Origin of the sequence: Nesterenkonia sp. DZ6, from assembly GCF_022565835.1 — a bacterium.
In the GTDB taxonomy this organism is placed as follows: Bacteria; Actinomycetota; Actinomycetes; order Actinomycetales; family Micrococcaceae; genus Nesterenkonia.
The window spans coordinates 171,343-227,825 of the sequence record NZ_JAJOYW010000002.1; the positions used below are offsets into that span (position 1 = coordinate 171,343).

Here is a 56,483-nt window from a genome sequence, read left to right on the forward strand (position 1 = left end):
CGAGAGCTGTCTACTTCGGAGCAAAAGTCCTGATCCTTGACGAGCCGACCGCTGCGCTAGGCGTTAAACAGTCTGGGGTGGTACTTCGCTACATCATGCAGGCCAAGGCCCGCGGACTGGGCGTCGTCTTCATCACCCACAACCCTCACCACGCCTTCCCGGTGGGTGACCGATTCATGGTCCTGAAGCGTGGAAAGTCCATCGGTTACCACCGGAAGGACAACATCAGGATCGAAGATCTGACCGCCCAGATGGCCGGCGGCGCAGAACTCATGGAACTGACACATGAACTGGAACAACTGGACGGGCTCACGAGTGAGATGCGTCAGGTTCAGAGGGACATGGAAAAGTCGCTTCCCACAGGAGCTACGGAACATTAATCGCGGACCTGTGGGCCGGGGCTGCTGATGCTCCGGCCCACAGGCGTGCTAAGGCGCGCTTCACCACGGTTTAGGCGTGGCTCTCCACGAAAGCGCACATCTGCTCCAAGCTCCCTCGGCACCGCCACACGCCGTGCCCTCTTAGGACTCTGAGACAAGCAAGCTTGACCGTTCTACCCACAATGCGCAGGGCACCCCGTTGGGTGCATAACCGCCTTAAGGATTCTTATGCCACTGATCAATATCGACGTCATCCGCGGGCGCTCCCCCGAAGAACTTCAGGTCCTGCTGGACTCCGTGCACTCGGCGATGGTCGAGGCCCTGGAAGTTCCAGACACGGATCGGTACCAGATCCTGACTCAGCACGACCCGCACGAGATGATCGCCCTGGACACTGGGCTGGGAATCGAACGCAGCGAGGCACTGACCTTTCTTCGCTTCACCAGCCGGCAACGTCCCGCGGAAGCGAAGGAGAAGCTCTATCGATTGCTCGCGACTCGGCTTCAAGAAAACTGTGGGACCAGCCCCCAGGACCTGATCGTCTCGGTCACCGAAAACGAGGCTGCGGACTGGTCCTTCGGCAATGGCAGGGCCCAATTTCTCACTGGTGCACTCTAGGTTTTCTTGGGACTGCCCGCTTAGGGATGGGTGGAGTCTAACGGGCACTTCCACGGAGAGGCTGTCCCCCGCGGATCGCTCGTCCACGACACCCACCCCGTAGCCCAGCTATCGGACGCTCCGACGTCGAGGCTCATTCGCGAATAACGCCGCGATCCCCACCAGCACCGGAATCATGGCCAGCACCGCAGCCGCCAACGCATAGGACCCCAACACCCCATAGCCCAGAGACAGCACCACCGGGCCGAACGCCGTAGACCCAACGGAGATCGTGGTGACGATCCCGCGGATCGCTCCAATATGCAGGGTGCCGAAGTAGTGGGTGAAAGCAGCTGCTTCCACAGTGCGCACCGCACCACCGGATGCGCCCAGTAGCGCGCCGAAACCGACCGCGGTCCAGGCGTCCTGGACCACGCTGAGCAGACCCATCGACCCTGCCAGAAGCGCCATGGAGAACATCACAGCGAACTTCGGCCGGACCCGGTCAACAAGACTTCCGACACCGATGGTGACGACCAACGCCGCGATCGCCTGGGGGATGAAGTTCGCGGCCGCCTCCGTGGCGGTGAGCCCTCGCTCCCCCAGCGCCGCGATCTGATGGAAATTCAATCCCGTGCCAAGCATTCCTGACGAGGCAACGCCTGCGGTGATGATCCAGAAGATCGGCGTGTGCAGCGCCTCCCGTACCGTCCACTGGTGGATCGGGGAACCCCCCGCGATCCCGCCGCCTGCGGCTGTGGGTCCAGTCCCAGACACCGAGGTTGGCTCGCGGTCCACCTCGGACTCCAATTCCAGGGATGAATATCGTGCAGCCTTTCGTTGGTGGCGCAGGAAGAAGCACCCCAAGGGCAGCACAATGGCCCACACGGCGAGGCCCTCGATCATCCACACAGTAGAGGTGCCCAGGTGTCGGATCATCCACTCCAGCAGCACCGGAGACATCGCGATACCCGCCGAGCCCACCGCAGTCTTGACCCCCAGCGCCAGCCCTCGCCGGCGAGTCACATACACCGCGACCGCGGTCGAAGCAGCCAACCCAAGCGCTCCTTGACCTGCCATGCGCAGTCCGATGAAGCCAAAGGTCAGTCCCCACAGGCTGGTCACCAGACTCAGCAGCATCAACACCCCACCGAAGGAGAATCCGATGACGATCATCACCGGGCCGACCCCGTAACGATCCAGGGCTCGGCCGATCAGTGGCATCGCGCAGGCGCCCAACAGAGTCGCGATCATGTAGCTGGTCGAGAGGGCGTTGCGGGAAATCTCCAGGTCAGCGAGCAGCGGCTCGGTGAACACCGCGATCGCGGCCGTCTGGCCCGGGGCGCTCATGATGGTCGCCAGCGCGGCCGCGGCCACGACCTGCCACGACGACCCAGCATGTACTCTGCTCACTCCAGACTCCCCTTAAAGTCTCCCCACGCAACGGCCCCCGTGTGAGGAACCTACCGTAAGGTGAGAGTAAGTCGCGCGCCAGTCCGGCGTCAGTGGCGCAGCCCGGCCACACTCATGACCACACCCAGCCCGGAACCATAACGGAGCCACAACGGAGCCACAGGGCGGCCTTGCTAAAGTGGTGGGCCACGATGCAGGGAGGCCACATGTCAGAGAATCTGACCGATACCCAAATGCATATCGGTGAGCTCGCTGAACGCACCGGACTCTCCCTGAGGACCATCCGCCACTACGGCGATATCGGGCTGCTGCCAGCGACCAGCCGCACCGAGGGCGGATTCCGGGTCTACACCGAAGCCGACCTGGCGCGGCTCCAGCGCATCAATTACCTCAAGCCCCTCGGGTTCAGCCTCGAGGAGATCTCCGAGGTCGTCGGACTCCTGGACCTGGAATCCCTCACCCCTGATCAGCGCGACGCTGCAGAGGCAGCGCTGCACCGTGTGACCGAGGAACGCCGGAAACTCGCCGCCTACCTGGCCCAGGCGGAACACATCGTCGAGGATCTCGAGAGCAAGCTCACTAACTGAGACTTTCGTCACAGATCTTGTAACTCTACCCTTACGTAAGAGTAGAGTTGGCGCAGGCCGCGCGACCATGAACCGCTCGGACTCCTCATTCTTTCAGCTCGCACCGTAGCGCGCACACTCGCAGACCTTGAACCCCGGCACTCCCGTGCCCACAACGCCGAACGGAGATTCATGGCCGCCTCCACTGTCGCGCCACATGTTGAGATCACCCCCGAGGAACGCCAGTCCGTTCTTCGCACGCTGAAGTCCCCGCGCCTGCTCAAGACCGAGATCCTCGCCGGGCTCGTCGTGGCGCTGGCGCTGATCCCCGAGGCCATCGCCTTCTCGATCATCGCCGGCGTCGACCCACGCATCGGGCTCTTCGCCTCCTTCACCATGGCGGTATCGATCGCCTTCCTCGGTGGACGCCCCGCAATGATCTCGGCCGCCACCGCGGCCACCGCGCTGGTGATCGCCCCGCTGGTCGCGAGCCACGGGCTCGATTACTTCATCGCCGCGGTCATCCTCGCCGGCGTCTTTCAAGTAGTCCTGGGGGTCACCGGTGTTGCCAAGGTCATGCGGTTCATCCCCCGCTCGGTCATGGTCGGCTTCGTCAACGCCCTGGCCATCCTGATCTTCACCTCCCAGTTCCCCGACCTCATCGGGGTCCCCTGGCTGGTCTACCCACTGGTCGCCCTGGGCCTGGTCGTCATCTACCTGCTGCCCCGGATCACCAACATCGTGCCCCCGCCGCTGGTCGCCATCGTGCTGCTCACCGTGCTCGGCGTGGTCTTCGCACTCAACGTGCCCACCGTGGGGGACAAGGGCGAGCTGCCCCAGTCCATCCCCGAGCTGTTCATCCCGGATGTCCCCTTCACCATCGAGACCTTCCAGATCATCGCTCCGTTCGCACTAGGCATGGCCGCAGTCGGACTCCTCGAGTCGCTGATGACCGCGAAGCTGGTCGACGACGTCACCGACACCCGCTCCGGCAAGGTCCGCGAATCCTGGGGCCAGGGCGCGGCGAACATCATCACCGGCTTCTTCGGCGGCATGGGCGGCTGCGCGATGGTCGGTCAGACCATGATCAACGTGAAGGCCTCCGGTGCCCGGACCCGGATCTCCACCTTCATGGCCGGCATCTTCGTTCTCTTCCTGGCGGTTGCCCTGGGCGACATCGTCGCGATGATCCCCATGGCCGCGCTGGTGGCCGTGATGATCTTCGTCTCGGTCGCGACCTTCGACTGGCACAGCATTAAGCCCTCCACGCTAAAGATGATGCCCAAGTCCGAGACCGCAGTGATGCTGGTCACCGTGATCGCCACCGTGTGGACGCACAACCTGGCCATCGGTGTGGGTCTGGGGGTGCTCACCGCGATGGTGCTCTTCGCCCGCCGGGTGGCTCACCTGGCCGCGGTGGAGCGCAGGATCGAGCAGCACTTCGGCGAGGAGATCGCCAAGTACGAGGTCATCGGTGAGCTGTTCTTCGCCTCCTCCAACGACCTCTACACCCAGTTCGAATATGCCGAGGATCCCGACCACATCGTGATCGACATGTATGGCTCCCATGTCTGGGACGCCTCCACGGTGGCGTCTCTGGATGCGATCACCGAGAAGTACTCCAAGTACGGCAAGCGGGTCGAGATCGTCGGCCTCAACACCGCAAGCGCCGCGCTGCACGAGCGGATGGCCGGCAAGCTCGGCGCCGGTCACTGATCACAGGGCACCTGTTGGTGAATTCCCCCGTGAATGGACTGCGTGGAAGCCCCGTGCGTGCCGTGACTGGCATGCGCGGGGCTTCTACGCGGCCTGCCAGGCGATGCTTGCCCCGAGAAGAAGAGGACTCATGAAGACGAAGACGATCACTGCGCTGGCGACCATAGCTTTGCTGACTCTCACCGGCTGCGATGCCCAGTCCGGCCCGGCCGACGAGGCGGAACCTGAGGAACAGGTCGAGAGCACGCCACCGGTCCTCGAAAGCGACACCGGCCCAGCAGACGAAGACGTAGAAGACATCGAGAACGAGGAAGAGTCTGCCAACTAAGCGGAAAGCTGACTCACCCGTTAGCTGACCGGCGTGTGTCTTCTAGAAGACTTGTCCGTTCATCAGGGGGGGGGTCGGACGGCACCCGCCTGGCCCGCGTCGGTAGCTAAATGAGAAGATTGTCCGCTCCTGATCGAGCGTGACTCACCACAGTGCTGCCACTCTGCGACCCTTCCCAGACTGGCAATGGCCGATGGCCGCCGCTGAACTCAGCCCACTGCGGAAGGTCCGTGATTGCCATGTCTACCGTCGCTCATTCACACCCGCACATCGTGGGTGTTGACACCCACGCTCGGACCACGTCTACTCAATCCTTGCAGCGCATCCCGGAACGCCACTGGAAACCAGATCGTTCCCCACCTCTGCGGAGGGGATCGTGCGTGCCATCAACTGGGTCAGCCGTCACACCGCAGCCGAAGCCGACACCCTCTGGGTGATCGAAGGCGCGGCCTCCTACGGGGCGATCCTCACAGGCATCGTCGCTGCCCATGGCTACCCGGTCGCAGAGGCACCTCGGATGAATGCCAAGAATCGACGCGGAGTCGGTAAATCCGATGCCATGCACACGTTCCGAATTGCCGCGGCTGCAAGGCCGTTGCTGGTCAAGGAGCTGCGTCGTCCTCGGTTGTGAGACGGTATCCGCCAAGGTGTCCAGATCCTAGTGACCGCCCGGGAATCCATGAGCAAGGATCGCACTCGCTCAGTCAACGCGCTCAACGCCCTGATGCGTGGCAATGACCTCGGACTTGATGCCTGCGAGAAACCGAATCCCCTTCAGATATCCGAGCAGGACGAAATCACCGTTCAGCAGATTGTGCTTTTGCCCCGCTGAGGGAGAAGCGCGTCACCGAACTACGGCGACGGGACACTGCGAATGCTGGAGAACTTCCTGGGTCACTGATCCCAGGAAGAGCGTGCTGAGAGGACTGCGCCCCCGAGTGCCGGTGACGAGGAGATCGGCCTCGCGGCTTGCCTCAGCGAGTTTCTCGGAAGCAACGCCCCGAACATGCTCGATCTCCAAAGGAACACCATTGAGCCGCGCCTCGGCGAGCACCTGATCAACTTTTCCATCTGTGTGGCCATCGTGCTTGTGCACATGCATTGCAAGGATACGCCCACCGGTATCTCGGGCATGCCGCATGGCGAACTCCAACGCATGTTTGCTCGGCTCGGAGCCGTCTATCCCAACCACGATGAGACCAGCGCGGGGAGCATACGGCTCACGAACCACCACGACCGGCCCGGTGGCCTGACGAGTAACGTGCTGGCTCACAGACCCATACACCATGCTCTGAAGCGGGCCATGCGTTCGCGCACCGAGCACAGTGAGATACGCATGCTTACTTTCACGCACGAGGGCATCGCCCGGAGAGTTGAGCACATTCGTGACTGAAGTCTGCGCGGCCTTTGCCTCAGCCAGTAGCTGGTTCAACTCGTCGGTGACATGACCCGCCCGGAGGTGCTGAGGCACATCAGCCGCTCCCCGCACATGCAATGCTGAGACAATCACCTGCAGAGGGCGAGAAAGTTCAGCGGCAATATTGTCGGCCCAGGTCAGAGCGATTTTGCTGTGTTCTGATCCGCCATAGCCAAGGACAATTGCTCCTTCTGGTGTCATCATGACCCAACCCTAACAGAACGTCAATGTTGCAAGGATTCTGTGAGAACCCTCCAACAGGCCTCGTTCCCGCGTGAAGACTTACTCCAAGAGTTCTGAAAGGTCCCAGGTTCTCTGCCGCTGTTAAACGGGCTGCGGCTCACTCACATTAGCTGCGTAGTGAGCGGCGCCCCGAGCCTGACGCCGAGATCGCTTGCTTGCAATAGGAACGCGCAAACCCCGCGGCCGGAGTGTAAGGGGAGATTGTTTCCTGACACGGGTTTTACTTAATCACTCGCACCTTCGAGAGTTAGTCATGACACAAGAAGGCTTTCTTGGACAAGCAGTGTCCGTGGCCTGGGAGTTCCCTGGAGCTAGCGAGCGGGCAGCGCTAGGCTGCGAGAATGATGCGAACGGTAGAGGATCCCGCAGCGGGCACCGAGTCCTCAAGCAGAATGCGGGTGTACGCAAGACGGACCCTCAGCGGTCACCGTCCCTCACAGGTGAGCAGAACACATTAAACACAGGGCGGTTCACAAGGCCATGGGTCTGCCTCACCGATAGGTGACAGTTTGACGTCACCCATGAGTGCGGCAGACCCCCTGACCGTGAGGGCCGCCGCCGCAACCCGCCACCCTTTAGCTGTAGATGGCTCGGTTGAGACGGAGAAGATAATTACCGCTCACTGTTCCCTCCGCCTCGGCGCGCTCCTTGATCACGGTCATTGCGAGGTCCCTGCGCTTGGGGATCCGGTCCTTCTCCGCCGCCTGAAGCGCCGCGGGAAGCTCCTCGCGAGTCAGGTCGGTGCAATAACCCGGCGCAGCGGGCTGCTGCCGCCAAGACTCTGCGAGAGACCCAGCATCCACGGCGTCGAACCCGGTCTCCTCGACCAGTTGAATCGCGATCGCCCTGTCCTGCTCACGATCAGCGGCGACGGGGATCGCGACACGATCCAGATCCCCGGATGGCCTACCCTTCGTGGCGAAGGAGTCAGCCAGGATGGCGTTCCACGCCTTGGCCACTGGGCGACGCAGCTGCTGGGTCACCCAGACACTCTCCACGAGACCTTCATCGAGCACGCTGATGCTCCCGTCGCGCATCGGGTAATAGTTCGAAGTATCGAGAATCACCGCTTCGGCAGGGAGCTGCTCGATGAGCGAGACGATCCCGGGCATCTTGTTGAACGGGATCGAGGTGATGAGCACCTCGACGTCGGTCACGACCTCTGCGGCATCAACTGCTACGGCTCCGGTGGCCGTAGTGTCTGGGCTGATGGTCTCGGGGCCGCGAGAGTTCGCCACCTTGACTTCGTGGCCGGCTTCGCTGAGTTTCCGGGCCAGTGTCGACCCGATGAATCCGGCTCCTAGAATCCCAATTTTCATGGTTCTCCTTCATTGCACGTACGGATTGGCCCGCCCGCTTGTTCAGCCGGTCGGGGTCGGTCTATGTCGCTCAAGCGACGGGGTTCTGCCAACCAGCGGTCAACAGTTCCGCGATGGCGGTGCTGGTGCGTTGATCTGCCAGGGGCGCCGAAGCGGCCCAGGCGGCACCAAGATTGGCAAGGTACAGATCCCGCCCGGTCAGGTCCGCTCGAGCGACCCCCTGGCGCTGGGCATCCTCCAGGATCTCGGTGGTCAGATCGATGACACCGGTGCAGTTGACCCCCAACGGTGTGGCCTGTTCCTGCCAGGCCTGCCGCAAGGGTTCAGGCATCCCCTCGTAGCTGTTCATCCACGCGCGCACCGCTTCCAACCAGAGGCTCAGCCGATGCGCGGCATCATGGTCAGACTCCAGCAGCTGATCATGGACACTTTTTAGATCCACGACCCGGTCTTCGACCAGGGCTGCGATCAAGGCCTCGCGGTCAGGAAAATGCCGGTAGAGCGTCCCGGGCCCGACTCCGGCTTCCTTGGCGATGCTCGCCATCGGCACCTCGAAACCCTGATCGGTGAAGCACCGTTCAGCAATCTCCAGAATGTGGGCCCGATTTCTCGCAGCGTCTGCTCGCGGGCTGCGGTTGGTCTCGGTCGGCATGACCACCCCTCCAGTTGCTATCCGGAGTATCTCTCCGTATATTTCGACTAAGCGGACTACCGCTCCGTTTCTTTCTCTTGTGAGCACCCTACCCTGCAATAGGACCTACATGACACGCCCCCCGCTGCTAGATCCCCTCACCCTTCGCCACACGCTCGGCGCGTACCCCACCGGGGTCGCGCTCATCGCAGCAGAGGTCCAGGGACGCACACTCGGGATGCTGGCCAACTCCTTCACCTCGGTCTCGCTGGACCCGCCTCTGGTATCGATGAGCTTCGCCCACACCTCCACGACCTGGCCCACGCTGTCTCAAGCGAAACGCCTCGGCATCTCTGCCCTGGGCGCCGGCGACGCCGCTCGGGCGGACCTGTTGCGCCGACCCAGCACAGATCGCTTCGAGGGCATCAAGGTGCACCAACACGAGGGCAGCGCCATGACTCTGCCAGATGCCGCCGCGACGTTCATCGTGGAGCGCCACTCCGAGATCGAAGCCGGTGATCACGTCGTCGCGTTCTTCGCCGTGGTGGATCACTCCCGTGACCACCAGGTGACACCACTGGTGTTCCACAGCGGCACGTTCCACGCCCTCAACGCCTGAGACATCCCTGACTGACGCACGATGAGAAAGGTTCGACCAAGTGAACGAGAAAAAGATGCTAATCGGCATGCAGATGGGCAACGGATACGGCGCCCAGGCACACGCCTGGCAGGCCGAGAACGTGGACCCCTATAACTACGCGAACCTCGACGCCCACGCCCGATACGCCCAGGCCGCCGAGCGAGGGAAGTTCCAATTCGTGTTCCTGCCCGACTTCGCCTCACAGAGCCAGAAAGCCGACGACGTCGCACCCATGCTGACCATGGACCCCTTCATCACAATGGCGGTCATGGCCCGGGCGACCAAGAAGATCGGATTCGCCACCACAGCCTCGACCAGCTTCTCTGAGCCCTATAACCTCGCTCGCACCCTCAAGACCCTGGATGTGATGAGTGGGGGCCGCATCGGGTGGAACGCGGTCACCAGCACCGACCCGGCGATCGCGGCAAACTTCGGCTCCCAGATCGCTGACAAGGAGACCCGGTACGCCCGGGCCCATGAAGTCATCCAGATCATCCAAGCACTATGGGGCAGCTGGGAGAAAGACGCCTGGATAGCCGACAAGGAAGCTGGAGTCTTCGCCGACCTCTCCAAGATCCAGCCCATCAACCTCCAAGGCCAACACGTGGCCTCCCGCGGGCCACTGGAGGTGCCGCCGTCGAAGCAGGGCCAGCCGGTGATCTTCCAGGCCGGCGGCAGCCCTCACGGTCTCGGCATCGCTGGCCGCTACGCCAACGCCGTCATCGGGGCGACGTTCACAATCGAAGACTCCATCCGGCAGCGCCAGAACGTCCGCCGCGCAGCCGAACAGGCAGGACGCGATCCCGAGGAGATCAAGTTCATTGCCGGGATCATGCCCGCCATCGCCCCGACCAAACGTGACGCACTGAACCGTCGGGGACGCTTCGTGGAACCGAGCATCCACCAGCGGGTCGGTTACCTGGGCATGATGCTCAGCCTTTCCCTCACCCCCGAGGATCTGGACCACCCGTTGAGCGCGGACAAGCTCGCGACCGCGCGAGCCAACCCTTCAGACCCACGATCCGAGACGGCGCTGAGGATCGCTCGGGAGGGCTGGTCCGTGCGGGACATCCTCTATCACGGGATCATCGACTACCACCCCTCCCCCATCGGACCCGCCGAGGTCACGGCCGATCACATGCAGGAATGGTTCGAAGCAGGCGCCTGCGACGGGTTCTGGTTCTCCCCCGACGTCTATGAAGACGGGATCGACACCTTCGTTGACGAGGTGGTGCCTATCCTGCAGCGCCGCGGTCTCTTCCATGAGGACTATGAGGGTGAGACCCTGCGTGATCACCTAGGTGCTCCCGTCCAGTACGGCCTGGATCCACGGGTCGCTTGATTGGCAGACATGGCCTTCTCTGTTGAGCACTAACCCGATGTCTCGCCAGCCTTGATTCGTCTCAAAGGATCGTTGCAAGGCAACCGGACGAGACACTTCTCCTCTACCCAAGATTCGCGAAATCGCGCACCAGAGGCTTTATCCAAGCGTGTCGGCGGGTTCGAATGCTCCCCAGCTACGAGACACCTCCGCACAAGACCCTGGAGAACGTCCGGTAAGGGATTTTTCACCGGGCACCCCCGCCAGCACGGCGGTGCTGCGCGACGTTCCTCAGCTCCGGAAGCTCGCGATCTCGCCAGCTTCCGGACGCGACTATCGAAGAACACAAGGGGCTCGTCGCGAAGCTTGAAGGCCCCGCCGAACTGAAGCGAGTTCGACGAGGCCTTCTACATTCCACATACAACTGCGCGATGGAGGCGAATCAATCACCGCACACGCCCACCCTAGAACCAAAGACACAGCCGGTGAAGGCCCCTCTGCGCATTGGACCCTCCGCAGGTGGACGTCCTGACCACTTGTGCTTACGCCTCCTCCAGTCCAAGCAAGCGCACGGCATTGTCTTTGAGGATCTTGGGGCGGGCCTCGTCTGTGAAGGACTGCTCCTCGAAGGCACCAATCCACTTCTGTGGGGTGATCAGCGGGTAGTCGGTGCCGAAGAGGACCTTGTCCTGGAGCATCCGGTTGGATGCTCTCACCAGCGACTCAGGGAAGTACTTGGGCGACCAGCCGGAGAGGTCGATCCACACGTTGGCTTTGTGGGTGGCGATGGAGTTGGCCTCCTCCTGCCACGGGACTGAAGGGTGGGCCATGATGACCTGAAGCTCGGGAAAGTCGGCGGCCACCGCGTCCAGCAGGAGCGGGTTGGAGTAACCCAGCTTGATGCCGCCCCCACCGGGCAGCCCGGCGCCCATGCCGTTCTGGCCGGTGTGGAACAGGGTCGGCACACCCAAGTCCTGGATCGCCTCGTAGAGCGGATAAAACTGCTCGTCCGAGGGATTGAAGCCCTGCAGGGACGGGTGGAACTTGAAGCCTTTGACGCCGTATTCCTCGACGAGCCTACGAGCGCGCTCCACCGACTCGTGCCCTTGGAGCGGGTCCACGGAGCCAAAGGGGATTAGCACGTCGTTGTTGCGGGCCGCGCCTTCGGCGATCTCCTCGATGGAGTTGGGCTCGTGACCCAGGGCCGTGGTGGCGTCGACGGTGAAGACGACGGCGGCCATCCGCCACTGCCGGTAGCGCTCGGCGATGGTGTCCAGGGACGGGGAGCGGTCCTCGGATTTAAAGTACTTGGCCGAGGCCTTGGTCAGTGCGGCGGGCAGGGACGGGTGCCCGTGGTCGGAGCACTCGATGTGCACGTGCATGTCAATCGCGTCCAAAGACGCGAGGTCGAGACCATACTCGTAGGTCATCGTAGGATCCTCCGGGTTCGGGCTAGCTCGAGGGGCGTTGGCGGATGCGGGGCGCAGTTCTTCCAGCAGCGTGGGCCGCCCATGGCCGGCAAGTCGGGTTTGCAAGTAGAACTGGGTCTCACGTTTATGCCTTCTTCTGGTGGAAGTGCTGAGCAGCCTCGATGAACCACTGCATGGCCTCTGGGTTGGCCAGCGACGTAAAGTTCACGGCCCGTTCTGGCACGACGCCCGCAAACAGCTTCTTCACCGGGACCTCTACGCGCTTGTTGGAGTGCGTTTTGGGAATGGCCGGAACTTGGATGATCTCGTCGGGAACGTGACGAGCAGAGGTGCGGTTCTTGATCTGTTGCTTCACCCGCTCAATAAGCTCGTCTTCCAGCTCCGTCTCCTCGCTGAGCACGACGAACATCGGCATGTAATATCCACCGTCGGGCTGCTCGGCACCGACCACCAGAGAGTCCTGAATCTCTGCGATACCTTCTAATGCGGCGTAGATGTCGGCAGAGCCCAGGCGGACGCCCTGGCGGTTGAGCGTGGCATCGGAGCGGCCGTGGACGATGAACGTCCCCTCAGGCGTCTCAGTGATCCAATCTCCCTGGCACCACACCCCGGGGTACTTCTCGAAATAGGCGGCCTGATACTTGGAAGCATCCGGATCATCCCAGAAGCGGACCGGCATGGAGGGCATGGGGCGAGTGATCACCATTTCTCCCACGTCGCCGACGACGCTTCCGCCGTTGTCATCCCAGGCCTGCACCGCCACACCCAGCAGCGGGCCCTGAAGCTCTCCAAGGTGGACCGGTTCCAACGGGTTGGAGCCGATGAACCCGCTGCAGATGTCGGTCCCTCCAGAGTCTGAACCCAGATGGACATCGGTTTTGACGGCCCGGTGCACCCACGCCCAGGTCGAGTCCGGCAGCGGGGAACCTGTGGAGAGTATCGACTTCAGTCGGGACAGGTCCCAGTCCGTGCCGGGTTCCAATCCGGTGCGCTCGACGAGCGTGAGGTAGGCGGCTCCCACGCCGAACATCGTGGCTCCAGTTGACGCCAGCACATCGAACTGTCGGTCCTTGCGACCGTAGGTGGGAGACCCGGCATAGGTCACCACAGCGGCTCCTGATGCCATGTTATTGACCAAGGTGTTCCATACCATCCAAGAGGTGTTGGCCGCCACATAATAGAGGTCGCCCGGCCCCATGTTCTGGTTCAATCCGGTACCTTTGCATGCCTCGAGAAGCATTCCGCCGTGGCCGTGGATGATGCCCTTGGGCTGGCCCGTAGTCCCGGAGGAGAACAGCACCCACAACGGGTGATCGAAGGGCAGTCGCTCATAGTATGGCGCCGCAGTATGGCTCGCCATCTCGTCGAATGCCGTCTGACCCGCCGGCATGCTGAGTTCAGGGTCCAGATTGCGGACGACGATCACGTGCTCAACGGTGGGCAGGCCTTCGATCACCTCCGCCATGTGGTCCAGGCGACCGAGCTCTTTGCCGTTGAAGCGGTAACCGTCGCTTCCGATGAATACCGTGGGTTCGAGCTGACGGACCCGGTCCAGCGTGGCGGACGGGGAGAGTTCTGGTGAGTTGATCGTCCACACCGCCCCGATGGACGCAGTCGCCAGCAATCCGATCAGCGCCTCGGGCACGTTGGGCAACACGGCCGCCACGCAGTCGCCGGGACGCACCCCCTGCTGGCGGAGCGCGGAGGCGAACGAAGCCACCTGAGTTTCGAGTTCCCGCCACGTCAGGGTTTGGGTGGAGTTGTCCTCTTCAATGGTGAGCACCGCAGTGGTGTCAGCCAATGCAGGATCGGCTGCATGGCGCAGAACATTCTCCGCGTAGTTGATGTGTGCGCCCGGGTACCAGACAGCCCCCGGCATGCGCTCCTCGACCAGGGCAGGACCGTGCAGGTCATCGCCGATCAACTCGAAATACTCGGCCACAGCGGCCCAAAACTCGGACAACTCGGTCACCGACCACCGCCACAGCTCCCGGTAGTCATTGAGATCAACACCCCGGGTGCGGCCCAGCCACAGCATGAAGTCCCACATGCGAGTGCTCGTGCGGAACTGTTCGGTCGGCGCCCACGTGACGGGGCGCCGGGAGTCAGTGGTCGAGAGTCCGGTCCCTGTATCGGTGGTGCCAGAGTTGACAGGCATCAGAATCCCTTCTTGCCGGAGAGCATGGGAGCGTCTTGGAAACTTCCGATGATCTCGTGGAGGCTGTCGATGACGAAGTCAGGGGAACGATCCGGACCGGCGGCTAGTGCATCCTGCGCCGAGTGAGTGCCAGTGGTGACAAGTCCAGCGAGTGCGCCGTGGCGTTTGGCCATGGAACATTCCAGGACGAGGTCATCACCGAGAACCACCATTTCCTCCGCTGCGACACCCAGCCGCATTTCAATGGCTTCCATGGCCTCTGGGGAAGGCTTCCCAAGGGTCCGATAGGGCTGCCCAGTGACATGGGCCAATCCCGAGGCGATGAACCCAGAGACCCCCACATTCAACCGGGAGGCCGAGGCGAAGCTGGGCGCGTCGGATGTGCAGTAGACAACCGCTCCGGCGGCAACGGCCTCAGCAGCGATTCGGAGCTTGTCCCGACCGAATTCAGTGTCCCAACCTATGACCACCGCAGCCACTGATGGAGGTCCGTTTCGAAACGCCTCCTCATGGTCGGCGAGAGCGATCCCTCGCTGCTCAAACTGATCCGTGACTCCAGTTCCTCCGAAAGCGAGGATCAAGTCCCCGGGATGGCGCCTGGCGATAACCTCGGCGGCAACGACAGCCGGCGTCATGACCTCCTCGTCGGTCACGTCCAGTCCTGCCGAGCGCAGACCCTCCGCGATCTTTTCGGGTGTCTTCTGGGAGCCATTGGTGAACACCACCAGGGAGCGCCCCGATCGACGGATGGCCCCGATGAGTTCCACTGCTCCGGGCAGGGGCTGGCCGTGTTCACCGGCAGGCTTATCCGAAATGATGAGACACCCATCGATGTCGAGCATCACCCCACGCACTTCGGCGATTCGGCTCTCGAGGGTTTGGACAGTCATTGGGGGGCTCCTGTAGGGGGTTCACTCGTGCGCTGCAGTTCCACACGTTGTCCGTTCTTGTGCACGGCGAGGTGTCTCCAACCAGGCAGATCCTGAACTGCCTTGATGAACTGGGCAGGGTTCGTCACGGGGGCGTCCACACCACCCGGAGACCAGGTTGGGGCCGGGCCTGCGGCGCGCATGGCCTCGACCTGTTCGCTGGGCAGCACCACGCGCAGCAACAGCTCTTCCTCATCCATAGAACGACCGAGACGCTCGGCATACTCGGCCTGAAGCTCGTCGACTGTCACCGGGGTCGGTTCAGCGGAGAGTTGCGCGGCGCGTGACGAGGCCTCAACTTTCGCCGCGACCTCTGGCGCTATGGCACCGGCAGGGGTGCCATAGTGGCCCAACACGAAGTGCATGACCTCGTCGGGGATGCGACTGTAGCGTTCCTGCCCGTTGCGGACCGCCATGACGTTAAGCAGCGACTGACTGCCGACGAACTGGCTGAACGGGGTCACCATGATGGGATAGCCGATCTCACGACGCACCGCTTTGACCTCGTCGATCACCTCCGGCAGGGCATCAACCATCTTGATCTCGTCCAATTGGCGTTTCAACGTGGACATCATTCCGCCGGGAACCTGGTGCTGGTGCGGGGAGAGATCGAATTCAGTCGGCCGGCCCGGTTCCAGCCCCTGGGAACTAGCGATCTCCCTCAGGATCTCGGCAGCTTCCTTGACCGCATCGAGATCGAGGGCGTAATCGATGCCCACAGCGTCGAGGTTCTTCACTAGTTGCTCGATGCTGGGCTGGGCGGTGCCGTTGGACAGCGGCCCCAGGCCCGTGTGCAATACGTCCACGCCCAGTTCGGCAGCGACGACGTAGAGTTCCGATGCTGTTCCAGTGGTGCAGTGGCTGTGCAGCTCCAGAGTCGTGTCCCCGGCACCTGCGCGGAGCTTGGGGATGAGGCTGCGGGTGCGTTCCACGGTGAGCAGCCCCCCGGGGTCCTTGAGGTAGACGGCATCGATGTTGCCATCGGCCACGAAGCGGTCCAGGTTCTCGGTATAGCTGTCGTCGGTGTGCACCGGGCTGTCGGTGAACGTCAGGGCCGCCACGACGTGGTTGATCCCTTCTTCCTTGGCCCAGCGGGAGACTCGCTCTACTGCGTCGGCGTCGTTCATGGGATCAGCCACTTGCAGCCGACGTACTCCATGGCGGGCCATCAGACGCAGGGCCATGCGCATCACGGTCTCCGGGGACTTCTCCCAAGACATGAAGCGCATGCCCGGGGTGATGGCCGAGAGCTGGGTGTCAGGGGTGACCGCGCGCATCCGGGAGATTCGCTCCCACGGGTTCTCCTGGTGGAATTTCACCCCCATGGACAAGTTCGTGGAGCTGGTGAAGTCCAGGGCGTGATATCCGGCTCGATCTATGGCTTGGCCGAGGGCCTCGACCATGCCGGTGGTCAGGCCGATAGCTCCCCACAGGCTCTGGTTACCGTCACGCAGGCTGGTGTCAACAAAACGGACAGGACCGCGCCCGTTCCGGACGGTGTCGGCAGGTTGGGTCTGGGTTGCGCTCATCGCGCAGCCTCCTTCACTGGTCGGGGCGAGTTTCGCTGCTGCCACATCGGTTCGAACCATGACGTCGTCACTCCACCGGCGACGAACTCGCGTTGGGACAGGACGTGACAGTGCATGGGCAGGGTCGTGGCAATCCCTTCGACCACGGTGTTCTCGGCCGCGGCCAGGGCAGCAGCGATTGCGGCAGGACGATCATGGGCCCGTACGATGAGCTTGCCCATGAGGCTGTCGTAGAAGGGCGGGAAGCGGTAGCCGTCATACACGTGAGTCTCCACTCGGATGCCGGGGCCTCGGGGCCACTCGACCTTCTTGATGAGCCCCGGGTTGGGGCGGAAATCCTCAGCGGGGTCCTCGGCGTTGACCCGCAATTCGATCACCGAAGATGCCGGGACGGGCGGCACGTCGGGCAGCTCAGGGTCCTGACCCAGAGCAAGCCGCAACTGAGCGGCGACCAGGTCCACTCCAAAAGCCTCTTCTGTCACGGGGTGCTCGACCTGGATGCGGGCGTTGACCTCGAGGAAAACGACATCCTCCGAGGCCGTGTCGACCAAGAATTCCACGGTGCCCGCTCCTCGGTAGGCCAGCCGTTCGACCAGGGCGCGAGAGGAGTCGTGGACGATCCGTCGCCGCTGTTCCGAAAGCCCCGGGGCAGGGCACTCCTCGATGAGTTTCTGATGGCGGCGCTGCACGGAGCAGTCACGGTCCCCAAAGATCTGGGCGCCACCATGGCCATCGCCGAAAACTTGGACCTCGACATGCCGGGCTGCCCCGTAGTAGCGCTCCACATAGAGCGCCCCATTGCCAAATGCGCCCTGAGCTTCCGCGGCGGCCTGGGGGGCCTGGCGGGCCAGATCCTCGGCGTCGTGGACGAGGCGGATGCCCTTACCTCCGCCTCCGTGCACGGCCTTTATCAGCGCAGGGAAACCGATCTCATCTGCTAGATCAGCTGTGTTGGCGGGATCTGTGATCTCCATCGCCGGAGCCACAGGAACCCCGGCGGCCACCGCCACCGCGCGAGCGCTGCTCTTGTCTCCCACCGCACGCAGGGTCTCTGCGCGTGGGCCGGCGAAGGCAATCCCCTCGGCCTCAAGCATCTCTGTCAATTCAGGCTGTTCGCTCAAGAACCCGTATCCGGGGTGGACGACATCGGCCCCGACGTGGACGGCGGCCTCGGCGATGTACTCGGCCTTGAGATAGGAGCTGCTCGCCTGGGCCGGACCGATCACCACCACCCGGTCACAATTTCGTGCGGCGGTCGAATTCACATCTGCTGCACTGACTGCAAGAACCGGGCTGGCCCCGATACGGCGGGCAGCCGCAGCGATCCGCACCGCGATCTCTCCGCGGTTGGCGATGAGCACGACAGGCTTCTTCGGCGCCTCAGCGGTGCTCACTATTTACCCCCGTATCAACCATGGCCAGTTCCTGGCCAAACTCGACCTGTTCGTTGTCTGCGACGCTGAAGGACACCAGCTGCCCGGCCACTCCAGCGGTCACCGGGTTCATCAGTTTCATGACCTCGATGATCCCGATCGTGGTGTCGGCTTGAACCTCCTCGCCCTCCTGCACAAAGGCGGGCGTCCCCGGTGATGGACTGCGGTAGAAGACCCCAATCATTGGAGCAGTGATCGCCTCCCCCGCTACGGACTCCGTGACTGGTGCAACGACGGGTTCCGGAGCGGATGGGGCCGTGGGCTGCGCAGCTGAGGGAGTCGCCGGAGCCTGAGACACTGCCGGGGCCGTCGTCGAGGCTTGTGCGGCTGGGGAGGAGTTCGTCTCGGTGGGCAGGGATCCAGCTTTGGACAGGCGTACTGAGACGTCGCCAAATTGGACGCTGGCTGCCTCGTAGGAGTTGTGTTCGAGCTGGGTGACGAGATCCAACAGATCTTGCCAGCTGACGTGTTCTTCGTTGGTCATCCTTGGGCTCCTTTCGCGGCTTGGGATACGAGGTTCAACAGGCCGGTCGTGGTGGCCGGAGTTTTCTTGTCCTTATCCGCTCGGCGCTTCTTCCAGTGGGTTTCGGGCCGAGCCTGCAGCAACATCACGTGAGAGGTGCCGTCGGCGTGGCGTTCCATGGCCCATTCGATGTCCTGCGGAAAGCCATAGTGCTTCTCCACGCGCACTCCGATCTCGCACAGTTGGAAGAGCTCCTCATCGCTGAGGCACGGTTCTTCGCGGCGGGCCTCGTCCACCTCCTGGAACACGATGCCCGTTCCTTCAGGGTTGGGCACGTACTCGTGATCCTTCCGGGCGATCCGGCGCTCGGTGATCTTCGGGCCTACCTTGGAGAGCCAGAATTCATCCGGCGTCACTTCGCCTGAGACCACGGCCTGGCCCAGACCCCAGCTGGCGTTGATCGCCACCACAGAGCGGTCACCGGTGCGCGGGCTGACGGTGAAGGTCACTCCGGCCACATCGGCATCGGCCATGAGCTGGACCGCCACGGAGATCTTCGAGGCCTCCATGCCTTCGGTCTCGGGCATCCGGGAGCGATAGGCCACGGCTTGGGGAGTGTAGAGGCTGGCCCAACACTCGCGAACCTTCGCGATGACGTCATCGACCCCTGTCACCCAGAGGTAGGTCTCCTGCTGGCCGGCGAAGCTGGCGGCGTCGCCGTCTTCGTCGACCGAAGACGAGCGCACCGCCACGGCGATTCGGTCACTTTTGTCCTCCCCGCGTCGAGCAGCCACTTCGTTCGTGAGCTGGAGGTACGCCTCTGTGATCTCATCCTGAATCGTCGCAGGGAGCTCGGCTTCCAGGATCAGTGCGACAGCCTGGTCGTGAGCCAATTGCAGGGATGCGGAGTTTTCTGGGTCAACGCCGGTGACGATGTCTCTGAGCTTCTGACGTCGTCCCTGCGTGTCGCGGAAGTCCTCGTATGCATCGACAGTGACCGCGAATCCGGCCGGCACGGGCAACTGAGCCTGTACCATTTCACCGAGGCTCGCGCATTTGCCGCCCACTGTCTCACGGTCGGTGGAGCTCAGCTCCTCGAAGCGCTTGGTGTACTTTCCCATGGTCGATCTCCTTAAACAGTTTCTGGCGCGTCGGAGTCAGTCGTCGGCGCCTCGCCCAGGATGGTCACTACGCCCTTGTCACCGTCGACCCGCACCCACTGGCCGGTCTTGATGGTGGAGGTTCCGAAGCCGACGCCGACGACCGCGGGCAGCTCGTATTCCCGCGAGACGATCGCCGCATGGCACATGATGCCGCCGATGTCGCTGACCGCTGCGCGAATGCGACCGAACACCGGGGTCCAACTGGGACTGGTCACTGGGGCCACGAGGATCTCCCCGTGCTGGATGGTGTCCAGCTCATCCGGGCGCAGCAACACGCGAGCTGGACCTTCGGCGACTCCCGGGGATCCTGCGAAACCCGTCAAGACGCTCTTGGATGCGTTGCCGTCCTGGGCATCGAGCCAGCGTTCCACCGTCTCGGGTGTGATGCCCCACAGCATGATCGTCAACGGTTCGTTGACCTGCTCGGGCACGGGGCCCAGAGCCGGCGGCGGACTCCACTCTGAGAGCGCCTTGTAGATTTCCTTGCGCTTGGCGATGATGGCTGGCCAGTGGAATCCGCCCTGAGGCGTGCCACCTGCGCCCCAGGCCATCTGCAGGTCATGGATGGCTTCTTCGACCTCAGCACGGCGCAGGAAGAAGACGTCCTCAACATCGCCCCAGAAGCCCCATTCCACAAATCGGGCGGAGAACTCACGGACCTTGTTCCAGAAGTTGGTCAGGAACCAGTGCTCGACATAGAAGTTGTGATTCTCCACGTAGGGGAACACGGTGCGGGAGAGCTCCAAGGCCTGATCAAACGCTTCGACGACGTCTTCATCCAGCAGGTCTCGGTACTGTTCCACGATCTCATCGCGCTCGGACGCGACCCTCTGCGTCGGTCGGGTGAGGTCCTCTCCAGCACGCAGTCGTTCGATATAGTCCCCGATGCCTCGAATGGGCATTGCCAGGTCATCGATCCAAGAACGGTGGGAGTGGTACATGCCCGAGCCGTAGGAGAAGTTGAACCACGGGTCCTTCGCCTGCTCCAGTGCCTCCAACCACTGTTGCCCGGAAGGGGTGCCCCCCAGGTTTGTGGAGAGGCTCTGCTCATCCTTGGAGTTCAACACCTGGTCGCCTACACCGAGTTCCTCAGCGCGATTCGCGAGTTTGCGCAATTCATCATCCGGGCGGAACAGCAGCACATCCACGCCGCTGACCATGCGGGAGACGGTCTGATCATCGATCTCTGGGAAATTCTCCTTGCACAGCGTCAGGAACTGAAGATACGCGGTATAGCCAAGGTTCAGAAACTCCGAGTGCAGGGTCCAGATCTGATCGCCGTACTCGAGGAGACGGTGATAGGCGGCAAGCAGCTGATTGCCCTGAGTCGGTCCTCGGTCTTTCGTGACGTACGCGAGCGGCTCAAACTCACTCAACGCCGGGACTTCCAGCGCCCCCACTCCTTGGATCGCCTCGGTCACCCGACCTATCCACTCCTCGTAGAGGGCATCCCAATTCTGGAAGTAATAGCTCGCTCGGGCGGCGAACTCCTCCGCTCGGCGAGCTTGTTCCTCCTCGTCCGGGCTGGGCAGTGCGGACATATACGTGTATCCATTGATCACTCGCACATCCAAACCTTTGGCCGGAGGCAGCGCGAAGACGCGGGTGTTGGTCACTCCGGTGCCGGTGAAGGATCCGTCGATGATGGACTGGTCGAACGGGTAGGAGACCTCGGGGAAGTGCAACGAGTTGCGGAACCACGTCTTGGCAGAGTCCTCTGTCTTCCGCTCGGGCAAGAACCTGTTGTGATAGGCGTACATCTCCTCCCACCCCTCAGCGCCCACAGGGGTTAGAAGGCTGTATGGATCCGGGAATGAACGGTTGTCGCCGTCATGCTCGGCCCTGCGCTGGTTGTTCGTCTCAGAAGTCATAGTGTGCTCCCCGTGGTGCTTGAATCGGCGCGTCCCGGCTGTGCCAGGAAATGGTCAGACCCGTCGTAGTGGGCCTCGCGTATGTCAACGTTCCCCCAGAGTGGCAGAAGGTGAGCTGTATCACTAGGAAGCATTTCACTCAGTGAAAAGGCAGTGTCCATTGGCTTGTCGTAGCGGGGATCAAGACGAGTGAGGGCCTAGATGTTTCACTGAACAGAATCTATTCGTACTATAGGGACCAGAGATAGGAGAGCTATGGTGCCTGACCCGCAAGATGACTCACCCCCAAAGTCCGTGGCCGAGCGCATCTTTTCGGTGCTTTCTTCCTTCGACCATGCACACCGAGCCATGCCCCTGTCTCAGATCGCCAAGCGCTGCGGACTGCCAACCCCGACCACTTACCGCATGCTGACCACACTCGAGGGGCTTGGGGCGATCGACCGCACCCCCGCAGGCCTGTATTGCATTGGTCCGCTGGTCTGGGAGCTGGGGGTTCTCTCCCCCACACACGACGTCATCGGCCAGGGACTGCGCTCGGTGTTGCTCCAGCTAGCGATCCGCGGACGTATGATCGTGCGGGTCCACGGACTGCGCGAACAGCGTGCCCTGTGCTTAGAAGAAGTGCTGCCCAACGGCGCCAGTGACCCCGGCGGTGGCGCGGGGCGGTCCATGCCTCTGTCTGGCTGCGCCGCCGGCCACGTTATCCTCGCGACCATGGGCGAAACCGCCCCCACCAGACCCGCGCTGGGGGAACCTGAGGGTTCACTTTTGGCACGCATCGTTCGCGCCGTCCAGGAACAAGGCTGGGCACTAACGACCGACCGGTACAACGGCACTGAATATGCCGTACCTATCCACGCCACAGGACGCCCCCCGATGGCCCTCAGCGCCGCGCCGCTTCCCGGGCACAAACCCGACAAGACACCCGTTGACCGACCCAACGCAGTGCAGGAGCAGCGCCTCCTGGCCGAGATGAAAGTTGTGGCCGCCCACGTGGCCAAGGCGCTGTCCGAAACGCCTGGTCTTGACTCGCCTATGAGCCCGCCAAGACCCCTACTGTGAACCTAGAATGGAGACAGGTCCCATGAACCCCGCCCCACTTGGGAAGGCCACTGGAGAGCCCTATCGCAGTCCGGTCAAGTCAGTCACCGGCCGTGCGCTGGAAGTGCTGGGGTCCTTCGACCTAGACCATCAGTTGATGACTCTGACGGAGATTTCTCGTCGGGCCGGCATCCCGATGTCCACCGTATACAGGCTCGTGGGGGAGCTCGTTGATGGCCGGTTCCTCGAGCGCTTCGAGCACGGACGATACGGGCTAGGCATTCGGCTGTGGGAGATGGGCGTCATGGCACCTTGGTATGGACAGCTAAGAGAAATGGCCATGCCGTTCCTCCTCAGCCTCCAATATGAATCCGGGGACACCGTCCAGCTGGCTGTCTGCGAGGGTGTCCACGCGCTCTACCTGGAAAAACTCACCGCCGACACGACAGCCCCACACGCGTCCCGGATCGGTTCCCGCATGCCCCTACACGCCACTGGCATTGGAAAGGTTCTGCTGGCGTTCGGGGAAAAGGCGTTCACGGAAGCGATCCTCGCTATGCCCCTCGAGCGCTACACCGAGGCGACGCTGACCGATCGCAACTCTCTGACCCGCGAACTCACACAGATTCGGTCCCAGCGATACGCGCTGAGCCATCAGGAATACCACCCCGGGTCCTCCTCGGTGGCTGTACCGGTCTTTGCGGGCCCCGCCCTCAAAGCAGCCATCGGTATCGTCAGCTACTCCATGCGCGAGGATCTGGACCGGTACGTGCCCACAATGCTCGACGCTGCAAACAAGCTGGGAGAACGTCTGACGTCGGAACAGTTCATGCAGGGCCACAGCAGGGCTTGAACTGTTCGGCCGCAAACGATGCGGTTATTCATCCAAGGCGCACAGAACGACCGGTAACCGATGGTCCACCGTTCAGTCTTACAGATCACCGTCGTCACCCACCGCGAAGTCGAAGAAGAACAGACGGCGCTCGGTCGGGTCACTGACCACATCGCCGTCCTCAGTGACCCACCCTTAGGTCGCTTCGATGGGAGCGCCTTTGTCCGAGATTCCCCGGTTGGGCGTCACGTTGGCTGACTCGTTGCGCCGGCCTCGGTAGCCTCCAACCATGCGGAGCCTCTGGTCGGGTTCAACGGCCCGGCTTTGAGTTCGGTGTAGACCTCTCCGACGATGAACAGCATTAAGCGTTACCGCAACGATCTTCTTCCGGATCCCCTAAGTCTGGCACCGTTGCTCTTAGGCGGAGCGACAAGACTTGCCGATGCCACCGGAATCGCTTCCTGGAGACTCTGGCGCACGTGCCGGCGCAGTCTAGACAGGGACTGTCAGGTTGGAATCGCCAGAGATCTCATTCGCGGCCCCGATGAGTATTTCGACGACCTCGGCGGTATGGGAGTAGAAGGCGGAGTGCCCCGCCGGAAGCTCATGAACTTGGGCTTGGGGGCGACAGGCCATTAACACCTGTAATGCTGGGGGATGGCGTGATCCGCCGCGCAGATGACGTACTCCGCGGGTGGCATCTCTGCACCCTCGATATCAATAGGCGTGGCAAACACGGCCAAAGGCTGCGGGTCTAGACGACTCGTCGCGAGTTGAGCAACCTCTTCCGGCACGTCGTTGTAGAAAACGCCCAGCGCCTTGGATGCGTCGAACGTAGCTACTGGAGGGTCCCCAGCCACGGTGATGTTGGCCTGGACTCCATCACCAACACCTTCCGGCAACCCGGTGAGATCCAGTAAAGACTCTCCATGACTAGGACGGAACGCGGCCAAATAGACAAGGCGCAAGACTAACTCCGGAGCTTGAGCCGCGGCTTGAGTAATGACAACCCCACCCATGCTGTGTCCAACTAGCACCGCCGGCTCATCCAACGCACGCAACGCGTCTATCACTTTCTCCGTTGCCGCGTCCAGGGTGACCTCCTCGTGGGGAGTGTCATCATCGCCGGCCCCAGGTAGATCAGGGGTCACGACGGTGTGACCAGCCTCCCTTAAATTCGTGGCGACTGGATCCCAGCACCAACCACCGTGAAAGGCCCCGTGAATGAGCACAAACTGTGTCATGACTCACATGATATCTGGAGCGCGCCCGGTTTGATGCCGCATCTCTTTACCGCATGGGCCAGTCGCACCTGTAGCCGGGAAAGAGCCCGACGATTCTGCGTGCCTGAGGTGTTCCGCTCATGGCGGCGAGGCTACCCCGTCACGAGCCTTAGGAGGGCTGAACCGTCCGCGAAAGGATCCCTCACCGGGTACCCCAGCCAGCGCGGCGGTGCTGCGCGACGTTCCTCAGCTCCGGAAGCTCGCTATCTCGCAAGCTTCCGGACGCGACTATCGAAGAACACAAGGGGCTCGCGGTCCTCGTCGCGGTCGAGGGCAACCACATCAAGCAGCATCAGTGTGTGATCACCTGCCTCGACCGCGGTACGAGGGAGGACCTCGATGGTCGCGAGCGCACCGTCGACAAAGGCTGCCTGGCCTCTGACTTCCATCTGGAGGCCATCAAACCTCGAGGAAGCAGGTCGTCGCAGACTTCTCAGCACCTCCTCGTGTTCGACACCGAGCACACTGATTCCCCACCGCTCGGCCTGCCGCAGGACCGGCCACGTCGTCGACGTGTGCGCGAACGACAGCGAGACGAGCGGTGGATCCAGCGACACCGACACGAGCGAGTTTGCCGGCATGCCGACGATCTGTCCGTCGACTTCAGCGGCAACGACTGACAAGCCGGTCGAGAACCCCGCCAGTGCGTGGCGCATCTGCCCCGGTGTGATCGCTTCAGCCACCTGTCGAGGAGTTGAACTCTGTCCCGCAGTCATGACGCGGTGTCCAGGCGCGGGTCCATGCCGAGCTGCTCAGGCAGGCCGAGGTGATCACGCAATGTCTCGCCGGTGTAATCGTCAGGGCGCAGACCGCGCCGCCGCAGGACTGGCACAACCTGGTCTACGAAGGCATCCATCCCGTCGTGCAGGTCATCGATGACGATGGTAAAACCGTCGGAGGCACCGGACTGCACCCACTCCTGCAGCGTGTCTGCGATCTGTTCAGCGGTTCCGACCAGGGAGGGAGCTTGGTCAAGCACTCCATGACCGAGAATCTCATGCGGGGTCCGCCCCTGCTGGGCGAGCTCGATGGCGTACGCGGCCTGCGCGACTCCGGGATGGGGCCGCAGCCCCAAAGCCTGTGTCGGGGTGAGCGGCTTATCGCGATCAGCTGGGTCCAAGCGCACTCCGATGACGGCAGAGAGCTGAGCCAGACGCCCCTCGATCCCGGCGGCCTCTTCCAGCACCATGCGTCTCCGGACGGCCTCCTCAAGGGTGGCGCCGACCGTGAGGGTGAAGAAGGAGAGGAACTTCACCTCGTCCGCGTCTCTGCCAGCTTCCACCGTCATCGAACGCATCATCTCGCGATGGGCTTTGGCCTGCTCCATCGAGGAGGAATGGGCGATGATGCCGTTGGCGTACTTGGCGGCGGCCTGCACACCCAGGCCGCTGGCGAAGGGCATGAAGATCACCGGCTGACCCTGCTCCGACGGGGGAATTTGCAGCGGCCCCCGTGAGGCGACATGACGACCCTGGATGTTGATGGGGCGAATCTGTGAGGTGTCAGCGAACCGACCTGCAGCCTTGTCGGGGGCCCCCGCCGCCCTGTCCCAGCTTCCCCACAGCGCCTGGGTGATCTGGATGACTTCGTTGAAGCGTTCGTACTTCTCCTCACGCGGTGGAACGGGGAGTCCGTAGTTGGCGAAGGCTTCTGGTTCGTAGCTGGGGATGGCCTGCCAGCCGGCGCGACCGTGGCTCATCACGTCCAGTGCGCGCAGCTGACGAGCGATCGTGTACGGCTCGACGAAGGAGGTCGAGAGCGTGGTGACCAGGCCGATCCGGCGGGTGGCGGGGGCAATCGCCGCCAGGGTCAAGGTCGGCTCCATCGTCACGATGGGCGGCCTGGATTCCAGGTCTCCCCAGATGAAGACTCGGTCGGGAAGGAAGATGTAGTCCAGACCACCGCGTTCGGCGCTCTGAGCCGCGCGCACGAGGGAGGTCGTGTCGGTGTAGGAGCCCGGATCAGCGGTCGGCATCCGCCAGGCACCTGGGTGATTGCCGTGCATCTCCCCGAGCACGGCTCCGAGTAGGAACGAGTTGTTGCTCACGTCGGTCTTCCTTACGTCATGGGTGAATGACCCGAACGGGTCGAGGTTTCCGGTGAGCAACGACCGCCCCTCACTATATGGACAGCCCGTCCGCTTACCTTCCTATAAGATAAGGACGCAGTGTCCGTTTTGTCAAAGAGAGGCGACCCACGATGAGCCATCGAGCTGCGAGCACCCGAAAAACGCGGTCGGACAAGGAACGCAACCGCAGCCACATCCTCGAAGTGGCCGAGCAGTTCTTCGCCGAGCAGGGCGTAGACGGACCGATGCACGACATCGCCAAAAGCGCGGGCCTGGGGCCAGGCACCCTATATCGCCACTTCCCCACCCGGGAAGCCCTCTTGGCCGCACTGCTGCAGGCCCGTTGGGATGAGTTGCAAGCCCGCAGGGAAGCCATCCAGCGGCACCAAAGCGATTCCGGTGCCGCCCTGCAAGCATGGCTGCAGGCGCTCAGTGAGTACGTCACGGTTTTCGACGGACTGCCCGAGCCGCTTCGAGCGGCGCTGTCGCAGGACACCTCTCCCTTGGCCATCACCTGCGAAGCACTGGTCGAGACCACGGGTCATTTTCTTGCCGCGGCCCAGCGCGATGATCGAGCTCACCCGTGGGTAGGCGAGCGCGAACTGTTCCTCGGCGTGTTGGCCACTGTGTGGGTCGGCGGCGCTGTGCTGGCCGATGGGGCCTCGAGTAACGCCCTGCGCTCCCTGCTGCGTACGGGATGGGAAAAGCCTTCAGCCGGAGATGCCGGCTCGACGTGAACCACATGGCCGCGTCTGCCTTCGAAGTTCCCAGCGTTCGTGGTGGCCTAATACGCGCGTCACGTTCGAGACCATCATGAATGAATCCCTGGCCCTCGAGACCGGACTAACCCCTGTTGCCTATCCGCACAGCAGGCACGTTTTCACCACTGCTACACCCCAGACACGCGCTAGCAGGGCTCGACGGCGTCCGATGCTTAGGTTCTGCGCATGAAGTGGTTGAGATCCGGTGATGATCTGCGGTTAGCGCAAGCAAGACCTGCTGCGAATCCGAATGCTCGCCGCGACTTTCAGCCCCTCCGACCTCCTGGAGTTCGACAGCCCCGCTGAGCAGTCTTTGAGTCCTTGTCTTTCGGCCCATCCCCCACAGATCGCACCACGTTCTCGGTTGCAGATCCATGTTCGCGGCGCTACCTTTTAGGAATGCTCATCATTCAGCGATTTATCAGCCCTCGGCCGGCAACCGGCCGCCATGGGCTGCGCGGGCGTATTTAGCCAGGTCCACGGCGACGGGTTGGCCGAGGGAGTTCTCCCCTACCAACTTCGCACCCAAAGGACCTGTCATCTCTACCTATCTCTCTTCTGATCAAGTCACCGCCGCGCTGACCCTCCGCGACCTCTCCGACCCGGCTGATGGCCCCCATGCCATGCAGGAGTTACTTGCCGCTGTGGTCGATGCACTCACCGACAATTGGGGCGTGCCCGCGCGATGGCACAGAAGCAGCCCTGTAGTTCCCGTCGAGGACAACTATGACCGGCTTGGATTCGACCCGGGCGCCATCACCCGAGACATCAGGTACTCCCGCTACCTGAGTCCAACAGTCATGCTGCGCAGCCACACCTCCGCCTCCATCCCCTGGCTTTTACGATCCCTTAGACCAGACGAGGGACTCGACGAACTGCAGGTTCTCCCCGGGTTGGTCTACCGTCGCGACGCCATCGACCGCACTCATGTCGGGGAACCCCACCAAGTCGATCTCTGGCGCATCGCTTCGACAACGCGTCTGACCTCGACAGACCTAGACCACATGCTCGTCGTGATCGCAGAGGCGGTCATTCCAGGGGCCCAATGGCGAGCGGTGCCCGCGATCCACCCCTACACCGCCGATGGATCTGGAAGACAACTCGATGTGTTGATCAACGGTGAGTGGCTTGAACTGGCCGAATGTGGGCTCATTGAACCTGACGTGCTCATCACCGCAGGACTCGACCCCGATAAATGGTCAGGTTTAGCGCTGGGCATGGGCCTTGACCGGGCTTTGATGTTGCGAAAAGGGATCGACGATATCCGTGTCCTCCGTACTTCGGATCCCCGGATCGAGCAGCAGATGCATCATCTGAACCCATGGGCCCCGGTCTCAACTCTGCCGGCGATCAGCCGTGATATTTCCATCGTGATCAACGAAGAAGATGACGATGAAACGATCGGCGATCGCATCAGAACCGCTGTCACTGACCGACTAGAAGATGTCGAGACCGTCAGCGTGATGACCCGGACAACCTATGAAGCGCTTCCGGAGCCTGCGCGCCGCCGTCTCGGCCTCAAACCTAATCAGGTCAATGCTCTCGTGCGAATCGTGTTCAGACCTCTGCACCGCACCCTGACCGATCCAGAGACGAACATTCTGCGCGACCGAGTGTATTTGGCGGTGCACCAGGGCCCGCATATGGAATTGATCGCATGAGATCAGTAACTGGGTTGTTGTGATCGTTGGGTCGGGGCTCTGCGCCCCGACCCATGGCCCATGGCCCATGGAAGCCGATCTCTGCATGTGCCAAAGGCCAGAAGTGTCACCATGGTGTGTACTCGCCGCTGTGAGAAGTATGACGGCCACCGCGTTCGGTTCCCTGATGGCGCTGGAACCGGCATTGGCGCTGTTGCTGGGCCTGATCGTCCTGGCCCAGCTGCCGAGCGCTGTTCAAACGGTGGGGATCGTTGTGGTGGTCATCGCCGGGGCAACAGCTCAACGTGGGGGCCGACGCGAACCACCCCGCCTAGACGTCTGATCCCGCAGTGCCGGCATCTGCCGCCGAAGTCTAAGGTGGCCCGTTGGCCTTGATAACGCCGCCCGGATTCAACGGTGTCTCAGGTCCTGGCACGGCTTCTCCGATTCAAAAACCCCGTTGGGAGCATTTCGCTCCTGGCGGGGTTCTTTTTCTTCTGCACCGTGCTGACGCAAGTCAGTTTCATCGAGCCCATCGCCGCGGGCTCGTCCAGACGCGCTCATTTACGTATTCCAGAGGGGCTCTGAGGACCACACTCCGGTCGCTGGCAGCTGACTCCAGAACGCGGTGCCGACATTGCGACCAGATGTCGACCGTGCACGCACCAAAATCTGGCAGTCTCGCGACGGCGCAGAACCAGGCTCGATACGGCCCAGATACGAGATCTACGCGAGATTCTGCATCGATGCTGACAGAATTATCACCGAATTTGGACGGGCTAGTCACCAAATTCGGACAGTCTATGAACCATCATTCGTCACGATCGCAACGAAATCCTGCGCTGCCACGACGAAGTTTGCACGGCCCTGCGAGGACCGCGGCGGCGATGTCAGCAACTCGGTTCTTTCCGAAGAGCCGTTTCCCATCTAAGGGAGCCCAGTCTTGCGGGTGACGGTTGGTGCAGACAGGCAGACGCGGTCGAGGCCGTCTCGCCTCATCTCGTTTCGCAGTCTCACGTCGCCCAACTGCCCTGCCACACCAACTTCATCCAGGTTCCACCGGGCCGTTCAGTCTCGGCTACATGGTCCCTCCGAGGTGGACCTACGGGTGACGAGAACGATCCCCCTTCTGTCAGTCTCGGGCTCTACCAGTGAGCACCTCGATTCGAACTCACTGCGCCAACGAACGAAACCACGGTCAGGGAAAGTTATCCACAGGATCGAAGCTGGCTCTAAACGAGGAGGGACCGATGGGAGAACAACATCGAGACTGACTCTGATGCTCGATGGTCACAGGATCCGTGACGCGTTCATGACACATCACATGACCCCAGGTACCTAGCATCCACATCACAGCCACAGGCACCGTCAAAAGCACCCAGAGAGGGCGATCAGCACAGAGAATCACCGCCCCCACAGGATCAATGACACGGTGAGCAACGACCCTGTCAACGGCACGCAGAGAAGCTCTTGGAGGGGGTTGCAACGGGGTCGTTGAAAGGGTGACACGTATATGCTGCGCCCTTCAACACCCAAGAGCCACTGACCAGGGGCAACGACACCCCTTTCAACACCGACACCCCCTTTCAACGGCATCTACGGGGGTGTCAACGGGGTGGGTGTTGAAAGCGTTTCCCCTGATTTACGTGTAGAGACTTCCGACTTTATCCGCTAAAGCTCCTAAAGGTCGGAAAGAAAGAAAAGGGCATAAGGGGGAGTGGCACCGCGCTTCGTTTCGGACTCGCTGCGCTCCTCCTCAACTTGCTCGGTGGTCGGCACAGCCGACACTCCTGACTTCGTCCTCTCCGAGCTCGCTTCGCTCCCCCGTCTCGTCCTCCGTCACCCTCGGTCGCTGGCGCTCCCTCAGGCCCTTACTGCGTCGCTGGCGCTCCTTACCCTCCCACGGCCCTGTGGGGCCGTGTCAGGGTGCCCTGGCAGGTCTCACCGACTTCGCTTCGCTTACGTCGGATGAGCCCTGTTTTCCACAGACGCTGAAGCGTCTACGCGCGACTGCGGCTTCGCCGTGTCTCGCGGGAGACTCACACATCTAGACCCCGTCGTGAGATAAAGATTCCACCTGCTTAACCGCAGGTGATGGATCGACGAGGTGCCATGGTCGGCCAAGGCCGACCCGGGTAACGAGATGAGAATCTCGTGAGCGCATAGAAGCTTTCGCTGCATCTGGTGATGCAGCTGCGCCGCACCGAAGAGACACGTCAAAATCAAAGACCCACGACCACGACTGGGGAGGTGCCACCGCGGAGCCGCCACTCACCAGCCCTGACGTAAGAAGACCTCCTTCAAGAGCAGTAATCATTCCCGAAATCATTTTCGCTAGTCGCTTCTCCTGTGGAGAAGCCCAAGCGGCAGCCATGGACTCCCCCGCTTTGTCGCGCCGGTCCCGGGTCTTATCTGATGACCGGTGGCAGATCCATCGCGGCGAAGCGCCGTACCTTCTCCGAGGTTGGGCGGCCGAACTTCTTGTCCAGGGAGATCTTCAGACGTGCGGCGAGGATCTCACGGCGCAGGATGTAGAAGATCTCTGCCTTGCTCTTGAGGTCGTACTGCGCCTTGGTCGTAGCCGCCCCTACTCCCCTCGCGATCGGTCTCGTTTCGGCAGCACCCAAGCGCGCGGTGGTAGCCGAGTCGCCGCCAGGGCACGAACCTCGTCCGAGGTCGTGCGCCCCTGCCTCTCGTCGAGGGTGATCTTCAGTCGGGCTGCGAGGATCTCGCGGCGCAACAGGTCGAACATCTGCTCCTTTCTCAGACCCGAGTAATGGCTCGTCTGTTCGATCATGGTCGCTCCCTTCCTGGCTCTTATTATCTCCAGGGGCTGCTCCCCCACCAGGTCTCATCACCCACCTGAGGTTCAACCTGCGCCACCGACCATCTGACGGCTAGGTTCGCCTCGCGGGCAAAAGGGAAAGCAAGCGGCTATGGTCCCGAATGATGGAAGGCATCCTCCGGCCGCCAGCCTAGCTCCGCCCGACACTCGAGGATTCAAACCGGCATTAAACCCTCATGAGCTATGAACCCGATACGGTGCTCGCATGAAGCATCTGCACTATGGCTCTATCGTGATCGCAATTTCAGACCAATTGGCCTCGACTTTCGAGACGGCGGCGTACGACCTTATGGCCGCAGGTCGATCGGCAGTCTGGCCCGTGTCCGGCTACCGTGACGATCGGGAAGAAGTCTCGATTCAATTGGCGGTTGGACCTGGGATTGCCTTTGCGATCACCGACACGTGGCTTCCGGATGAGCGCCAACCCTCGAGGTACGACTCGGATTCGATCGAGTTCATCGATAGTGAGCACGACTCCCTCGAGAAGGAACAGATGCGAGAGGGTGTTCATAACGTTCTCGTCTACGGTCGCTTCGATCGGGGTCCGTCGGGAGTTGCCGGAGAGTGGCGATTCAGTGGGCATCCAGCCGTCACCCGCTCTCAGAACCCCCAGGCGGTCGTGAAATCCCTCAATCGGGAAGGCATCGAGGTCGTGAATGTGTCTGAGGGGACCGCCGCTACCGACATGGCTGGGTCCGATCTATACATTGTGGGAAGGTACATCGGCGAACCGCTTGAGTGAGCCTGGTGGTACGTCGGCTTCCCGCTCGTCCGTGAGTGGGAGCGTAGACGAACCGCACGTCAGTCCGTCAGCGGAATCTTTCCGGACGTCCCGTAAAGAACAACCCCCGCCGGACACACCCGCAGCTGACCTGCGCAGACGCCAGCTCGCTTTGCAAGGCATTCGGTAGAGATGGTCCGGTGATCTCTCCTGCGACGGGGGCCATCTGGCACGCTCGGATAAACCGGCTTCTCACCGCCGCGGAGTCTCCCCCTCGCGACTTTCACCTGTGTCGAGCCCAGCGTTATAGGTGATCATGCCGGTAATGTCCCCTGGCACCGTCGCATCGCGCATCCTCGACCAAGACTGTCGTTTAGGTCCCGGGTGTAGGGCCTGTAGCGACAGCGATCGCGTTGAAATCCCGATACTGATTCTGGGCCACTTCGCACATCAAGGCGAGCTTGTCGAGCAGTCGTTGACCAAGCTCATCAGCTATGGGGGCCTCTGAGCGGATCGCGTCACTGACTGCATCCGGGAGGATTGTCGCGAGCTCGTAGACCCGAGCACAGAGTGCGTCCGCATCGAGACCTGTCTCTGCAGCGAAGCGCCGCCAATGCTTGGGCTCGATTCTGCCGAACTGCGACTCTTTCCCGATCTTCATCGCCGCAAACTTCAGACCCGTCTGTGTCGATGCGTCGTAGGGGTAACCGGAGGCGACGTCGTAGAGCGGTGTCAGTCTCACCTGGTCACCGGCAAGCATGACCCCGTAGTTCTTCGCGTGAGCGTCTGGGGCCCCCAGGAGGTAGTTTGCAATGAGGCCATCCGTGAAGCGCTTGATGTTGCGAGGCCCATGATCGCCCGAGGTCTCCCGCAGCAAAGTCACTATGTCAACCGCCCGAGGTCCCCCGTTGGACTCGTACTTGTCCTTGGGGAAGACCGAGAGTGCCTGGCACATGTCCTCCTGATGGATGCGCACCAACCGACCATCAGCCGTCCGGTCCCGGTCGTAACGCTTTACGACCAGAGCAGACTGGTCCTCAAACTCCCTGAACTGTGTCTCAGCCGCTGGCAGTCCTGCCATCCGCAGCGCCGTCATGGAGATGTGCTCGTTGAGCGCCTGGTCGCGGAGGTCAGCGATCCCTGGCTTGATGATGTGGGTCGTGGGCTCCGCTCCGGTGACGCTGTGGAATTGACCGTTCTCCTCCCGAACTGCGAACTTCGACTGTGCACCACCGAGAGACCAGTGCTCCTGGGTGGCGACCCAGCTGGTGGCCACATCAGCTCTGAACTCGCGCAGACGACGGCTGATGTCGCGGTCTGAGAGTTCGTGAAACTCACCGCTGCCCTGGAGCACCGCATCGCGCCGAGTGGGATGCACGAACTGCACCGCACCCGCACAGTCCTCGCCGATATGGGCCAGCAGGGCGAACGGGTTGACCCCGGAGACGCCGTACCTTGACCCCATCGCCTCCCTGACGTCGGCACGGTCTGGAAGCAGACCTTCAAGGAACGGCTTGACCTTCCTGCTGCTATGGCCCCGGACACTCGACGGAAGAGACAACGACACCGGGGCCGGGGAATAGTCCGTCAGATAGCGCAGCTCATGGGCCCCGCCCCTGGTTTCCGTGAGGTCAGCGACATGCTCGTTGTAGAGCAATATGTTGAGGATCTTGGTCATGACTGCTGATCCATGATCTGCAGCGCATCAGCCGCCGCCTGATTCGGCCGCGGTGCAGGCACCTCCTCAGGTGAACCGAGACCAAAGCTGATGTTCAATGCGCGTAGGGTGTCAAAGATCTTGGTTGCATCGGGGGCTTTGGCCTCGCCGTTCTCGACAGCGATCAACCACCGCCGTGAGACGTTGGCTTGTTTGCTGAGCTGTAGCTGGGTGAGCCCCGCAGACCGCCGGGCATCACGGATTGCGAGGCCCAACTCGCGCACGTTGTTCAGCTTTCTCATGAAAGTAACCGTACCTGCACATTCAGGAAAGTGCAAGATCCGTAACATTCATGTAAGTGCACGATCGGTAACATTTACTCGCAGCTTGACGATTGAAGAGGAGACAAACTCGGAGCCCCAGACTTAACCACCCGGAACAGCTTCACCTAGGCCCTACATGCCCGACAGCCCCTATCCCCCTAGCGGAAGGCGACATGAACAACGCTGCGGCTTGCGCAGTAGGGGCATCGCCACCACCGCCGCCACCACCGCCATCGCCGCTATCGCCGCCATCGCCAGCGTTGTGGCGGTCGACGTCGACGTCGTGGCAACTACGGTATGAACCGCCTGTAAGTCTTGCGGTAGCCGATCTGGGACTGGCTGGCGAGGTTGGGGAGACTCACGGGCTGCCGCCAACCTCGGTGTTCATTGAGCTCCACCAGATCCGCTAGTCCAAAGCCAGCTCGGGCAACCCTTTGAGAATCGGGTCTGCCGCACCGATAGGTGACATCTTGACCTGACCTACAGTCTGGTTTCCACTCGCTCTGACTAGCTTCCAGCGGTGAGTGGTTGAATCGTGTGGGAGGGGAGGGAGCGATGGCGTGTTGGTCGCTAAATCTCCTGTGTCAGGTCTCTCGAGCCCGCTGGTATGCCACAGCGTGATTGTCGGCGCGGTATGTCCGAACAGACGGTGGTGGCTTGATCGTGTTGTAAACAGCCAGATCACTGCGACGATCGACCCAAACACGGCTCCACTCGTTGGTCTCGTCCGTGATCGCACGCACCTGTTCGCCAACAAATCCTTTGTTGCGGCGTTGTATGCCGTTGGCTGGCTGCGTGCCAACCCAGTCCTCGTAGCGCTCGAAGATGAAACTGAAGGTTGCGAAGGCCCCAAACCCTTGCACGTTGGTCAACCAGAACCGTCGGATGTCCTCGTCAATGGGTAGCCGACGTCTCGATCGTTTCGGTAGCGCAATGATGCGATTTGGGGGTGCCGACTGAGTCGTGCCCGTGTGCGAGCCTTCCTCCACGTTCTGATCGTTCCGGCAGCACGGGATGAGCCTGACCGCGTCGGACCCGCGGATGTATCTGAAGGTCGTGACTGGGACCGGGTAACCCTCCTCGCGCAGCTCCAAGATGCTGTCAGCGGTTAGCGTGTGGATGGACTTTGCAATGATCACGAGGGTTTGAGACTCATTCACTGTCGCTGGCAGCGGGTGGCCGAAGTGCCGTCGGAAGGACTCCACCAAGTTGATCTTGAGATCGCCGTTACCGACGAGACGAATAATCGCCTCCCTGTTCAGCCACTTGATTGCGCGGCGATAGGCGAGAACCTGGCTAATGGCGGAGGGGGAAGCAACGTTGAGCTTCAACTCGATGATGTGAACGACACCGGTCGAGTCAATCGCGAGCAAATCGATGAACCCTCCAACTGTCTTCACCTGTCGACCAATGATCAGTAAGTCCTGCCCGGGCAGCGATAAATCGGCCGAAAGGTCATCCTCCAAGTCCTTCTCGAGCGGGCGCATGTGTCGCGCGGCCAGTGCGGTCACCACCAGTTTTCCAATTTCCCGACGAGTGCCACCGAAGCCACCAAGCGTTGGGGAGTGGGAATATAGCCGCTCATACCTGAAGCTCCTCGTAAAACAGCTCGCTCAGCATCTTTAAAAGCACCAGTCATCTTTGTCTTGTCTCCCAGCGCCTGGAGGCTTAGATTGTAGTGGCTGTCCATGGAGTTTGAGACGGCGTCGGTGACGGCCTTTTCCGGGCGCGGGCTGCCGCCGACGTGGCTCCTGGAGTTGTTCTGGGCTTGTTTCTGCAGCGTCTCGTTCTTCACGAGTTCCCGGCGCACGCCTTTGACGAAGTGGGCCACCGCGTCCAGCTCCTCGCCCTCGAAGGGCAGGTTGGCCTGCTGGATAATTTCTTCCCACGTCACCAGAACGGGGTCTTTTCCTTGGCCGGTTCCGACGTCGGTCGGTGGCTTCAGCAGCGCGTCCTCGCCGGAGACGTTCAGCTGAGCCTGGCCCACGTCCTTGAGTGCGTATTTCGCTAGCACAACGCCGGAGAGGTCCAGGGCCACCTTTGGGTCGTTGACGCGGAGAACGGACAGGAGGTGCTTGAAGTAGATCGAGCGTTTCTCCAGGTCCGTATCGGCGAAGTCGACGATCTTGGAGAGGGAATCGTAGGCGCGGACAAACGAGCTCAGGTCCTTGCGGAACAGGTCCAGTTCGTCCTGGGCCGTCTTGTCCTCATGGGCGACTGCGGCGTTGTACCGGGTGTTGAAGCGAGATTTCGCTGGGCCCGCCCAGCCGGAGAGAGCGTTGCTACCGGCTTCCAGCACGTAGGACTTCACAAGTCCGTCCACCTCTGACTCGGTGTAGATCTGGGCGGCATCGAGCTTGTTCTGAAGGTCACGGACGACATTGCGGTTGGCGATACCGTCCAGTGCGGCCTCGCGAAAGTAGGGCTGGAAGGATGCCAGGATCTCGTACGGGTTGTTGACGAAGTCCAGCACGAAGGTCTGGTCCTTGCCCACGGCAGTGCGGTTCAGGTGGGACAGTGTCTGCACGGCGGAGACGCCGGAGAGCTTTTTGTCCACGTTCATCGCCACGAGCAGCGGCTCGTCAAAGCCGGTCTGGGATTTGTTAGCTACCAGCATGATCTTATACTCGTCCGTCGAGAAGGCTTCCGGCAAGGTACTGCCCTTGAGACCGGGGTTCATGTTGGTCTCGGTAAAGGAATCGGGCTCTGATTCGGAGTCGGTGACTTCGCCGGAGAAGGCGACCATGGGGGCCAGGTCGGAGTAGCCCTCGTCGTGGAGATATTTGTCGATGGCGAGCTTGTACCGGACGGCTTCCTTGCGGGATCCGGTGACGACCATGGCCTTGCCGTCCAGGCGCCAGGCGACGTTGGGCGGAAGTGTTCCACGATCACCTGGACCTTCTGGCTGATGTTGTACGGGTGGAGCTTCACCTAGCTCATCAATGACTTCAGCGCCTCGGACTTTTCCACTTTGGAGTCCTCGGAGTCGTACTCCCGGACGTCGTGCGCCAGCCGGTACGTGACCTTATAGCTGGTGTAGTTCTGCAACACGTCCAGGCCCTCGGTCCGGGCGGTCTCGATCAGCTGATTGACGACGTCCCACTGGTGGTAGCGGTGAAACAGTAGGGTCTTGCGGACCTCCCGCTCACCGCTGACGGGGTTGGGCTTGTCGCTGACCTCCAGGTGTAGGAACTCGCCGATGATGTTCAGCCACGAGTCGCGCTGCAGAACCTGCTCCCATAGATAGCTGGGGGCCGACCCCTTCGGGTTGACAGGATTGCCGGTGTGTTCGTTGTCGCCGAGGTTGAAGGGCAGGAAGTAGGTGTCCTTGCCCTTGAGCTCGGTGGTCATCTGGATCTCGTCATTGCTGACTCATCAGACCTTGAATGGCGACTTGCTCGCCCTCTTCGTTCTCCACCTGCCAGAACTCAGCTCCGGGAACGTTGTCCGCGCCGGCGTGATGCGCGGCGGCGTCCAGCGTGGAAAATTCATGACCGTCAATGACGACCACTCCGTCTTCAGTTACCTCGGCCCGCATCCTGATGGAGTCATCGGCGGGGCCGAGGGAATCCCCGGGTGAAAGGATGCCAGCTTCGATGAGGTCAACGACATCGGTTTCAAGATGGGTAGCCGGCTGTGCAATCACCTGAATGGCCGGGGACGCTACCGACTGTCCGGACTTGAGCTGCTCGTAGCCGGACCTCGTCACCTGGGCCATAAGGATCCGTCGCTCCTGCAGGAACTCCTCGTAGCCCATCGTTTCCCAATCCTCAGGGAGAGCGTGCCAGAACATCTGCTGCCGCAGCGCGTCCCCGCTGAACCCGCGCGCGGCCACAAGGGCCGGCCAATATTCGGCGGGCTCGCGGTCGGAGATCAGGATGTTGGTGCTCCAGTCGGTGGGCGCGAAGTTGGCGACCTGGTTGATCTTTTTGAGGTCTTTGATGCCGACGACGTTTTCCAGGTACTTGCGGGGGTTCAGGTGATGGCCCTCCGTTCCCTTGGTCGCAGGCAAGGAGGGATCCATCCATTGTTGGACTTTGTTCCTCAGCATGAACATATCTGCGTCCAGAATATTCAGCGCGGCGAGGTATGTCTGGTACGCGGGTGACAGAGCGGATGAGGAGGTCACCAGTGAATCCGGCATGCGCAGTGTCCAGAAATCGTCCGACAGCTCGGCAGAAATGACTGTCTCAAGTGTCGAGACAAAGCTGCTCGAATCGCTGCCATCGATGGCCGTCAAACGGTCCAGATCTTTTTGGAGCTGGGTTTCCGCGCTTCCGGTATAGCGTCCGGACAGCTGGGACATAAAGAACCAGCGGGCCATCAGGTTCCGCAGGGTAGTGACGTCTACGCCGAAGCGGGTACGCCCCAGGATCCAGAGCGCATAGCTGGACAGGACGTTCATGTCCGAAGTGACCATTTTACGCGACTTAAAACCGGCCACAGCGAGGCACCTGATGAACTCAGTCCAGTGCAGATCCTTGAGCACGACGGGCAGTGCGGCCTGAAGCTTTGCCAACTCAGCCTCTTGCCGCTCAGACACGACGAAGCCGGTGCTGCGGTCCTTGGCCTGGAGCGCGTTGTAGGCGTCCCCGAGCTTGGCTCGGGTCTGTCCGACGGCGACCAACACGCGCACCAGCTGCCCAGCGTCAACCGCAAGATAGTTGTTGATCGGCGTCCAGGACACTGTGCGGCCGGCGATCTCGCTGGCGCGTTGAGGGGTGAGCCGCGAATCGCGGGCGAAGGTTTCCAGACGCTCCCGTCCTTCCGGCCAAAAAACACTGAGCCACGTCAGGATAAAGTCCGACGCTTTAAGGCTCACGCCCTCAGAGTTGATCCGGACGAAAATATCAGCAACAACCTTCTTATCTGCGTCCGGCTGGATCTCAACAACCGTAAACTCGTAGTTGCGCAGGCTATCGAGGCGACCGAGGCGCTCTTCGATGAGCTCCTCCATCTCCTCGCTCAGCTCACCGCGGACTTCCTCATAGCGTTTTTTGAATGACCGCCGGACTTTGAAGGGGCTTCCAAAAAACTCCGACACGTTGCCAATCCAATCAGCAGACTTCTCAATGGCGGTATTGGTTACCTCAAATTTTTCCGTAACAGGGTTGAAGGCGATGGACATGGTCTTTGAGTGGTAGTCCGCATCCCTGACTGCAGCCCCCTTGAAAACGGCATACAAGCTGGTGAGCCGCTGCTGACCATCAATGATCTGGTGCGCACCTATCCGTCCAGTAGCGCCGGAAATCGTTCGGGACGATTCTTCTTGAGAGACATTCCAGAACATCAGTTCTCCAACGGGATAGCCCCGATACATGGAGTCGAGAAGATCGCGGATCTTCGATTTGGGCCACACAAAGGGCCGCTGTAGGTCGGGGAGCTGGACGACTCCAGATTCGACCGAGTCCACAAGTCCTTGCACTTTCCATCCGACTGGCTTGAATACCGTGCTCATGCCGCAACTCCTTTGTTAGTGAGATCGATCTTGCCGGTGACGGCCGCGGAGATGAGGGCGTAGCGACGCTCGCGCAAAAGTATGCGTGGCTTATTGAAAAGCTCGATAGCAGACAACATGGCGGAGTGCGAGTTCTCGAACAACTTCACATGGGAGACGTAGCGCGGTCCAGTCATTAACGCCTCATCTCTGCCCCGAGTTCGGGACTGCAAAAGCCAACGGCGAGGTACTTCACATGGGACTTGCCACTCTGCCAGACGCATGTATCGCAATTCGACCGTTTCCTGACAAGTGCCTTAAAGTGCTTTTCCTACGGTCCCTGATCTGTCAGATGCGCACTGCGTACCGCTAGCCTGGAACACCTCATCGTCCACCGGAGGCATCTGCTTGTTGATTTCGCTAGAAGGTCGCCCTACTCCTTCCCACTAGTTTCGACGCCTCTGTCGTAGTCCATCCTCGAGCTCGAGCCTCTTGAACCATTTGTAGCTTCTTTGCGATAGCTGCGGGGTCAGATAGTTATTGGCCGAACCGTGCGCGAACAACACGGCAGCTTGACTTGCACCACAAGTAAGAAATACGTTCCAGACACGACCAAAATGCGCGCGGCCACGACGAGGCTGGAACCGGGACAGCATTCGATCGACCGTGTCCAGCCCCGGATGAAGGATGATGTGTGGCTTCTTGACTGGAGTCTTCGCCTCCCGGACGGCAGGCTTGTCACTAAGCGCACTCAGGGGTCCAGCAAGGGCGAGGTCCGACGTCGTGCGCGGCAGACTTCGAGTGAACTCCTCAGCAGCGCGAACAGCACCTGGAAGACCACAGACTCATTGGTCGATTACATTGCTGCGGTTTCGAAACCGGCCATCGATAACGCCCGTCTCCGGGAGAGCAGCCAAAAGCGATACTCCCTCGTCCTCAAACAACTCGTCGGCGACTGCCAAACTCACCGCCACCGTGACAGTCTTCGGGGCCACAGCATCGCGTCAGGGACCACCTTCCGAGCGATGGAGAACGCCCTGCGCGAGATCGCAGAACTCCACGGACCGGAGACCGCGCACCAGGCACGAAGCGTGCTGTCGAAATACGTGGTGGCGCAGCTCAAGCGCGACAATCTCATCATTGCGGACCCAATCAAGGGTGAGTCCCTAGACCTTGGACCCAAGCAGCTCCCTCAGCGGGGAGGAAAAGCACTTAGCCGCGAGGAATACAACCGCGTCGTGGATCACCTCCTGAGCATTGATCCATCCGACGGGATAGAGAGCCCGAAACGCGGTCGCTGGAAACTTGAAGACCGAGTCGCCAAGCGGCGGAACGCCATCGATCTAACGCTGCTACAGGCGGCCACCGGCCTCCGCATCGGCGAGGCTACAAGCATCACGTGGCGCGACGTTGAGATTTCGGATGACGGGGCGATGCAAGTGGAGGTCACTGCAGCGATCTCGAAAACTCACCGGGGCCGCCATGTCCCAGTCTTAGACGGCAGGGTGGCGGCGAGGATCCTCGAACGACGAAATTCATCCCATCACCAGGACGAGCGAGTCATAGGCTCCCCAGCAGACCCCGCAGCCGCTTGGGACGGACGCAATTGCACTGCCGCCGTCGCTGATCTCTACCTAGTACTTGCGGAACAACTCGATATCGCACTACTGAGGACCGCACGATCACACGTATGGCGGGCGACGTTGAACAGCCTTCTACTGGACTCCGTCCCCGAGGTTGTCAGGACGGCCTTCTTCGGCCACAACGCGGCCACGTCCCGCGCGCACTACACGGACCTTTCTGACACCTCCGGAATGCGTGCCGCCGCTCGACAACTCCGGGCGGTCTAACTACGGGCAAGACTACGGTCTAGATCGGGAATCTCGAGGTATGGACGGATATCTCTGGGCATACTGTGTCTCCAGAGTTCCCTTGATCAGCGGCTTTACGAGGCACTGACCAGCAGGAACGCAATATGACACATGTAATGAATAGGTCGCCGGTTCGATTCCGGCAGGCGGCTCCGATGAGCCCTCTGACCTACAGTTATATTCAGTTCGGAGGGTTTTTCCCTGTCCGGACGCTGAACCTGGGCTTCAGACAAGGGTCAACATTCGGGCGGGAGGCACGGCTCTCCCGCCCGAATTCTGTTTTCGTGGCTCGGAGTCGGGCGGAGCCCACCCGCTGACCCCGCTTAGGACTGCACCTTCGCCCCATGACCGGCCATACGCTCGGCGAAATCGATGAATGCCCCGGCACCGACGTGGCCCTCGGATCCCCCGGAATCATCCTGGCGAGCATCGCAGAGATCGCCGACCACAGGACGTAGAGCGAACCGGTGCCTCCGGTCCAGTCCCGAAGCTGCCGAGCTCACCCAGGAGGTCATCAATGCCCGGGGCCGAGCGCACGAATGCCCTGCGCGACACATGTGGGGCAGACCCTGGTGCCACAGAGGACCTGGATCATGGCTCCCGGGCCGGGATGAGCGGGATGATGAGCGAGGCGGACATATCCACCCTCAAAGGCACGGAAGCCGCCCGGCTGCACCTGGAACACATGATCGTCCATGACGAGGGTCAGGTCGAAATGGCTCATCGGCAGGTCGCGCAGGGACAGAATCTGGAGGGCGTCGAGCTGGCCCGCCACGTGGTCGAGGACCAGGAGGCGGAGATAGCCGAGATCGAGCGGATGCTTCAAGAGCTGCCGGAGGGTTCCTGACCGCTCCGGCGTCTGGCATCGTCGCACTCGTGCGGCAGCCGATGGAGAGCAGCAATCCGAGCCACGAAGGAGGACCGTGATGATGTGGGACAGCGGAATGGGAGGGGGCATGGGCTGGATGTGGTTCTTCTGGCTCCTGCTGATCGTGGGAACGGTCGTGATCGTGATCGTGCTTGTGCTTGTGCTTCTGAAAGCTCTCACCGGCAGTTCCGGCGACGGGAGCCGCCAGGGCGGTTCGGCTCCGCCGACCGGTGCGCGCCCGCGCCGGTCCCGGGAGATCCTCGAGGAGCGCTACGCGCGCGGGGAGATCAGCACCGAGGAGTTCAGCGAACGGCTGCGGACCCTGGAGGATGGTGACCGGTGAGCCCGCTGACACGACGGCAGCTGCTGGCCCTGGGTGCGGTCGGGGTCGGCGCTGCGGCCGCGGGTGCAGGCGGGCTGTGGTGGACCAGCGGCGGCGGCGTGACCCGCGGCGGCGGCCGGGGGCTGGTGCAGCCCGAGGTGCTGGCCAGCCGGGACGGGGTCCTGGACCTGGCCTTGGAGGCCGCCCCCGCCCGGGTGCGGATCGGGGCGCGTGAGGCGAGCGTGCAGGCTTTCAACGGGTCGCTGCCCGGACCCACCCTTCGGGTCCGGGGTGGGGACACGGTCCGGGTGGCGATGACCAACGGTCTGGAGACCCCGACGAACCTGCACGTGCACGGGTTGCACGTGTCTCCTGAGAACAACGGGGACAACCCCTTCGTGAGCATCGAATCAGGGGAGTCCTTCGACTACGAGTACGTCCTGCCGCAGGACCACCCACCCGGCACATACTGGTACCACCCGCACAAACACGGGCACGTGGCCGACCAGATCGCTGCCGGGCTCTACGGGACCATCGTCGTCGAGGACCCCGATCCCGTCCCGGTGGCCCGTGAGCGCGTCCTGGTCGTCTCCGACATCACCCTGGACGGCTCCGGCAACCTCGCCGAGGTCTCCCCACGGCAACGAATGATCGGCCGGGAGGGTGAGACCGTGCTGGTCAACGGTCAGGTCCGACCTGAGGCCGACGCAGCCCCCGGGGAGCGGGAGCTGTGGCGGGTCGTCAACGCCTGTCCCTCCCGGTACCTGAGCCTGACCCTGGACGGGCAGGACCTGCGACTGCTGGCCCGCGACGTCGGCCGGCTGCCCGAGCCGGTGGACGTCACCGAAGTGACACTGGCCCCCGGCAACCGCGTGGAGCTGCTGGTGGACACCCGCGAGGGCACCTCCACGCTTCGCGCCACCCCACTGGAACGCGGGAGCATGGACACCATGATGGGCGGGGCCACGCCCGGAGACGGCCCCGGCAACGACGAGCCGATCGACCTGCTCATCCTCGAGGTCGCCGGGGACCCGGCCGGGGAGGCCGGGCCCGTGCCCGCGGGTCCGGCCCTGCGGGACCTGCGCGACGAGCCGGTCGCGGCCCGGCGCACCATTGACTTCGCCATGGGCATGGGCGGCAGGATGGGCCGGATGCGCGGTCCCGGGCAGATGATGTCCTTCACGATCGACGGGCGCGAGTTCGACGCTGAACGCACCGACCAGCGGGGCCGGGTGGGCACCGTGGAGGAGTGGATCCTGACCAACTCCAGCCCCATGGACCACCCGATGCACCTGCATGTGTGGCCCATGCAGGTCGTGATCGACGGCGGCAGCGACGTCTCCGTGCCGCGGTGGCAGGACGTGGTCAACATCCCGGCCTTCGGAGAGGTGACGGTCCGGGTGGCCTTCGAAGACTTCGACGGCCGCACCGTCTACCACTGCCACATCCTCGACCACGAGGACCTCGGCATGATGGGCACCATCGAGGTCCGCTGACACCGGTGCATACCGCACCGGCCAACGAAGGAGCAGCACGACCCACGACGATGCCCACGCGCACGGGACAGACGGGCAGCGACAAGGGAGCGGAAGCTGACCTTGATGTGACTTCTCGCCCCCATGGTCGAGGCGTTCAGCTCATATCCTGACCTCCGCTGTTCGGCTGCCCGCCCGTCCAAGACTTGATGCTCGGCCTGATTCACGACTCGTTCCACCAACAGTGTCGAGTACCTGTCGACAGGTCAGTACGGCGCTCGCGGCGTGACCAGACCTGTCACCGATTGTTTCGGCTAACCCACCCGTGTCTGCTCGTGGAGTTTGGAGACCAAGGCTCCCCTGCCAGTGATATCCGACATATGCTGAGATCTATCTACCATCGGGGGCAGACGTGGAGACTCCAGCTTCAGATTTTCGCGACCTCTACGCTCCCGACGTGACCACACCAAGCCGAGCCGAAATGGTGCGAAGCAACCACTTCCTGACAGATCAGCACGGATTGCTGAGCCTGCTCCAAGCAAGTCAACTCGTGACTGGGGATCTTGATCTCGATCAGGTCCTCCACAACCTTGCAGAATCGGCGCGAACTCTGGTGGACGCGCGATTCGGAGCCCTCGGGGTCGTTGATGACCATGGCACCATGGAGCGATTCATCCACGTCGGGATGTCCCCCGAGCTCGTCAAGCAGATGGGATCCCCTCCCCGCGGACTCGGCGTTCTAGGTGCTGTTCTGACCGGTGGCGCGCCGATCCGGCTGCGGAATCTGACAGAGGATCCTCGTTCCGTGGGCGCACCGCTGGCACACCCCGCCATGAAGGCGTTTCTCGGTGTCCCCATCACGATCCGGGGAAGCACCTACGGCGCCCTCTACCTCACCAACCCCTCCGAGAAGGCTTTCACCTCACATGATGAGGCTCTGGTCAAAGCTCTGGCGGCGACCGCGGCGACCGCGATCGACAACGCACGCGTCTACGAACGGTCCCGTCGCGCTCAGGAACTCAGTGCAGCGCTGAGCGAGGTCGCGGCGAAGCTGTTGGCGGCGGAGGGCGGCGAAGTGTTCGGTGTGCTTGCAGAGAGCGTCGTCTCTCTCACCGGCGCGCAGCTGGTCAGCGTCGTGGTCTCTGAAGCAGTGGGCCGTGATTTCTATGTCCACACTGCTCGAGGAGACCGTGCCACACAGATCGAATGTTCCTCAGTTCCTTGGATGGATTGCGTCCTCGCCCGAGCCATGGATGGGGAGCCCGGCATCACGCCGGAGGGGGGAGACGAACCCGTTCCGTTCGCCGATGACATTCCGAGCGCCTCGATGGTTGCGGTGCCTCTCGTCGTGGATGGTGACCGGGTGGCGGCACTATGCGCCACCCGGTCAGCCGACGAATCACCGTTCACCGACGATGACCTTGAGCTGCTCGAGGAGTTTGCCGCCCAGGCCGGTCTCGCTATCGCCCTTGCCTGGGCCCGGGCGGATCGGCAACGACTAGAAATCGTCGACGAGCGCGCCCGCATCGCGCAGGATCTCCACGACCATGTCATCCAGCGACTCTTCGGAACCGGGCTGGGGCTGGAGGCGCTGGCGTCGGCACACCCTCAACTCAGCGACAGCATTGAGACACACGTGACACAGATCGATGCGGCGATAGGTGACATTCGAACGGCCATCTTCACCCTGCAGACACGCACCGGCGCTGAGGCCACCCGTCACCGTCTCCTCAGGATCCTCACGGAGCTCTCCGACACGCTGTCTGCACAGCCGCGAATCACCTTCGTCGGAACCATCGACCTCATCATCGTCGGCTCCCTGGCTGACGACGTCGCAGCAGCCCTGCGCGAGACGCTCTGCAATGTCGCACGGCACGCCGACGCCACAACGATTGAGGTGGAGATCACCGCGACTCCCCACACCGTGACTCTCAGAGTCGATGACGACGGCGTAGGGCTCTCCTCCGACACATCCCGACGCAGCGGCACCGACAACCTGCGGGCCAGGGCTCGGGCTCACGGCGGCGACTTCACGCTCTCCCCGCGCGGCGCCGGAGGCACCCGCGCGCTCTGGTGGGCACCCGTAAAATCTCCGGGGCTCCCATGATCCGGGTCTTCCTCGTCGATGATCACGAGGTCGTGCGACGTGGCATCGCTCAGCTCATCGATATCGAACCAGGTATGGAAGTGGTAGGAGAATCTGCCACCGCGCGTGGCACCCTTGGCCGAGTCGCGGCGACGCTGCCCGACGTTGCGGTGCTGGACGTCCAGCTTCCTGACGGCAGTGGCATAGAACTGTGCCGCCGCATCCGTTCAGCTCATCCCGAGATCCCGTGCCTGATCCTCACCGCCTACGACGACGACGCGGCCAGCATCGCCGCTGTCGTGGCGGGCGCATCTGGGTATGTGCTCAAGAATATCCACGGCCGACACCTGATCAAGTCCATCCTCCGAGTCTCCCAAGGGGAGAACCTTGTCACCCCCGATCTTGCCCGGAGGGTCCACGCTTCCCTCAGTGCCAAGACCGCGCAGGCACAGGAGCAGGCCGCGAAAACGGCGCGAATCGATCTCACCCTTCGTGAGACCCAGATCCTGAAGCTCATCACTGAAGGGCTCACCAACCGGCAGATCGGGGAGCGGCTGAGCCTGAAGGAGAAGACCGTGAAGAACTACGTCTCGGGACTTCTGGCGAAGCTCGGAATGGACCGCCGCACCCAGGTCGCCGTCTACGGGGCGAGGATGAGCGTCGGAGACACCGCCGACTAGGCCAGAGCCCGCCGTCGAGCTGCGGGAGAGGGTTCCATGCAGAGACGGTGGGACCTCCGGCCCTACAGGATGCCGAGCCCTTAGACCACAGTGGCATTAGACCCGCAGCTCTGTGGGCAGTGACCAGAGGAGTTCGTCTATGCAGATCGCATCAACGGCCGAGACTCCCACGGACCGCGCCCTCCAGACCGCAGCGGCAGTGGATCTCAAGGGAACCCCGGATCAAGATGCATCCAGGGTGACAGTACTGACGGAGTGGTCGTGAACCCGGTGGCTTCGCAATGGGTCGCAGATTCTGATATCCGCAGAACCGTTGAGCGAGCCTTGACCTGCGACACCGCTGTGCCCCGGGCAGTCAAGTCTCAGGTGCTGAACCGCCACATCACCCTGACCGGTGAGGTGGACTGGGACTTTCAACGCGAAGCCGCCCAGCTGGCGGTCCAAGACCTCTGCGGAGTGAAATCTCTGGACAACCAGATCACCCTGATCGACCGCACGCCTGCGGAGAACGCTGAACAGCGGCTGAAGAACGCCATGTTGCGAAACCCGCAGCTCGACGCCCGCGACGTGAGGGTCACCATCTTGGGCGACACCGCCATCCTGACCGGGCATGTGACATCTCTGGCGCAGAAGAAACAGGCAGGTCTGGCGACCTGGGCCTGCCCCAACGTGACCCGGATCGACAACCGACTGGCCGTCCGACCGTACTGACCAGAGCCTCCAGAACGCCCTGGGCGTTTCACGTTGGGACCTAAGTCCCTTCACGTAGTCAAGACACGGCAGTTGACTGCTTATTGAAGGCATCGTTCGAATCGTGAATAGCCGAATCGCTCTCGGCGAGTCCCTTGCACCGGACACGACCCCGAGAGCAGTAAGGGATCCTCCTCATGCTTGTTCATCCCCCTTTTGAACGCAGTTTCTCCGAAAAGTCGCTATCCGGCCGCACCGGCCGTCATAGGGAACCAAACCTTGAACAGCGAGAAGACCTGAAACTTCTTGCCGTGGATCTGTTGACTGAGCTCGGGGTCGCGGTGGAGGTCGCACCTGCCGCGCAGGGATGTCCCCCTCCGGGGATCGGCGCTGGATGCGCTGGACCTCGAGGAGGTGTCTCCCGTGCGTGCAGCAGCTGAGACGAACTTCAATGTCACTGAGTCCTACGCCGCGCACGGAGGGGCCCTCTTCGCGCACGCGTTCAACGCGTTGGGCGACCGGGCCGAGGCGGAGGACTGCGTGCAGGAAGCGTTCATCCGAGCCTGGCGCAGCAGAGGGCGATACAGCAGCTCGCGCGGCTCGGTGCGGACCTGGCTGTTCGCCATCGAGCGAAACCTCATCATCGACTGCCTCCGGGCGCGCGCCCGGCGCCCGGCGCCCTCGGACGCGGAGAAGATCGAATGGGCGAGCGAGCCGGTGACGGAAGACCTGCTCATCGTAGAGCGGCTCGTCCTGTATGAATCCCTGGCCACCCTCACCTCCGAGCACCGGGAGGTCATTGTCGCCGTGCAACTAGACGGCAGAAGCTATCAGGAGCTTTCGGAACAGACGGGGGTTCCGGTCGCGACCTTACGGACACGGATGTATTACGGGCTGAAGTCACTGCGAACGGCACTGGGGGCCCATGCTCACGACGGAGGAAGTGCCTGGGCCGTGGGGGGAGCGTCTCGCCGGGGTTGACGTGACGTGGCGGGAAGAGGGAGCCGGCTTCGTGACGGAGCACTCCGACACTGCCCGGATGCGTGCAGGTCTGGGACCGCAGAGCCCCGTTGGCTGCCAAGGACACCGGTTCTCCGACAGGAGATCCCGGTTAGATTCGCCGACGAGCTGCTCGGACGGTGCCGCCTGACCAGCTGTCCCGCTACAACGTCGCGCTCTGGCCACGATCTCGGACGTCAGGCGACCATCGAGCCGGGGCGGTCAGAGCGCGCGTCCACATATCTGCGACCTGCCGGTCGTCCAGGTCATGGCGGAGCTCTCCGGTCGCGCGCAGGTCCTGCGCGAACAGCAGCATGTTGCGCGCTCCGCGATGCGAAACACGTGGCAGCTCACCTCGCCGAACTCGATTCCGGCAGCTCAGCCGCGTGACCAATCGCAGAATCAATGCAGCGAGCCCCTCCCAGGAAAGTCCGGGAGGGGCTCGCTGCGTCTGACATCAGGCGTCGGCCGGTGCGCGGCCGATCGAGATGAGCTGCGGTTCGGGCGCTGGAGCACAGCAGCCTCCACCGGTGCTCTCTGGTGCGTCGAAGTCGCCCGCACCGCCGCAGACACCGGTGTCCGGCAACTCCAGCTCGACCCGAGCCGCGCCTTCGTGGTCCCCGGCCAGCTTGGCGACGACGCTGCGCACCTGCTCATAGCCGGTCAGTGCCAGGAAGGTCGGGGCTCGACCGTAGGACTTCATGCCGACCAGGTACAGATCAGGTTCAGGCTGGGCCAGGTCGGCGGCGCCGGTCGCCTGCACGGAGCCGCAGGAGTGAATATTGGGGTCGATCTCGGCCGCAACCCGGCGCGGCGCTTCCAGGATCGGATCGAGATCGAGACGCATCTCGGAGAGGAAGGACAGGTCTGGCCGGAACCCGGTCAGCGCGACCACAGCGTCTGCAGCGGGCAGCTCACGCCCATCCTCGTCGATCAGCACCAGCTGCTCACCGGTCCGACGAACCTCGGCAGTCCTGAATCCGGTGACCAGCTCTACGGCGCCGGATTCGACCGCCTGCTTCGCGCGCTGGCCCAGTGCACCACGCTGGGGCAGCTCGTCGGCGGCGCCCCCGCCGAAGGTCCCTTCGCTCACCACTCGGCGGATCGCCCAGGTGATTCGGGTGTCAGGGTGCTGTTCTGCGATCTGGACGAGCTCGTGGAGAGCGTTGAAGGCTGAATCGCCTGCCCCGAGGACCACGACATGCCTGCCGGCGTACCGCGCGGGCTCTGCCCGATCAGGCACCTGATAGGTGATCAGATCAGCTGCCGCACGTTCACCCAGGGCGGGCACGCCGTCTGCGCCGGCGGGGTTCGGGACCCGCCAGCTGCCGGAGGCGTCGATGACCGCGCGGGCCTGAACGCGCGACTCCCTGCCCGCGGAGTCGATCATATGGATGGTGAATGGCTGGGCTGCCCGGTCGGCGTCGACCAACCGATCCCGTCCCTTGCGCGAGACCGCAGTGACCCGCGCATCGCATCGGACGCGGCCACCCAGCACCTTCGCCAGCGGTGCAAGGTAATCCTGAACCCATTGCGCCCCGGTGGGGTAGCCCTCCTGGGGCGCGGTCCATCCGGTGGGCTCCAGCAGACGTGCCGAGGCCTGGTCGATCAGCTCGGGCCATGCCGAGAACAGCCGCACGTGTCCCCATTCGGAGACGGCAGCCGCCGGGCTCTGACCGGATTCCAGCACCAGGGGCTCGAGACCATGCTCCAAGAGGTGCGCTGCTGCGGCCATCCCCTGGGGTCCGGCACCGATCACTGCGACGGGAAGATCACTCATCATCCACTCCTCTTCATATTCAAGAACATCGATACATTCACTGCCTGCTCACCACTGTCAGCCACGCATCGACAAATGTCAATATGTCAGCCAGAATGGGGGTGTGCCCACAACTCTTCCCGCGATCCGACCCGACGAGCTCGCCGCCTGCTGCGTGCCCGTGACCGGCGGCCTCGTCAATGATGAGACCGCCGAGACGCTCGCCCGAGTGTTCAAGGCACTCGGTGACCCCACCCGGGTCAAGCTGCTCTCGATGATCGCCGCGGCACCGGAGGGCGAGGCGTGCATCTGCGAGATGACCGGCCCGATAGGCCTGGGGCAGCCGACGGTCTCGCACCACATGCGGATCCTCGTGGACGCCGGCCTGACCCGCGGTGAACGACGGGGCAAGTGGATCCATTACCGCGTGGCTCCCGACGCGCTCCAACTGTTGGCAGGCGCCCTCGCCCCCGCGGGTGACCCGGTGGCGTGTCGCAGCGATCTCCCGGACGGAACCGAGTGACTGAACAGCCCGACCCAGCGCAGGGTCCCACGCCACAACCACCTGCCCATGTGCAGGTCGCCATCGTCGGCGGGGGCCAGGCAGGACTCGCCACGGGTTTCTACCTTCGCCGGGCCGGCCTCACGCCGGGTGAAGACTTCGTGATCATCGATGCCGCCGACCGCCCCGGCGGCGCCTGGCCTCGCATGTGGGACGGGCTGCGCATCTTCTCACCCTCGTCCTCCTCCTCGCTGCCCGGATGGATGATGCCGACCTGGGACGAGTCCGCGCACGGATACCCGCCGCGCTCTCACGTCGTGGACTACCTCACCCGTTACGAACAGCGCTATGAGCTGAACGTCTGTCGCCCCCATCGGGTCACCGCAGTGAAGACCGAGGATCAGGATCCGCAGGGACGGATGCTCCTGACCGGTGACGATCTTTCCCTGTCCGCGCAGACCGTCATCTCAACCACGGGCACCTGGGAACGACCGTTCTGGCCGGTCTACCCCGGCATGCGCGATTTCTCCGGGAAGCAGCTGCACGCCGCGGACTACAAGAACCCAGAGGAGTTCGAGGGTCGGCGGGTCATCATCGTCGGCGGAGGCAACTCCGCGGCCCAGATTCTGGCCGAAGTCTCCACGGTTGCTGAGACCACATGGGCATCCAGCCGCCCACCGAGGTTCTTGCCCGACGACGTCGACGGCCGGGCGCTCTTCGCCGCAGCCACCGCCCGCATCCGCGCACTGGAAGAGGGCCGTGAGCACGCCGGGGTCGCCGGGCTCGGCGACATCGTGATGATCCCCTCCGTGCGTGAGGCGCGAGACCGCGGCGCGCTCACAGCCCGCCCGATGTTCACGCGCCTGACCTCCACCGGGGTGGCCTGGGAGAACGATGACACCCAGGACGCGGACGTCATCATCTGGTGCACCGGGTTCCGTCCCGCGCTGCATCACCTTCAGCCTCTCGGCCTGCGGGATGCGCACGGTCATATTCGCGTCGGCGGACCGTCCAAGACACAGGTCCTTGCCGACCCTCGGCTCTATCTGCTCGGCTACGGGGACTGGACCGGCACGGCGTCCGCCACCTTGGTCGGCGTCGGCCCCTTCGCGAAAGCCACCGCGATGGCCGTCGCAGACGCCTGAGGCTCAGCGCGGCGCCTCGGACACCAGCAGACCGAGGTGCTCCGCCAGCGCGGGGGCCAGCTCCACCAGCTGCTCCTCGCTGATCACCGCGCCCTTGAGCCCGGCCAGCCCGACGATCCGGCTCAGCCGGGCGCCGCGCAGATCCACGTCCTTCAGTCGTGCCTCACGAGCCTCCAGGGTTCCCACGGTGCAGTCGGAGAATCTCACCCGGGTGGCGCGGGCGCCGGAGATGTCCAGCTCGGCGATCGTGCAGTTCTCGAACAAGACGTCGGCGATCACGGCGTTGCGCAGGTTCACCAGATCAAGCTTGCACCCGCGCAGCACCAGCCCGCTGATCCCGGCGTCATAGAGCTCCGCGACGCCGAAGCGGCTGCCGTCGATGACGACCTCCCGCCAGGTGGACCGCGGAGCCTTCAGATGCGGCGCGTTCACCCGCTCCCAGTGAGATTCGACCACCGAGGCGGCGGAGAGGTCGGCGTCCATCAGAGTCACGGACCGCAGGAGACACTCGGTGAGTCTGCCGCCGGAGAGATCGATGCCGCTCAGGTCGGCGTCTTCGAGGACGATGCGGTCTCCCTGGCCGGTGCGCTCAAGGGCTGCAGCGCTGCCCGGCGCGAGGTCCTCGAGTCGGGACGCGCGAAGTCTGGGGCCTTGAATCGGTCTCATCTGCCTGCCTCTCGGTCGCGCTCAGCCTAGCCCCGCGGGCAGACATCGCCCGGTGTTACAGTGCAAATATGGACCTTCGAGTAGCTTCTTATGCCGTCATCACCGACCACGATGGGCGGATGCTGCTGCCGCATTGGCATGTCAGCGGGACCGCCAAAGGCTGGACTCTGCCCGGTGGCGGCCTCGATCCGGGCGAGGACCCCGCCGACGGCGTCGTCCGGGAGGTCTTCGAGGAATCGGGCTACGAGGCCGAGGTCGAGGAGCTGCTGGGCATCGACAATTTCATCATTCCCGGGGAGCGCCGGATCCATGACAGCCAGCGCGGCACACCCCTGCAGAATCTGCGCATCATCTACCGGGCGCGGATCACCGGCGGGTCACTGACGGTGGAGCCGGAGGGGTCCACCGATGATGTGCGCTGGTTCAGCCACGCAGAGATCGACGGTCTGCACCGGGTCTCGCTGGTCGACGTCGGCCGCCGGTTCGCCGGGCTGCTGAGCGACGCCGTTCGCTGAACGCCGAGCGAACGGTACGGTCCGGCGTCACACCCGAACTCAGACCGCGGACTCCGAGGCGTCCTTGAGTGAATCCTTGACCTGATCGGCGCGACGGCGCACAGCCACCAGCTCACCGTGACCCAGCCGCACCATCGCGGCGGCCTCTGCGGTGGTGGCCAGGTGATTCGCCGCCCGCGAGAGCGACGAATGCAGCTTCGTGGCCCCGCCGGGCACCTGCAGGCCGTCGCTGAAATGACTGATCTGCGCCTTGCGGCAGAGCTCGTAGACGGTGTCCAGCTGCTCGGCCAGCTCATCGCCGACCAGCACCAGCTGGCTGTAGGCCGCGTCGTCCTTCACGCCCTCGATCACCTGGTGGTACCGGTTCAGGCCGCGCACGTAGCGATCGTGGGCCTGCCGCCACAGTCCTTTGCCCAGCTCTTTGTCGAGGCGGCGGGCGCGGCGGCGGCGAGGAAAGAGCTTCATCATGATGCCCGAGAGTCTATCGAATCCGGCCCTCCCTCAACGCAACAGGGGTCGATCACGTCATGGTCAGCAGGACCTTGCCGGTGTGGGTGCCGGAGTCGAAGTACTCATGCGCCGCAGCGGCCTGCTCCAGCGGGAAGGTCTTGTCGGTCTGGATCCTGATCTGCCCGGATTCGATCAGCGGCCAGATCTCGGCACCCACGGCCTGCACGATCTCGGCCTTGGCCTCGGCATCCCGGGAGCGCAGGGTGGTCGCGATGATGCGCAGCCGCTTGGCCAGCATCAGCCCCAGGTCCAGCTCGGCGGTGCGTCCACCCTGCAGCCCGATGATCACCAGTCGCCCGGCGGTGGCCAGTGAGCGCAGGTTGGTCTCGAGGTACTTCGCCCCGACGACGTCGAGGATCACATCCACCCCGCGGCCCTCGGTGAGCTCCTGGACCCGTGCACCGAGGTCCTCCTCGCGGTAGTTGATGACGTGGTCCGCCCCGAGCTCGACGGCGAGGCTCGCCTTGTCCGCGGAACCGACGGTGGTCAGCACCTCCGCTCCGAGCCCGTGCAGATACTGCAGCGCGAAGGATCCGATCCCTCCGGTCCCGCCGTGGACCAGCACGGTGTCCCCCGGCTTCACCTGAGCTTCGCCGCGCAGGTTCGAGTGCACGGTGGCGGCCACCTCGATCAGACCTGCGGCGTCGGTGAGGCTGACTCCGGCCGGCACCGGCAGCACATGGCGGGCATCGACGACCACCTTCTCGGCGTAGCCGCCACCGGCCAGCAGCGCCACGACTGCCTTGCCGATCAGCTCCTCCACGATGACACCACTGCCCTGACCTGCGGCGATGACTCGGCCTGAGACTTCCAGCCCGGGGATCTCGGAGGCGCCCCTCGGGGGCGGATACACCCCGAGGCGCTGCATCACGTCAGCACGGTTCAGTCCCGCGGCGGCGACCTCGATCAGCACCTGCCCGGTTGCCGGCGTGGGGTCTGCCTGCTCGGCGAGGGCGATGACCTCTGGTCCACCGGCGTCGCTGTACTGCACTGCTCGCATGCTCTCGCTCCTCAACTCGATCCGTCCCTGGGACTCACGTATAGTCTGTGTCTGGAGTTTTCCACGAAACGCTGGAGAGCTCCATGTCGGCTGAAATGCCAAGGAGCGCTGTCCGAGCGGCCGAAGGAGCTGGTCTTGAAAACCAGTGTGCGGCAACCCCGCACCGTGGGTTCGAATCCCACGCGCTCCGCTCAATGAGAAGGTGGGGTCCCGCGGCCGGGACCCCACTCAGGTTCTCGAAGCAGGTCTGAAAAGTTCGTCCCGCCCCGACCACGCGGACACCGGTGGTGAAGCGGAGGTGCGGATGCGCAAGGAATCGGCTGGGCCGGGACTGCTGAGCATCCTGCTCGGCGCCGTGGCCGTCGGCCCGCTGCTGCTCTACGGGCTCAGCGCCACCAGCGAAGAGATCATCACCGACCTCGGCATCAACGAGGCGCAGTTCGGGCTGCTGGCCACCGTCTGCTTCGCCTGCGCCGCGGTCGGCAATGCCACGCTGGGACGACTGGCTGACCGTCACTCGGATCTCGCGCTGATGACAGTGATCTTCTTGATCGCTTCCGTGGCGCTGGGTCTCGCCGGGGTCCCCGGCGGCTACATGGTGCTCATCGTCGCCGCCGGCCTCTCCGGGGTCGCCCAGTCCTTCCCCAATGGAGTCACCAATCGGATCCTGCTGGAGCGGGTGCCGGCGAATAGACGCATCGGCTGGGTCGGGGTCAAACAGTCCGGGGTCCAGGTCAGCCAGCTGGTGGCCAGCCTGAGCTTCCCGCTGTTGGCGGTGCTGATCGGCTGGCGCGGCACCGCGCTGCTTGCCGCCCTGCTGCCGCTGGTGCTGCTGGTGCTGACCTGGCGCATCCTGCGCACCGTCCCGCTGCTGCATCCGACTCGGAATGCCCCAGTGACGTCCGACGCATCCTCGGAGACCCCAGGCCCACCCCGCGGGCACTCCGCCGCGGTCTGGGCGCTGGCGGCGTTCGGCTGCCTCAATGGGATCGGCGTGCAGGCGACCAACGTCTACCTCCCGCTCTTCGCGGTCCGCGAGCTCGACTTCTCGCTGGTCCTCGGCGGCGCCACCGCCGCCGTCGCCGGTGTGGTCGGGGTGACCGCCCGGATCGGGTGGGCGCGGGTGATGGCTCGAGGCACCTCCGGACCGCTGCTGCTGCTGATACTGGCACTGACCGCGCTGGCCGGCGTCGGCGCCTTCCTCGGTGCCGACGCCACCGGCTGGTCCCCGCTGCTCTGG

General features: G+C 62.9%; 54 protein-coding genes and 2 tRNA genes (2 of these 56 only partly in view). 29 read left to right on the plus strand and 27 right to left on the minus strand.

Annotation, left to right across the window (positions count from 1 at the left end):
* Positions 1 to 380: the 3' portion of an ATP-binding cassette domain-containing protein gene (locus LTH93_RS06405; protein WP_370642703.1), read on the plus strand. It extends 556 nt beyond the left edge of the window; 380 of the gene's 936 nt are visible here — the last part of the coding sequence; the start codon falls outside the window, past its left edge; it ends in the stop codon at positions 378 to 380.
* Between the two features lie 228 nt (positions 381 to 608).
* Entirely contained in the window at positions 609 to 998 is a 390-nt protein-coding gene (locus tag LTH93_RS06410) for a tautomerase family protein (protein WP_241470455.1), read from the plus strand.
* A gap of 108 nt (positions 999 to 1,106) precedes the next feature.
* Here LTH93_RS06410 and LTH93_RS06415 read toward each other — a convergent pair whose 3' ends face one another.
* Positions 1,107 to 2,390, minus strand: coding sequence for an MFS transporter (locus LTH93_RS06415; protein WP_241470456.1), 1,284 nt, complete (start codon positions 2,388 to 2,390; stop codon positions 1,107 to 1,109).
* Between the two features lie 206 nt (positions 2,391 to 2,596).
* Here LTH93_RS06415 and LTH93_RS06420 point away from each other — a divergent pair, with 206 nt between their 5' ends.
* The 5 genes from LTH93_RS06420 to LTH93_RS06440 all read left to right on the plus strand — a co-directional run bounded on the left by LTH93_RS06420 (position 2,597) and on the right by LTH93_RS06440 (position 5,832).
* Positions 2,597 to 2,977: a MerR family transcriptional regulator gene (locus LTH93_RS06420; protein WP_241470457.1), complete on the plus strand. Its 381-nt coding sequence runs from the start codon at positions 2,597 to 2,599 to the stop codon at positions 2,975 to 2,977.
* Positions 2,978 to 3,148: 171 nt separating this feature from the next.
* Complete coding sequence (locus LTH93_RS06425) at positions 3,149 to 4,672, plus strand: SulP family inorganic anion transporter (protein WP_241470458.1); 1,524 nt, start codon at positions 3,149 to 3,151, stop codon at positions 4,670 to 4,672.
* 130 nt (positions 4,673 to 4,802) lie between these two features.
* On the plus strand, positions 4,803 to 5,000 hold the full coding sequence (locus LTH93_RS06430) for a hypothetical protein (protein WP_241464765.1): 198 nt from the start codon (positions 4,803 to 4,805) through the stop codon (positions 4,998 to 5,000).
* Between the two features lie 310 nt (positions 5,001 to 5,310).
* Entirely contained in the window at positions 5,311 to 5,631 is a 321-nt protein-coding gene (locus LTH93_RS06435) for an IS110 family transposase (protein ID WP_370642726.1), read from the plus strand.
* Between the two features lie 48 nt (positions 5,632 to 5,679).
* Positions 5,680 to 5,832 carry a hypothetical protein gene (locus tag LTH93_RS06440; protein ID WP_241470460.1) on the plus strand — a complete coding sequence of 51 codons (153 nt, stop codon included), beginning with the start codon at positions 5,680 to 5,682 and terminating at the stop codon, positions 5,830 to 5,832.
* Between the two features lie 12 nt (positions 5,833 to 5,844).
* On the opposite strand, the gene LTH93_RS06445 is transcribed toward LTH93_RS06440, so the two are convergent.
* The 3 genes from LTH93_RS06445 to LTH93_RS06455 all read right to left on the minus strand — a co-directional run bounded on the left by LTH93_RS06445 (position 5,845) and on the right by LTH93_RS06455 (position 8,631).
* The gene (locus tag LTH93_RS06445) at positions 5,845 to 6,621 is read right to left on the minus strand and encodes a universal stress protein (protein ID WP_241470461.1); all 777 of its coding nucleotides are present in this window, start codon (positions 6,619 to 6,621) and stop codon (positions 5,845 to 5,847) included.
* 614 nt (positions 6,622 to 7,235) lie between these two features.
* A complete protein-coding gene (locus LTH93_RS06450) occupies positions 7,236 to 7,979 on the minus strand; it encodes an NADPH-dependent F420 reductase (RefSeq protein WP_241470462.1) in 744 nt (247 codons plus the stop codon).
* Between the two features lie 70 nt (positions 7,980 to 8,049).
* Positions 8,050 to 8,631: a TetR/AcrR family transcriptional regulator gene (locus LTH93_RS06455; protein ID WP_241470463.1), complete on the minus strand. Its 582-nt coding sequence runs from the start codon at positions 8,629 to 8,631 to the stop codon at positions 8,050 to 8,052.
* A 109-nt stretch (positions 8,632 to 8,740) separates the two neighbouring features.
* Here LTH93_RS06455 and LTH93_RS06460 point away from each other — a divergent pair, with 109 nt between their 5' ends.
* Positions 8,741 to 9,229, plus strand: coding sequence for a flavin reductase family protein (locus LTH93_RS06460; protein ID WP_241470464.1), 489 nt, complete (start codon positions 8,741 to 8,743; stop codon positions 9,227 to 9,229).
* Between the two features lie 40 nt (positions 9,230 to 9,269).
* Complete coding sequence (locus tag LTH93_RS06465; RefSeq protein WP_241470465.1) at positions 9,270 to 10,592, plus strand: NtaA/DmoA family FMN-dependent monooxygenase; 1,323 nt, start codon at positions 9,270 to 9,272, stop codon at positions 10,590 to 10,592.
* A 521-nt stretch (positions 10,593 to 11,113) separates the two neighbouring features.
* Here the strand turns inward: LTH93_RS06465 and LTH93_RS06470 are convergent.
* The 8 genes from LTH93_RS06470 to LTH93_RS06505 form a co-directional block, all read right to left on the minus strand.
* Positions 11,114 to 12,001, minus strand: coding sequence for an amidohydrolase family protein (locus LTH93_RS06470; RefSeq protein WP_241470466.1), 888 nt, complete (start codon positions 11,999 to 12,001; stop codon positions 11,114 to 11,116).
* A gap of 124 nt (positions 12,002 to 12,125) precedes the next feature.
* Positions 12,126 to 14,159, minus strand: a complete 2,034-nt coding sequence (locus LTH93_RS06475; protein WP_255727363.1) for an acetoacetate--CoA ligase — start codon at positions 14,157 to 14,159, stop codon at positions 12,126 to 12,128.
* On the minus strand, positions 14,159 to 15,049 hold the full coding sequence (locus tag LTH93_RS06480; RefSeq protein WP_241470468.1) for an HAD-IIA family hydrolase: 891 nt from the start codon (positions 15,047 to 15,049) through the stop codon (positions 14,159 to 14,161). Before LTH93_RS06480 ends, LTH93_RS06475 begins: the two co-directional genes overlap by 1 nt.
* The gene (locus LTH93_RS06485) at positions 15,046 to 16,677 is read right to left on the minus strand and encodes a pyruvate/oxaloacetate carboxyltransferase (protein ID WP_370642704.1); all 1,632 of its coding nucleotides are present in this window, start codon (positions 16,675 to 16,677) and stop codon (positions 15,046 to 15,048) included. Before LTH93_RS06485 ends, LTH93_RS06480 begins: the two co-directional genes overlap by 4 nt.
* Entirely contained in the window at positions 16,614 to 18,011 is a 1,398-nt protein-coding gene (locus tag LTH93_RS13465; protein WP_241470470.1) for an ATP-binding protein, read from the minus strand. The genes LTH93_RS06485 and LTH93_RS13465 overlap by 64 nt, the downstream gene beginning before the upstream one ends.
* Entirely contained in the window at positions 17,998 to 18,534 is a 537-nt protein-coding gene (locus LTH93_RS06495; RefSeq protein WP_241470471.1) for an acetyl-CoA carboxylase biotin carboxyl carrier protein, read from the minus strand. The genes LTH93_RS13465 and LTH93_RS06495 overlap by 14 nt, the downstream gene beginning before the upstream one ends.
* On the minus strand, positions 18,531 to 19,634 hold the full coding sequence (locus tag LTH93_RS06500; RefSeq protein WP_241470472.1) for a PEP/pyruvate-binding domain-containing protein: 1,104 nt from the start codon (positions 19,632 to 19,634) through the stop codon (positions 18,531 to 18,533). The genes LTH93_RS06495 and LTH93_RS06500 overlap by 4 nt, the downstream gene beginning before the upstream one ends.
* Positions 19,635 to 19,645: 11 nt before the next feature.
* Positions 19,646 to 21,547, minus strand: coding sequence for a PEP-utilizing enzyme (locus tag LTH93_RS06505; RefSeq protein WP_241470473.1), 1,902 nt, complete (start codon positions 21,545 to 21,547; stop codon positions 19,646 to 19,648).
* A 294-nt stretch (positions 21,548 to 21,841) separates the two neighbouring features.
* On the opposite strand from LTH93_RS06505, the gene LTH93_RS06510 reads away from it, so the two are divergent.
* Both LTH93_RS06510 and LTH93_RS06515 read left to right on the plus strand, forming a co-directional pair.
* Positions 21,842 to 22,609 (plus strand): helix-turn-helix domain-containing protein, encoded by a 768-nt coding sequence (locus LTH93_RS06510; RefSeq protein ID WP_241470474.1) that lies wholly within the window; start codon positions 21,842 to 21,844, stop codon positions 22,607 to 22,609.
* 22 nt (positions 22,610 to 22,631) lie between these two features.
* Entirely contained in the window at positions 22,632 to 23,441 is an 810-nt protein-coding gene (locus LTH93_RS06515) for an IclR family transcriptional regulator (RefSeq protein WP_241470475.1), read from the plus strand.
* Positions 23,442 to 24,055: 614 nt separating this feature from the next.
* On the opposite strand, the gene LTH93_RS06520 is transcribed toward LTH93_RS06515, so the two are convergent.
* From LTH93_RS06520 to LTH93_RS06530, 3 genes are all read right to left on the minus strand, one after another.
* Positions 24,056 to 24,664 carry an alpha/beta fold hydrolase gene (locus tag LTH93_RS06520; RefSeq protein ID WP_241470476.1) on the minus strand — a complete coding sequence of 203 codons (609 nt, stop codon included), beginning with the start codon at positions 24,662 to 24,664 and terminating at the stop codon, positions 24,056 to 24,058.
* A 242-nt stretch (positions 24,665 to 24,906) separates the two neighbouring features.
* Positions 24,907 to 25,386: a flavin reductase family protein gene (locus LTH93_RS06525; RefSeq protein WP_241470477.1), complete on the minus strand. Its 480-nt coding sequence runs from the start codon at positions 25,384 to 25,386 to the stop codon at positions 24,907 to 24,909.
* A 29-nt stretch (positions 25,387 to 25,415) separates the two neighbouring features.
* Positions 25,416 to 26,750 (minus strand): NtaA/DmoA family FMN-dependent monooxygenase, encoded by a 1,335-nt coding sequence (locus tag LTH93_RS06530; RefSeq protein ID WP_241470478.1) that lies wholly within the window; start codon positions 26,748 to 26,750, stop codon positions 25,416 to 25,418.
* A gap of 152 nt (positions 26,751 to 26,902) precedes the next feature.
* Between LTH93_RS06530 and LTH93_RS06535 the strand changes: the two genes are divergently transcribed.
* The 3 genes from LTH93_RS06535 to LTH93_RS06545 all read left to right on the plus strand — a co-directional run bounded on the left by LTH93_RS06535 (position 26,903) and on the right by LTH93_RS06545 (position 29,515).
* Positions 26,903 to 27,508, plus strand: coding sequence for a TetR/AcrR family transcriptional regulator (locus LTH93_RS06535; protein WP_241470479.1), 606 nt, complete (start codon positions 26,903 to 26,905; stop codon positions 27,506 to 27,508).
* A 398-nt stretch (positions 27,509 to 27,906) separates the two neighbouring features.
* Entirely contained in the window at positions 27,907 to 29,193 is a 1,287-nt protein-coding gene (srmL, locus tag LTH93_RS06540; protein ID WP_241470480.1) for a PheS-related mystery ligase SrmL, read from the plus strand.
* Between the two features lie 139 nt (positions 29,194 to 29,332).
* Entirely contained in the window at positions 29,333 to 29,515 is a 183-nt protein-coding gene (locus LTH93_RS06545; RefSeq protein ID WP_241470481.1) for a hypothetical protein, read from the plus strand.
* A 2,065-nt stretch (positions 29,516 to 31,580) separates the two neighbouring features.
* On the opposite strand, the gene LTH93_RS06550 is transcribed toward LTH93_RS06545, so the two are convergent.
* Positions 31,581 to 31,799: a hypothetical protein gene (locus LTH93_RS06550; RefSeq protein ID WP_241470482.1), complete on the minus strand. Its 219-nt coding sequence runs from the start codon at positions 31,797 to 31,799 to the stop codon at positions 31,581 to 31,583.
* 423 nt (positions 31,800 to 32,222) lie between these two features.
* Between LTH93_RS06550 and LTH93_RS06555 the strand changes: the two genes are divergently transcribed.
* Positions 32,223 to 32,759 (plus strand): hypothetical protein, encoded by a 537-nt coding sequence (locus tag LTH93_RS06555; RefSeq protein ID WP_241470483.1) that lies wholly within the window; start codon positions 32,223 to 32,225, stop codon positions 32,757 to 32,759.
* A 352-nt stretch (positions 32,760 to 33,111) separates the two neighbouring features.
* Here LTH93_RS06555 and LTH93_RS06560 read toward each other — a convergent pair whose 3' ends face one another.
* The 6 genes from LTH93_RS06560 to LTH93_RS06585 all read right to left on the minus strand — a co-directional run bounded on the left by LTH93_RS06560 (position 33,112) and on the right by LTH93_RS06585 (position 40,176).
* Complete coding sequence (locus tag LTH93_RS06560; protein WP_241470484.1) at positions 33,112 to 34,416, minus strand: type II toxin-antitoxin system HipA family toxin; 1,305 nt, start codon at positions 34,414 to 34,416, stop codon at positions 33,112 to 33,114.
* Positions 34,413 to 34,697, minus strand: coding sequence for a helix-turn-helix transcriptional regulator (locus LTH93_RS06565; RefSeq protein ID WP_241470485.1), 285 nt, complete (start codon positions 34,695 to 34,697; stop codon positions 34,413 to 34,415). The genes LTH93_RS06560 and LTH93_RS06565 overlap by 4 nt, the downstream gene beginning before the upstream one ends.
* Positions 34,698 to 35,302: 605 nt before the next feature.
* Positions 35,303 to 36,232 carry a hypothetical protein gene (locus tag LTH93_RS06570; protein ID WP_241470486.1) on the minus strand — a complete coding sequence of 310 codons (930 nt, stop codon included), beginning with the start codon at positions 36,230 to 36,232 and terminating at the stop codon, positions 35,303 to 35,305.
* Entirely contained in the window at positions 36,226 to 37,557 is a 1,332-nt protein-coding gene (locus LTH93_RS06575; RefSeq protein ID WP_241470487.1) for a hypothetical protein, read from the minus strand. The genes LTH93_RS06570 and LTH93_RS06575 overlap by 7 nt, the downstream gene beginning before the upstream one ends.
* A 92-nt stretch (positions 37,558 to 37,649) precedes the next feature.
* Positions 37,650 to 38,069 carry a hypothetical protein gene (locus tag LTH93_RS06580; protein WP_241470488.1) on the minus strand — a complete coding sequence of 140 codons (420 nt, stop codon included), beginning with the start codon at positions 38,067 to 38,069 and terminating at the stop codon, positions 37,650 to 37,652.
* Positions 38,070 to 38,079: 10 nt separating this feature from the next.
* A complete protein-coding gene (locus LTH93_RS06585; RefSeq protein ID WP_241470489.1) occupies positions 38,080 to 40,176 on the minus strand; it encodes a GmrSD restriction endonuclease domain-containing protein in 2,097 nt (698 codons plus the stop codon).
* 1,004 nt (positions 40,177 to 41,180) lie between these two features.
* Between LTH93_RS06585 and LTH93_RS06590 the strand changes: the two genes are divergently transcribed.
* The 5 genes from LTH93_RS06590 to LTH93_RS06610 all read left to right on the plus strand — a co-directional run bounded on the left by LTH93_RS06590 (position 41,181) and on the right by LTH93_RS06610 (position 44,712).
* Positions 41,181 to 42,005 (plus strand): tyrosine-type recombinase/integrase, encoded by an 825-nt coding sequence (locus LTH93_RS06590; RefSeq protein ID WP_241470490.1) that lies wholly within the window; start codon positions 41,181 to 41,183, stop codon positions 42,003 to 42,005.
* Between the two features lie 89 nt (positions 42,006 to 42,094).
* A tRNA-Ser gene (locus LTH93_RS06595) sits at positions 42,095 to 42,178 on the plus strand.
* A 365-nt stretch (positions 42,179 to 42,543) separates the two neighbouring features.
* Positions 42,544 to 42,873, plus strand: coding sequence for a DUF305 domain-containing protein (locus LTH93_RS06600; protein ID WP_241470491.1), 330 nt, complete (start codon positions 42,544 to 42,546; stop codon positions 42,871 to 42,873).
* Between the two features lie 79 nt (positions 42,874 to 42,952).
* The gene (locus LTH93_RS06605) at positions 42,953 to 43,237 is read left to right on the plus strand and encodes an SHOCT domain-containing protein (RefSeq protein WP_241470492.1); all 285 of its coding nucleotides are present in this window, start codon (positions 42,953 to 42,955) and stop codon (positions 43,235 to 43,237) included.
* On the plus strand, positions 43,234 to 44,712 hold the full coding sequence (locus tag LTH93_RS06610; RefSeq protein ID WP_241470493.1) for a multicopper oxidase family protein: 1,479 nt from the start codon (positions 43,234 to 43,236) through the stop codon (positions 44,710 to 44,712). The genes LTH93_RS06605 and LTH93_RS06610 overlap by 4 nt, the downstream gene beginning before the upstream one ends.
* A 406-nt stretch (positions 44,713 to 45,118) precedes the next feature.
* Here the strand turns inward: LTH93_RS06610 and LTH93_RS13475 are convergent, their stop codons facing one another.
* Positions 45,119 to 45,370, minus strand: a complete 252-nt coding sequence (locus LTH93_RS13475; RefSeq protein ID WP_241465580.1) for a hypothetical protein — start codon at positions 45,368 to 45,370, stop codon at positions 45,119 to 45,121.
* Here LTH93_RS13475 and LTH93_RS06620 point away from each other — a divergent pair.
* The 4 genes from LTH93_RS06620 (at position 45,305) to LTH93_RS06635 (ending at position 49,128) form a co-directional block, all read left to right on the plus strand.
* On the plus strand, positions 45,305 to 46,798 hold the full coding sequence (locus LTH93_RS06620) for a GAF domain-containing sensor histidine kinase (RefSeq protein WP_241470494.1): 1,494 nt from the start codon (positions 45,305 to 45,307) through the stop codon (positions 46,796 to 46,798). The genes LTH93_RS13475 and LTH93_RS06620 overlap by 66 nt on opposite strands.
* Entirely contained in the window at positions 46,795 to 47,457 is a 663-nt protein-coding gene (locus LTH93_RS06625) for a response regulator (RefSeq protein ID WP_241470495.1), read from the plus strand. Before LTH93_RS06620 ends, LTH93_RS06625 begins: the two co-directional genes overlap by 4 nt.
* A 270-nt stretch (positions 47,458 to 47,727) precedes the next feature.
* Positions 47,728 to 48,168: a BON domain-containing protein gene (locus LTH93_RS13480; protein ID WP_342357731.1), complete on the plus strand. Its 441-nt coding sequence runs from the start codon at positions 47,728 to 47,730 to the stop codon at positions 48,166 to 48,168.
* Positions 48,169 to 48,570: 402 nt separating this feature from the next.
* On the plus strand, positions 48,571 to 49,128 hold the full coding sequence (locus tag LTH93_RS06635) for a sigma-70 family RNA polymerase sigma factor (protein ID WP_241470496.1): 558 nt from the start codon (positions 48,571 to 48,573) through the stop codon (positions 49,126 to 49,128).
* A gap of 475 nt (positions 49,129 to 49,603) precedes the next feature.
* Here LTH93_RS06635 and LTH93_RS06640 read toward each other — a convergent pair whose 3' ends face one another.
* Entirely contained in the window at positions 49,604 to 50,929 is a 1,326-nt protein-coding gene (locus LTH93_RS06640) for an NAD(P)-binding domain-containing protein (protein WP_370642705.1), read from the minus strand.
* A gap of 100 nt (positions 50,930 to 51,029) precedes the next feature.
* Here LTH93_RS06640 and LTH93_RS06645 point away from each other — a divergent pair, with 100 nt between their 5' ends.
* Together LTH93_RS06645 and LTH93_RS06650 are read left to right on the plus strand one after the other, a co-directional pair.
* The gene (locus LTH93_RS06645) at positions 51,030 to 51,428 is read left to right on the plus strand and encodes an ArsR/SmtB family transcription factor (RefSeq protein WP_241465232.1); all 399 of its coding nucleotides are present in this window, start codon (positions 51,030 to 51,032) and stop codon (positions 51,426 to 51,428) included.
* Positions 51,425 to 52,552, plus strand: coding sequence for an ArsO family NAD(P)H-dependent flavin-containing monooxygenase (locus LTH93_RS06650; RefSeq protein ID WP_241465233.1), 1,128 nt, complete (start codon positions 51,425 to 51,427; stop codon positions 52,550 to 52,552). The genes LTH93_RS06645 and LTH93_RS06650 overlap by 4 nt, the downstream gene beginning before the upstream one ends.
* 3 nt (positions 52,553 to 52,555) lie before the next feature.
* On the opposite strand, the gene LTH93_RS06655 is transcribed toward LTH93_RS06650, so the two are convergent.
* On the minus strand, positions 52,556 to 53,218 hold the full coding sequence (locus LTH93_RS06655; protein WP_241470497.1) for a pentapeptide repeat-containing protein: 663 nt from the start codon (positions 53,216 to 53,218) through the stop codon (positions 52,556 to 52,558).
* 68 nt (positions 53,219 to 53,286) lie between these two features.
* On the opposite strand from LTH93_RS06655, the gene LTH93_RS06660 reads away from it, so the two are divergent.
* Positions 53,287 to 53,733 (plus strand): NUDIX hydrolase, encoded by a 447-nt coding sequence (locus LTH93_RS06660; protein ID WP_241465235.1) that lies wholly within the window; start codon positions 53,287 to 53,289, stop codon positions 53,731 to 53,733.
* 39 nt (positions 53,734 to 53,772) lie between these two features.
* On the opposite strand, the gene LTH93_RS06665 is transcribed toward LTH93_RS06660, so the two are convergent.
* Both LTH93_RS06665 and LTH93_RS06670 read right to left on the minus strand, forming a co-directional pair.
* Entirely contained in the window at positions 53,773 to 54,201 is a 429-nt protein-coding gene (locus LTH93_RS06665; protein WP_370642706.1) for a hypothetical protein, read from the minus strand.
* A gap of 52 nt (positions 54,202 to 54,253) precedes the next feature.
* Positions 54,254 to 55,243: an NAD(P)H-quinone oxidoreductase gene (locus LTH93_RS06670; RefSeq protein ID WP_241465236.1), complete on the minus strand. Its 990-nt coding sequence runs from the start codon at positions 55,241 to 55,243 to the stop codon at positions 54,254 to 54,256.
* Between the two features lie 102 nt (positions 55,244 to 55,345).
* On the opposite strand from LTH93_RS06670, the gene LTH93_RS06675 reads away from it, so the two are divergent.
* Positions 55,346 to 55,433: transfer RNA gene (locus LTH93_RS06675), tRNA-Ser, on the plus strand.
* Between the two features lie 114 nt (positions 55,434 to 55,547).
* Positions 55,548 to 56,483 carry the 5' portion of an MFS transporter gene (locus LTH93_RS06680; protein WP_241470498.1) on the plus strand. 282 nt of this gene lie beyond the right edge of the window, so 936 of the gene's 1,218 nt are visible here — the first part of the coding sequence; its start codon is at positions 55,548 to 55,550; its stop codon lies off the right edge, out of view.

Coding starts and splice junctions, on each gene's coding strand:
- LTH93_RS06470 (WP_241470466.1), bottom strand. CDS start 12,001: ATGACCTACGAGTATGGTCTCGACCTCGCGTCTTTGGACGCGATTGAC.
- LTH93_RS06460 (WP_241470464.1), top strand. CDS start 8,741: ATGACACGCCCCCCGCTGCTAGATCCCCTCACCCTTCGCCACACGCTC.
- LTH93_RS06640 (WP_370642705.1), bottom strand. CDS start 50,929: ATGATGAGTGATCTTCCCGTCGCAGTGATCGGTGCCGGACCCCAGGGG.
- LTH93_RS06485 (WP_370642704.1), bottom strand. CDS start 16,677: ATGGTTCGAACCGATGTGGCAGCAGCGAAACTCGCCCCGACCAGTGAA.
- LTH93_RS06425 (WP_241470458.1), top strand. CDS start 3,149: ATGGCCGCCTCCACTGTCGCGCCACATGTTGAGATCACCCCCGAGGAA.
- LTH93_RS06655 (WP_241470497.1), bottom strand. CDS start 53,218: ATGAGACCGATTCAAGGCCCCAGACTTCGCGCGTCCCGACTCGAGGAC.
- LTH93_RS06450 (WP_241470462.1), bottom strand. CDS start 7,979: ATGAAAATTGGGATTCTAGGAGCCGGATTCATCGGGTCGACACTGGCC.
- srmL (WP_241470480.1), top strand. CDS start 27,907: ATGTTCGCGGCGCTACCTTTTAGGAATGCTCATCATTCAGCGATTTAT.
- LTH93_RS06520 (WP_241470476.1), bottom strand. CDS start 24,664: ATGACACAGTTTGTGCTCATTCACGGGGCCTTTCACGGTGGTTGGTGC.
- LTH93_RS06495 (WP_241470471.1), bottom strand. CDS start 18,534: ATGACCAACGAAGAACACGTCAGCTGGCAAGATCTGTTGGATCTCGTC.
- LTH93_RS06515 (WP_241470475.1), top strand. CDS start 22,632: ATGAACCCCGCCCCACTTGGGAAGGCCACTGGAGAGCCCTATCGCAGT.
- LTH93_RS06580 (WP_241470488.1), bottom strand. CDS start 38,069: ATGACCACCGAGCTCAAGGGCAAGGACACCTACTTCCTGCCCTTCAAC.
- LTH93_RS06565 (WP_241470485.1), bottom strand. CDS start 34,697: ATGAGAAAGCTGAACAACGTGCGCGAGTTGGGCCTCGCAATCCGTGAT.
- LTH93_RS06430 (WP_241464765.1), top strand. CDS start 4,803: ATGAAGACGAAGACGATCACTGCGCTGGCGACCATAGCTTTGCTGACT.
- LTH93_RS06625 (WP_241470495.1), top strand. CDS start 46,795: ATGATCCGGGTCTTCCTCGTCGATGATCACGAGGTCGTGCGACGTGGC.
- LTH93_RS06660 (WP_241465235.1), top strand. CDS start 53,287: ATGGACCTTCGAGTAGCTTCTTATGCCGTCATCACCGACCACGATGGG.
- LTH93_RS06505 (WP_241470473.1), bottom strand. CDS start 21,547: ATGACTTCTGAGACGAACAACCAGCGCAGGGCCGAGCATGACGGCGAC.
- LTH93_RS06560 (WP_241470484.1), bottom strand. CDS start 34,416: ATGACCAAGATCCTCAACATATTGCTCTACAACGAGCATGTCGCTGAC.
- LTH93_RS06670 (WP_241465236.1), bottom strand. CDS start 55,243: ATGCGAGCAGTGCAGTACAGCGACGCCGGTGGACCAGAGGTCATCGCC.
- LTH93_RS06420 (WP_241470457.1), top strand. CDS start 2,597: ATGTCAGAGAATCTGACCGATACCCAAATGCATATCGGTGAGCTCGCT.
- LTH93_RS06410 (WP_241470455.1), top strand. CDS start 609: ATGCCACTGATCAATATCGACGTCATCCGCGGGCGCTCCCCCGAAGAA.
- LTH93_RS06575 (WP_241470487.1), bottom strand. CDS start 37,557: ATGGTCGTCACCGGATCCCGCAAGGAAGCCGTCCGGTACAAGCTCGCC.
- LTH93_RS06535 (WP_241470479.1), top strand. CDS start 26,903: ATGAGCCATCGAGCTGCGAGCACCCGAAAAACGCGGTCGGACAAGGAA.
- LTH93_RS06600 (WP_241470491.1), top strand. CDS start 42,544: ATGCCCGGGGCCGAGCGCACGAATGCCCTGCGCGACACATGTGGGGCA.
- LTH93_RS06545 (WP_241470481.1), top strand. CDS start 29,333: ATGACGGCCACCGCGTTCGGTTCCCTGATGGCGCTGGAACCGGCATTG.
- LTH93_RS06475 (WP_255727363.1), bottom strand. CDS start 14,159: ATGCCTGTCAACTCTGGCACCACCGATACAGGGACCGGACTCTCGACC.
- LTH93_RS06500 (WP_241470472.1), bottom strand. CDS start 19,634: ATGGGAAAGTACACCAAGCGCTTCGAGGAGCTGAGCTCCACCGACCGT.
- LTH93_RS06590 (WP_241470490.1), top strand. CDS start 41,181: ATGGAGAACGCCCTGCGCGAGATCGCAGAACTCCACGGACCGGAGACC.
- LTH93_RS06665 (WP_370642706.1), bottom strand. CDS start 54,201: ATGATGAAGCTCTTTCCTCGCCGCCGCCGCGCCCGCCGCCTCGACAAA.
- LTH93_RS06480 (WP_241470468.1), bottom strand. CDS start 15,049: ATGACTGTCCAAACCCTCGAGAGCCGAATCGCCGAAGTGCGTGGGGTG.
- LTH93_RS06455 (WP_241470463.1), bottom strand. CDS start 8,631: ATGCCGACCGAGACCAACCGCAGCCCGCGAGCAGACGCTGCGAGAAAT.
- LTH93_RS06605 (WP_241470492.1), top strand. CDS start 42,953: ATGATGTGGGACAGCGGAATGGGAGGGGGCATGGGCTGGATGTGGTTC.
- LTH93_RS06585 (WP_241470489.1), bottom strand. CDS start 40,176: ATGAGCACGGTATTCAAGCCAGTCGGATGGAAAGTGCAAGGACTTGTG.
- LTH93_RS06555 (WP_241470483.1), top strand. CDS start 32,223: ATGAAGCATCTGCACTATGGCTCTATCGTGATCGCAATTTCAGACCAA.
- LTH93_RS06445 (WP_241470461.1), bottom strand. CDS start 6,621: ATGATGACACCAGAAGGAGCAATTGTCCTTGGCTATGGCGGATCAGAA.
- LTH93_RS06440 (WP_241470460.1), top strand. CDS start 5,680: ATGAGCAAGGATCGCACTCGCTCAGTCAACGCGCTCAACGCCCTGATG.